Source organism: Mesorhizobium sp. WSM4935 (assembly GCF_029625735.1).
Taxonomy (GTDB): domain Bacteria; phylum Pseudomonadota; class Alphaproteobacteria; order Rhizobiales; family Rhizobiaceae; genus Mesorhizobium.
The window spans coordinates 221,236-275,437 of record NZ_JARTVR010000007.1 but is presented as its reverse complement, the minus strand read 5'-3'; the positions used below and the strand labels follow the sequence as shown (position 1 = coordinate 275,437).

Here is a 54,202-nt window from a genome sequence, read left to right as displayed (position 1 = left end):
CGGTCGTTTGACGATGCGGGATCTTATTGGCCCGTCTGCGGCGGCACCTGGCCGGGCTTGATCACCGGCATGTCGCTGCCGGTCGGCGGCGGCGGAGTCGCATTCTTGTCGCCGGTCGGCGGGGGCTTCAGCACGCCGCCGCAATTGCCGAGCTGTTTCGACAGTTCGTCCGTATCGGCCTCTTGCTTCTGTTTCTGCCGCTGGTCGTTGGCGTCGGGCTTGGCCTGACAGTTCTGCGCCTGCTGATCCATCGGTTGCTCGTCCAGCGCCTGGGCGGTCTGCGCAGCCGCCGGCAGAGCGGGGATCAGAACGAAGGCCGCGATGAGAAGCGCTTTGTTCATGGTATCCTCCTCTTGGTCAGTGCTCGTGGGGCCGAGATCGGCGAGACCAGGAACACAGGCCGGCGCGATCTCGTCCGGCCGGGCGGGTTGCTTCATCGTCGTGTCGGCGCCGAACTGCGAAACGTCTTCCGCTTGCTTTTCGGGCGGATTGAGCGGCCTCCGGACCGGACCGGGCGCGACCGCGTTGACGCCGATGCCCGAGAGACAACGCATGTCGTCAGAAAAGGTTGGCCAGGTTCATCGCACATCGCCAGGAGCTTCGGCCTACATCAAAGTTAAATGCGGCCGCTCGGCCATGGTGCTAACCCTTCGTTATTTGGGGGGACTCTTCGGGAGGAGTCCCATGGATGTTCGAACTCTCATCGGCACGCTCTCGGCTGCTTTGCTGCGCCGCCGTGCCGCCGCACCGCCGATCCCAGCGAGGGTGATCCGCGCCTCGCTGGCGGATATCCCGCTCAGGCCGAGACCGCGTCCGCCACACCGGCCGGCACCTCCTGCCCGGCCCGCAAGCAAAATGTAACCTCAGCACCGCCAGGCGAATGCAACCGACTGGCCAAGTCATCGTTTACGGCCATCCCCAACCTTGTGGTGCACAATGAAATCCTTGCCTATGAATCCGCTTCTTGTCTTTGTCGCCGCCATGACCACGGCCGCGCCCTTTGTCGGCCTTGTCTGGCGAACGCGCGAATGGTTCGGATGGTGATCAACCGATGAGCCGTTTCCTGCCGCTCACCATTCGCTTCGTCAGCGGCGGCACGATGGTGGTCACCACGGTCGCAGAGGCCAAGAAGGCGCTCGCCGGTACCTGGAAGAACAAGGAAGCGCCGGAGTATCTCAAGGCGGCGCGGTTGGTGGACAACGCGATTGCGGGCACCTGCCGGCCGGCCGTCGCTTTTGCCGCCTTCAAGAAGGCCGCCGCGCAGCAGGGGCTGCTGAAATCCGCACAGCCAAGTGCGGCGCTGACCATGCTGGACGAGCTCTGGTCGAGCTCCAAGAAGCCGCAGAGCTAGAGGCCTATCTCGGCTCGCGCGCCATGCTGAGATAGGTCGGATCGAACTCGGCGATCGTAACCAGCCGCTCCCAGTCGAGGATCGTGATCATATGGTTCGTCCAGTTGATGACATTCATGCGTCGCAGCGTGCCAATCACCCGGTTCATGTGGACCACGGACAGGCCGAGCACGTCGGCCAGTTGAGCCTGGGACAGCGGCAGGTAAAAACTCATCTCGCGCGTCTTCTTCACCACCTGTAGCCGGATAAACAGCTCGCATATCAGATGCGCGAGGTGGGAGAGCTTGGAGCGGCGTCCCATCGCCACGATCCACTCGCGATGGATGGCGCCGTCGACGAGCGTGTCGAGCCACAACAGCCGGGTGAGGTGCGGTGCCTGCTCGGTGATCGTCTTGAGCTTGCTATGCTCCGCTGCAGCCACATGGCAGGGCGACAACGCGACGATGCCGTGATCCATGGTCTTGAGCAGGAAGGCATGAAGGTCAACGAAATCGCCGGCGACCTGCAGCGAGGTGAATTGGCGGCCGCCGTCCTCCAACACCCTGTAGCGGGCAGCCAACCCATCTATGATCAGCGTGCTGTAGGTCGGTCTGGTTCCCTCCGAGACGATGTCCTCACCGACGTCGACATACTTCTCTATCGAGATCGTGGAAGTAAGCAGCGCTTTCTCTTCCTCCGAGAGGGCGTCGTGCTGGCTGAGATTGAGGTATAGCGATTCCAGCAATTCGGCCTCTCCGTTGCAACGGCTAACGCGGCAGACCGAGGCTGGTTGCAGGCGGCCACCCGCCCAGAGCCGGCGCGACGCGGATTTTCCCTCGATATCTGCGGCTTGGAACCATGACCGCGCTGGTGAATTGAACCTCGAAATTTCCGGGGACGACGTGCCGATGGAACGCTTCTATTTCGACCTTTACAACGCGGACCACAGCCAGGAAGACGCCGAGGGGCAGCTCTTTCCCAGCCGGGAGAGCGCCGGCATGGAGGCGCTGCGCATCCTGCACGACGTCGCCCGCGACGAGATGCCGGGCGGCAGGCATCTCACCATCATTGTCAAGGTGCTGGACGAAAAGCGCGACCAGATTTTCGAAGCGTCGCTGACATTGGATTCCGCCTGGACGTGAGGCGGTCGACGCTGTCGGCGCCAGCCTCCGGAGACAAGCAATGTTTGAGGATTTCGACAGCCGCGAGATCGACACCGGCGAAGCAAGGATCTTCGCCCGGCACGCCGGCAGCGGACCCGGCCTGCTCCTGCTGCACGGTTTCCCCGAAACCCACGCGATGTGGCGCGAGGTGGCTCCCGGCCTGGCACGGGATTTCACCGTCGTCTGCGCCGATCTGCGCGGCTATGGGCAAAGCTCCTGCCCGCCCTCGGCCGCCGACCATGCGCCCTATGCCAAGCGCGCGATGGCCGCCGACATGATCGTTCTGATGGAGACATTCGGCTTTCGCCGCTTCATGGTAGCGGGTCATGATCGCGGCGGGCGCGTCGCCTACAGGCTGGCGCTCGACCACCCGGACCGTGTCGAGAAGCTCGCCGTGCTCGACATCATCCCCACCGCCGATGCCTGGGACCGCGCCGATGACAGGTTGGCACTCGGCTACTGGCCGTGGTCGCTGCTGGCGCAGCCCGAGCCGCTGCCGGAGACGATGCTTGCGGGCGCCGCCGATGCCATCGTCGACAATGCGCTCTCCGGCTGGGGATCGTCGCCCGACGCGTTCCCGCCCGGAGTGCGACAACTTTATGTTGATGCGCTGCGCGACACGGCGCACATCCATGCGATTTGCGAAGAATATCGCGCGGCGGCTTCCCTCGATCGCGAGCATGACCGGGCCGACAGAGAGGCCGGCCGGCGCATCACCTGCCCGCTGCTGGCGCTATGGAGCGAGCATGGGGCGCTGGCCGAATGGTATGCGCAGGAAGGCGGCCCGGAGGCGCTGTGGCGGGACTGGGCGGACGACGTCAGCGGCGGCGCCTTGCCCGGCGGTCACTTCTTTCCGGAGGAGTCGCCGATCGAAACGGCTGCCACGCTCGGCGCCTTCTTTTCCGGAAGATAGAATGCGCTTTGCGCGAGTTGGCGCGGGCCGGCAAGTGCCCGGCCGGCTCAGGCTAGCAGCAAACAAAGCAGCGGCAAGGCCGCCAGGCCGACCGCCATTGCAATGAGCGTGGCGTGGCCGAGACGCTCCGCGCGCCTGGCAATGTCGGCTACCTCATCCTCGTCGTTGATGAGATCGAGGAAGGAAAGATCGGCACGGGTGGCGCGCTGGTTGTCATTGGCAGGCAGGCTTTCGGTGTCCTGCCGGGTGGGCTTTGCAGAGATATAGGTCAAAACGTCGTCTCGCTCCGAAGCCGGTTAAGCGGCCTTGTTGTTCATGAATATTGGTGCCCGCCGAAATTGCGCGGGGGGCGATCGGCGGGCACCAGGACGGCCGGCGATGGAGGGGGCTTTTCTCGACGGCCGCTCCCCAATTCTCAAAGAGCGGATTGGTTGCACAAGCCGGCCCAATGCTTCGGCTAATTCGGACTTGAGTCGTACCCGGTCACGAAATGTTTCAGCCGGAACATAGCCAGTCCCCGCCTGTTCCTTTTACTCAAGGATGCCGAACGCGTCCTTGAATCACCCTGAAGAAGAATCCGAACCAACGGAGAATTCGATATGCCCAATCAAGGCGGAAGCCACGAACAGCACGTCAAGGCCGGCCAGCAGAGCCACAAGAATCGCGACGATCAGCATCGCGGCAGCGGGCAACAGCAAGCTGAGGACCGCAACATGGATCAGCGGGGCGCCGGTCAGCATAGAGGCGGAAGCGGCAACTTCGCCGAAGACCGCCAGCGTGCCTCGGAAGCCGGCCGCAAGGGTGGCCAGCGCTGAGTGAGAAGGTGGCGTCGGTGCTCTGCACCGCGCCGCCCTCGTTTTGGAGTTGCACCTTTCAAATCATGGAGAAATCGATGGCGACGAAGCGTTCGTCCGAAGCCTCGAACGGCCTGGAAAGCCTGTTCGTGGACGGCCTCAAAGACATTTACTATGCGGAAAAGAAAATCCTGAAGACGCTGCCGAAAATGGCCAAAGCCGCGTCGGCGGAAGAAGTAAGCGCGGCTTTCGAGAAGCATCGCGTCGAGACGGAAGGCCATGTCGACCGACTCGAGAAGGTTTTCGAAATCCTCGGCAAACCTGCGCGCGGCAAGACCTGTCCGGCGATCGACGGCATTATCGAAGAAGGTTCGGAGATCCTCGAGGAATATAAAAATGAGCCGGCTCTCGATGCCGGCCTTGTAGCGGCTGCCCAGTCGGTCGAGCACTACGAGATCGCGCGCTACGGCACGCTGATCGCCTGGGCAGAGCAACTCGGCCTGAAGGAAGCGCTGCCGTTGCTGCGCGACACGCTCAAGGAAGAGTCCGCAACGGACGAAGCACTTACCAAGTTGGGCGAAAGCGGGGCCAACAAGCGAGCGTTGCAGGCGGCCGCATAGAAGGCGCTGAGGCCAGGGCTTCGGTTTGCTGCCATGGCCTGATGAAGCGGCCCCGGTTCAAAGCCGGGGCCGTAAGGCTGAGGTCGGCGCCGGTCGCTGGGCGTAGTTGTCGGAGCTTGAACCGCTATCCGCCGATGCCGCATGGAACCAGTTCGGCTCCTCCCGGTTGCTTAGATGCCGTCGCCGCAGAACGCCGGCATTTGAAGGAGGGCACCTGATGTCTATGCATACGCTTCATCCTGAGCGGGTCGATGAGACTCGCCTGAAGGCCTATTCGGCTTTTGCGCCAATCCTTATCAATGCGCTCGCACAGAAACTCGCCCGTCGACAAGGAATGAAGGATCTGGACAGACTTGAGGCGTCGTTGATCCGGCTGGTCGAGGAGGCGGACATCGCCGCGCCGGATTCGGAAGCGATGAAGGAGTTCGCCGTCGAGCTTGTCGTGTCCACGCTGCGCAACGTGCGTGAGCACCCTGACGCCAAGCAGGATCTGGAAGAAATCGATAACCGTCGTGCCGAAGGGCGCTCGGAAGATCCGGATACGCTGGAAGAGCAGTTGCAGTCCGGACTCGAGGACAGTTTTCCGGCCAGCGATCCGCCGGCTGTCGTTTCGACCGCGATCACCGGCGGCGCGAAGGACATCGTCGGCACCGACGAAGTGTTGCGCCGCAAGAAGGAAGCTTCCGCGCGCCGCCAGGAAAAGCAGGAAACCTGATCGCCGGATTGATGCCGTGCCATTCGAGCAAGGCGGCGGCCTGGTCACGAAAATCGAGCAGAAGCTGACGGGCTGACGGCGAGCCTAGCGCACTCGCGCCGGAGCCTGCCGATATTGAAGATGGCCAGCCAACTCGCGAACGAAAAGGAACCAGCCTCGCCGCGAAGGGTTGGTTCAGTATCGGAAGGACAAAACCATGCAGAAAAGCGAACTTCCCAACCGCCCAGGCGCAGCAGGAACGCCGTCAGGTAACCTGCCGACCAAGGGCGGCGACGACCCCGATGTGCGTTTCCTGGCGGAGAACACCGATCTGTCGCCGAAGCAGGCGCGCGAGCTGATCCGCGAGCACGGGCATGACCGCGACAAGCTCTTGAAGATCGCCCGAACCATGAAAGCGGAGGGCTGACCGCCCCGAGAAAGAAGCGAGGTTGAGAGATGAGCAATTCACCGAACACAGGACGTCCCGGAACCTCCGATCAATGGCCGCGCTGGGAAGGCCCGAAGGCCAACAAGCCGCGCGGCTACCTGCCGGCCAAGGACGATCCCGACGAGGATCGTGACGCCGCGGGCGAGAACAACAAGGATCCGGAACGGTCCGACCTTGGCGACGTCGCCAAGAAAAAGGGTTCCTGAGGCCGGTCTGCGGCTTCACTCAGCGCAACAAAGGAGCAGGACAATGCCACGCGGAGACAAATCGAAATACACCGACAAGCAGGAGCGCAAGGCGGACCATATCGCCGAAGGCTATGAGAAGCGCGGCGTTTCCGAGAAGGAAGCAGAACGGCGCGCCTGGGCGACGGTCAACAAGGATGACGGCGGCGGCAAGAAGGAAGGCGGCTCGGGCCGCGGCAAGCACACCGGCCATCCGGCGGCCCATAAGGGCGGCAAGGCTGGCGGGAAGGCGTCGGGCGAGCGATCCGCGGCCGCGCGTTCGGCGTCGGCCAAGAAGGCGGCTGCGACGCGCAAGAGGAATGCGGAGCACCACGCGCACCATTGACGTTTCCCCTTCTCCCCTTGCGGGAGAAGGTGGATCAGCGCGCAGCGCCGAGACGGATGAGGGGTGCTCCAGCGAAGTGAGACGTCGGCTTTCCCTGGAGCACCCCTCATCCGTCGCCTTCGGCGACACCTTCTCCCACAAGGGGAGAAGGAAGAAGGCCCCTACAGCGGCATTTCCGACGTCTGCTTGATCGTTTGGCTGGGGACGTCCGTCTTGACGTTCTGCACGCCCTTGATCCGGCTCAGATGCTCCGACTGGAAGCGGCGGTAGTCGTCGATGCCTGCCGCCACGATCCGCACCATCGCATCGCAATCGCCCAGCATCAGATAGCACTCCATCACTTCCGGGAATTTCGCCACCTCAGCGGCGAAATGCTCGATCGTGTCCTCGTCCTGCTGCTTCAGCCAGATGCGGGTGAAGAAGGTCTGGCCGCGGCCGATCTTGGCCGGGTTGAGCATCGCGACATAACGGTCGATGATGCCTGCCTCCTCCAGCAGTTTCACGCGCCGCAGGCAAGGCGACGGCGAGAGGCCGACTTCCCTGGCAAGGTCGTTGTTGGCCATGCGCCCGTCGCGCTGCAGCGCGCGCAGGATGCGCTTGTCGATCTCATCGAGCTTCATGGTTCAGAATTCCAATCTTTTGCCTAAATGCGCTACCTAATGCCAAATCTTGGCGAAAATGACGCATCTTCGCAACCCGATTGCCCGGCGTTTCGGCTAGTGTCCGGCGATCGACAACCGACCGGGAGAATGGCGGCCGCGAGGCCGGCCAAGGGCAAAGCCATGAGCGTTTCCGAGATCGCCCTCGCCGAGGAGCAAACCAGCAACGACCGCGGCGCCGAGTTCCGGCGCGGGCTTGCCGCCTCGACGCCGGTGCTGCTCGGCATCATCCCCTACGCGCTGGTGCTGGGCGCGCAGGCCGCGCAGAAAGGCCTTTCTGTCATCGAGGTGCCGCTGATGACCGGCCTCAACTTCGCCGGCGGCTCCGAATTCGCCGCAATCCAGCTCTGGACCTCGCCGCCGCATATCCTTCTGATTGCTGGCATCACCCTGCTGGTCAACAGCCGGCATTTCCTGATGGGCGCCGCCCTCGCGCCGTTCATCAAGCACCTGCCGAAGCGACAGGTCTTTCCGTCGCTGTTTTTGATGTGCGACGAGAGCTGGGCGGTTGGCCTGGCAGACGCCCAACGCCGCGCTGCCGCCGGGCTGCCGCCAGCCTTCAGCCTGCCCTTTTATCTGGGCGCCGGCCTGCCCTTCTATCTCGCCTGGGTGGCGTTTACGACCTGCGGCGCGGCGCTCGGCCCGGTGCTCGGCGATGTCGGGAAATACGGCTTCGCGATGGCCTTCCCGGCCGTCTTCCTCGTGCTGCTGCGCGGCATGTGGAAGGGCTTTGCCGCGGCACGGCCCTGGCTGGTCAGCCTGGCGGTGGCCGCGCTCACCTATCTCGTCGTGCCCGGCGCCTGGTATGTGGCGGCCGGCGCGCTGTCCGGCCTTGTGGCCGCCTGGTTTCTGGCAGGTAACAAATGATCGATCCGATGACCGTGCTCGCCATCCTGGCAATGGCCGGCGTGACGTACCTCACCCGCATCGGCGGCTATGTGGTGTTGAGGAACAGGGCGCTCAGCCCGCGCGCCATGGCGGTGATGGAAGCCGCCCCCGGCTGCGTGCTGATCTCGGTGATCGCGCCGGACTTCGTCTCGAAGAACCCGGCCGACCTCGCGGCGCTGGCCATAACCATGCTCGCCGCGACAAGGCTGTCGATGCTGCCGACGGTGGTGATCGGGGTTGGCTCGGCGGGCATGCTGAGGTGGCTGATGGGCTAGACTAGGCAGTCTCTCTCCTTGTGGAACGCCATGATGGGGAGATTGGCGGTCAGCCAAACCGCTTCCCTGCAATCCCGCCCGTCGCCCTCGCCACGATCGCTTCCAGCGGCTCGGGCCGGTGCAGGAAATAGCCCTGGCCATAGGCGACGCCCATGCCCATGAGGATCTCCAACGCGTTCTTCTCCTCGATCTTCTCGGCCACCACGGCGGCGCCCATCGAGCGGGCGATGCCGGTGATCGCCGAGACGATCTCGCGGTCGAATCGGCTCTCGGCGATGTGCTCGACGAAGGAGCCGTCGATCTTGATGGCGTCGATGGGAAAGCGCCTGAGATATTCGAAGGAGCTCATGCCGGCGCCGAAGTCGTCGAGACTGACGCGACAATGGCGTTCGCGCGCCCGGCGCACAAATGCTTCGGCCGCGTCAAAATTGGTGACGGCGGCAGTCTCGGTGATCTCGAAGCCGACGGCCGACGGCGGTGCGCCGCTCTCGGCGATGGCCTCGTCGACGAAGTTCCAGAGCCGCGGATCGGAAAGCGTCTGGGCCGACAGGTTGAAGTCGAGCGAGACGGCGCCGGCGCGCATCGCCTCGCCATGGCGTGTCAGCGCGGTGCGGATGATCCAGCGGTCGAGCCGCGCCGCAAGGCCGAAGCGTTCGGCGACCGGCATGAAATCGCCGGGCGGGATCATGCTGCCGGTTCGGGCCTCGAGCCTGGCCAGCACTTCGACATGACGGCTGTCTTCCCACGGCTGTCCGAGCCGGTGGATTTCCTGACCGAACAGCTTCAGCCGGCCGTCCTCCATCGCATCGACCAGGTCGGCCGCCAGCCGCGCGGCGTTGAGGCCGCCGGCGCCTGCCGTCGTCTCCGGCGAGAACACGGCGAAACGGTCGCGTCCGCCGGCCTTGGCGGCGTAGCAGGCATCGTCGGCGCAGGCGAGCGCATCGGCCACGCTCATGTTGCGGTCACGCACGAAAGCGATGCCGATGCTGGCGGCGAGCCTGCGCGAGCTGACCGCCGGGCCGAGATCGGCATCGCGCACAGCGGCAAGCACGGCGCGGGCAATCTGCTCGGCACAGGCGTCTTTGCAGTTCGGCACCATCAGCGCGAACTCGTCGCCGCCGAGCCGCGCCGCATGCGCCGAGGCGGGCAGGCTGGCGAGGATGCCTGCGGCGACGCTCTTCAGCGCCAGGTCGCCGGCGGCATGGCCGGCATAGTCGTTGAGCGCCTTGAAATAGTCGAGATCGACATAGAACACCGCGAGCGGCAGGCGCTCTGCCAGGGCGATGTTCTCGGCAAGCAACCGGTCAAAGGCCGAGCGATTGAGCAGCCCGGTCAGCGCATCGTGACACGCGGCGAAGGCAAGCCCCTCGGCACGTTGCTTCTCCTCGGTGACGTCGCGCACGGTGCCGAGTATCTGACCGGCCGAACCGACATCGGCGATGAAGCGCACCAACGACTCAATGTGGCGGATCTCGCCGTCGCGCCTGATGATGCGATACTGCGACGCCGTGACTCCCTGCGAGTCCGGGGGCGGCAGGTGAGCCCGCTCCGTGGCCTCCTTGTCGTCCGGATGAAGGTAGGTGTGCCAGAGGCCGGCGGTGACCTCGTCGGTATCGCTCACCAGCCCGAATATCTCGCGCGTGCGGGCATCCCAGTAACTCTTTTGGGTGCCGATATCGAAGTGCCAGATGCCGGTGCCGCTGGCCGCGAGCGCCAAGCGGAAGCGGATATTGACCTGCTCGAGCGCCGCCTCGGCCTCTTTCTGCCTGGTGATGTCGGTCTGCACGCCCATCAGCCTGAGCGGCTTGCCGTCGGCGTCGCGCTCGACAATGCCGCCGCGATCGAGCACCCAGACCCAGTGGCCGTCCTTGTGGCGCAGGCGAAGCTCCGTCTCGATGGAATCGACGAGACCCGCAATATGCCGGTCGCCGCTTTCCTGCGCGCGCTGGCGGTCGTCGGGATGGGTAAGTTTCAGCCAGAGATCGGGCGTGTTGGCGAGTTCGCCCGCTTCATAGCCCAGCATCTTCGACCAGGTCGGCGAATAGTAACAATCGCCGGCCGACAGATTCCAGTCCCAAAGGCCCAGATGAGCGCGGTCAAGCGCCAGCGCCCAGAAACTGCCGTTGCGTTTATCGTCGTCCGCCATTCTTTGTTCTTGCCGTCCTGCCCCGGCAATACTGCATGAAAGCAGAGAAAAAAGAGTTACCGGGTCGGAGCTGCTGATGTCCCCAGTTGAGGGGAGATCAGCGCACGACCGCCTTCGCCAACGGCCGACGTTCTAGCCCACCGCCAGCCTTCGCCGGACCACCGCCGCGTGAAACCGCGCGCCGTGCAGCAGGCCGTCGTCATTGAAATCATAGGCAGGGTTGTGCAGCGGCGCGGTGGCGCCATTGCCCATGAAGACGAAGCAACCGGGCACGTGGGTCAGAAAGCGGGCGAAATCCTCCGAAGCCGTCATGGGCTCGGCCGCGACGCCGACAGCGTCATCGGCCAACACCGTCCTGGCCGCCGCAAGCGCCTCATCCACCAATGCCGCGTCGTTGATCAGCGGCACGAACTCGCGGGTGTAAGTGACTTCAGCCGCAACGCTATAGGCCTGAGCCGTGCCCTCGGCGATGCGGCGCATTTCCTGTTCGATCGCGGCGCTCACCTCAGGCCGGAAACTGCGGCAATCGCCAAGGATGCGCGCCAGCCCCGGTAGTGCGTTGCGGGTGCCGTCGGTGACGAGCTCAGTCACCGAGACGACGCCGATATCGGCCGGGCTCAGGCGCCGCGAGACGATGGTCTGCAAGTTGACTACCACTGCGCAGGCGGCGACCAGCGTCTCCTGGCCGGCATGCGGCCGCGCCGCGTGGCCGCCGAGGCCTTTCAGCACGATCTCGAAATTGTCCTCGGCCGACATCACCGGACCGCTCCGGGTCTCGAAATGGCCGATCGGAAGACCCGGCATATTGTGCAGCCCAAAGATCTCCTCGAAGGGGAAGTGCTCGAGCAGCCCGTCGTCCAGCATGGCCAGCGCGCCCCTGCCCCATTCCTCGGCAGGCTGGAAGATGAAGCGCACCGTGCCGTCGAAGCCGCCCTCACCGGCAAGCAGCTTGGCCGCGCCGAGCAGCATCGAGGTGTGGCCGTCATGGCCACAGGCATGCATGGTGCTGGGTGTTTGCGAGCGCCAGGCCTGCGTGCCTTGTTCGGCGATGCGCAGCGCGTCCATGTCGGCGCGCAGCGCGATGGCGCGGTTGCCGCTGCCCCTGGTCAGCGTGCCGACGACACCGGTGCGGCCGACACCCTCCGCCACCTCCAGCCCAAACTCGCGCAGCTTTTGCGCAACGAAGGCCGCGGTGCGTTTTTCCTCGAAGCCGAACTCGGGATGGGCGTGGATATCGCGCCGCCATGCCGCCATCTCGCAATGCAGTGCCTCAAGGTCGAGTTCAGCCATCGTCGCTCTCAAACACTCTTCTCGATGCAATTCCGGACGGAAATCACGCGCCGACTCCCTGGAATGCTCTCAGGCAGTCTGCAGGAAGACCTCTTCCGGCGCCATCCCGACCAGCTCGGCAAAGCGGCCATGGTCGGTCGCGCCCTCCGAGTTGACGACGAGCACGCGCGAATGCGTGTCGAGGCCGAGAGCCGCGCGCATATGCTTGTCGCCTGCGGCACGGACCAGCCCGGCGAGGCCTGCCCCGCCGCTCTCGCCGGAGACGATCGCCGGATCGTTGCCCAGGGGCCGCGCCAGCCGCTTCATCACCGCGACCGCGTCCTCCTCCTCCACCGTCATGAAGGCATCGCCGACGCGCGCCAGAACGCGCCAGGCGACGAGAGAGGGATCGGCGCATTCGAGCATCGTCATCACGGTCGGCTGTTGATTTGAGATCGTGACCGGACGTCCGGCCTCGGCCGAAGCGTAGAGACACGCCGAGCGCCGCGGCTCGACCACCACGGATTTCGGCCGCCTGGACCCGAGCATGACAGCCATATGGCCGGCGATCGCCGCCGCGAAGCCGCCGACGCCGGCCTGCAGGAAGACATGCGTTGGCGGCTCGGCCATACGCCGCAGCGTCTCGCGCACGATCACCGTATAACCCTGCATGACCAGTCCGGGGACGCGCTCATAGCCAAGCCAGGACGTGTTGGAGATGATCTTCCAGCCGCGCTCGGCGCCGACACGGGCGACTTCGCGCACCGCATGGTCGTAGCCGCCCCGGACCTCGACGATCTCGGCGCCGAAGCGGGCGATAGCCGCAACGCGCTCGGCACTGACACCGGCATGGACGAAGATCACAGAACGGGCGCCGACGAGGCTGGCGCCCTGCGCCACGGAGCGGCCATGGTTGCCGTCGGTGGCGCAGACGAAGATCATGCCGGAGGCGATCTCGCGCACTCTCGGCTCGCCGATCTCCGAAATCTCGACATCGCGGCCAAGGCGCTTGCCGGCCTCCTCCAGCACCAGCCGCATGACGGCGTAGGCGCCGCCCAGCGCCTTGAAGCTGCCAAGGCCAAGACGCTGGCCTTCATCCTTGACATGAAGCGCCGAGATGCCGAGCTCGTCGGCCAGCGCCGGTAAGGCGTGCAGCGGCGTCTCGGCATGGTCGTGGCGCGCCTTGAGATAACGCTCGGCCCGCTCGCCCCCCGCCATGCCGAGCGACTCGGCATCGGCAGCAACCAACGGCTGGTTGTGTTCGGGACGTTGGTTGAGAAGCAGCATGCTAGTCTACCTGCGAGGCACTGAACTCTGTTGGCGGGCGCGATTTCTGGCGCGATTCCGGGGGCTTCAATTGGCTAAGTGATTGAAGTTTGTTTCGATTGGATGTCGCCGAATGTTCGCTTCGGGTCGTCCCGATACAGCCAGCATGACTATTTTTGGTGGTATTTCACCTCCGCGGCACGCCGATCTGCATTCCTCCCGCCATGCAATCGGCCGCCAGCCGGGCAGCGACGCCAAGCAGGATGTTGGCGCCGGCGACCAGTTCGTCGGGAGCGGTGAACTCGGCCGGGTTGTGGCTGATGCCGCCCCGGCTCGGCACGAAGATCATCGCCGACGGCGCGATGCGAGCGATCATCTGGGCGTCGTGGCCGGCGCCAGACGTCATGCGCCGGCACGAAAGACCGGCGGCTCTGGCGCCGTCCTCGATCAGCGAGACAATCCCGGCATCGAAGGTCACCGGCTCGAAACGCGCCAGGCTTTCCGCATGGACGGCGACACCAGCGCTTGCGGAAAGCTCGTCGAGGAAGGCAGCGAGCGCGGCCTCCTGTTCGCGAAGGTGGGTTTCGTTAGGATCGCGGAGATCGATGGTGAAGGTCGCCCGCGACGGGATGACGTTGATCGCGTTCGGCTCGAAGGCGATGGTGCCGACGGTCGCGACCGTACGCGTCGACGAGGCGCCGACGCGGTCCGCGAGAAAGTCGATCACCCGGGCCGCGGCGACACCGGCATCCCGGCGCATCGACATCGGCGTGGTGCCGGCATGGTTGGCCTCGCCGTCGATGGTTATGCGCTGCCAGGAAATGCCCTGCAGGTTCTCGACCGCGCCGACGGCGATGCCCTCGCGCTCCAACACCGGCCCCTGCTCGACATGCAATTCGACATAGGCATGCGGCTTGAGAAAGCCGGGCTCGTGGCTGCCGGCATAGCCGATGCGCTCGAGCTCCTTGCCCAGCACCGTGCCGTCGGTGCCGACCGAGGCCAACGCTTCCCCGAGGTCCCGGCCGCCGGCAAAGACCAGCGAGCCCATCATGTCGGGCGAGAAGCGCACGCCTTCCTCGTTGGTGAAAGCAGCGACGACCACCGGGCGCGCCGGCACGAAACCGGCCTCCTTCAGGCTCTCGATCGCTTCGAGGCCGGCAAGCACGCCATAGCAGCCGTCATAGATGCCGGCATCGATCACCGTGTCGATATGCGAGCCGAGCATGACCGGCGCCTGGCTTTCGTTGGCGCCTGTCTTCCAGATGCCGAAGATGTTGCCGATGCGGTCGATGACGACCTCAAGCCCCGCCTCTTCCAGCCAGCCGACGAGGCGATCGCGGCCGAGCCTGTCCATGTCGGAGGCGGCGACGCGGACCAGCCTGCCCTGCGCGTCGCGGCCGATACCGCCGAGTTCCTGGATACGGCCCAGAAGCCGGTCGGCGTTGATCGTCAGATTGCTCATGCCGGCAGCCTTGCGTTTGCGACCTCGTCCGGCGCCATGCCGACCAACTCGGCATAGCGGCCGGGATCCGTCGCGCCTTCGGAATTGATGATCAGCACTCGAGAGTTCCCATCGAGGCCGAGCGCGGCCCGCATTTTCCTGTCGCCGGCGGCGCGGATCAGCCCGGCGAGCCCCGCCCCGCCGCTCTCTCCAGAGACGATCGCCGGGTCATTGCCCGACGGCCGCGCCAGGCGGTTCATCACCGAGACAGCATCTTCCTCGTCCACGGTCATGAAAGCATCGCCGATTCGCGACAAAACGCGCCAGGCGACCAGCGACGGCTCGTAGCATTCGAGCATCGCCATGACGGTCGGCTTGCTGTGCGCTATCGTGACCGGGCGTCCAGCCTTGGCCGTCTCATAGACGCAGGCCGCCCGCGCCGGCTCGACCACGATCACGGTCGGCCGATCCTCGCCAAGCATGATGGCGAGATGGCCGGCTACCGCCGCGGCGAAGCCGCCGACGCCGGCCTGCAGGAAGATATGGGTGGGCGGCTCAGGCAAGCGCCTCAGCGCTTCGCGCACGATCACCGTATAGCCCTGCATCACCAGCCCCGGGATGCGTTCGTAGCCCGGCCAGGACGTGTCGGAGACGACGGTCCAGCCGCGCTCTGCGGCAACACGGGCGGCTTCTCTGACCGACTGGTCGTAATCGCCGGCGACGCGCACCATCTCGGCGCCGAATCGGGCGATGGCCGCCACGCGTTCGTTGCTGACGCCCGAATGGACGAAGATGACCGAGTGAGCGCCGACCAGGCCGGCGCCCTGCGCCACCGAGCGTCCATGGTTGCCGTCGGTCGCGCAGGCGAAGGTCATTTGCGCGGCGATCGCCTTCACCTCAGGCTTGTGCAATTCCTCGACCGCGACGGCGCGGCCGAGCCGCCTGCCTGCCTCCTCCAGCACGAGATGCATCACGGCATAGGCGCCGCCCAATGCCTTGAAGCTACCGAGGCCGAGACGCTTGCCCTCGTCCTTGACGTGCAGCGTGCCGATGCCGAGTTCGCGCGCCAGCGCGGGCAAGGCATGAAGCGGCGTCTCGGCATGGTTGTCGCGCGCGGCAAGGAAGCGCTCGGCCTCCCAGGCGCCGGCCAGCCCAAGCGTCGCGGCGTCTTCCTCGATCAGCGGCTGGCGATGGTCGGGATGATTGTTGAGCAGGAACATGGATCGGCTTTTCTCCGCGTTGACGTTCTGAAATTTATTGCAAGCCGGGCGAGAAAGGCGCTCTATTTTGGCGCCTCAAATGCAAGTTTGTTTCGCCTGGAATGTTACTATGCCTATTTCACCCGAACTCGACGCCTTCGACCGAGCCATCCTCGCGATCCTGCAGAAGGACAACACCACGCCGCAGCGCACGATTGGCGAGAGGGTCAACCTCTCGGCACCGGCCGTGCAGCGGCGCATCAAGCGCATGGAGGAAACCGGCGTCATCCGCGCCAATGTCGCGCTGGTCGACCCGGCCAAGGTCGGCCACCCGATTACCATCTTCGTCGAGGTGGAAGTGGAGAGCGAGCGCGCCGAGCTGATCGACGCCGCCAAGCGCGGCTTTGCCGAAGTGCCGGAAGTGCAGCAATGCTACTACGTCACCGGCGAGGCCGATTTCATCCTCGTCGTCACGGTGGCGACGATGGCCGATTACGAGGCGCTGACCAGACGGCTGTTCTTCGAGAACAACAACGTCAAAAGGTTTCGCACGTTCGTGGCGATGGACCGGGTGAAGGTGGGGCTGGAGGTGCCGGTGGGGTAAGGCTCTCACTGCATCCTTTGGCCGATGTCATGGCATGGATCCTCGGGTCTACGCGTCCGCTTCGGTCCCGCTCCGCCCGTGGATGACGAAGTTGAGAGGCCCTCGCAAACTCAACCCTTCAGCCCCAGCCACCGGGCGTAGATCTCCCCGACAATCCCGCGGCGGAAGATCAGCACGCAGACCATGAAGATGAGCCCGGTGGCGATCGTCACCGGGAAGCCGGAGGTGGCCAGAGTGTTCTCCAGGCCGACGACCAGGCCGGCGCCGACCACCGGGCCGACCATGGTGCCGATACCGCCGAGCAGCGTCATCAGGATCACCTCGCCCGACATCTGCCAGGTGACGTCGGTGAGCGTGGCGAACTGGAAGACGATCGCCTTCGTAGCTCCAGCAAGGCCGGCAAGGGCCGCCGACATGACGAAGGCTGCGAGCTTATAGCGGCCCACGGAATAGCCCAGCGAAATGGCGCGGTTCTCATTCTCCCTTATTGAGCGCAGGATCATGCCGAAGGGCGAGTTGACGATGCGCCAGACCGCGAAAACGCCGATCAGGAAGATCGCCAGCACGAAGAAGTACATGGTCATCGGCGCGTTGAGGTCGACGACGCCGAAGAGATGCCCGCGCGGCACGCCCTGGATGCCATCCTCGCCCTCGGTGAAAGGCGCCTGCACGCAGAAGAAATAGAACATCTGCGCCAGCGCCAGCGTGATCATGGCGAAATAGATGCCTTGCCTTCGGATGGCGAGGAAACCCATGACGAGGCCCATGCCCGCAGCACCCGCGGTGCCGAGTAGGATGCCGGCCTCGGGCGGCCAGCCCCAGGCTTTCACCGCATAGGCGCAGAAATAGGCCGCGCCGCCGAAGAAGGCGGCATGGCCGAAGGACAGCAGGCCGGTATAGCCGAGCAACAGGTTGAAGGCGCAAGCGAAGAGCGCGAAGCAAAGCATCTTCATCACGAAGATCGGATAGATGACGAAGGGCGCCGCGACCAGCGCCGCAATGCCCAGCGCCACCAGCGCCCGTTCCAGCCTGACGGAGGTGGCGCGTTCCGCGTGAAGGGTCGCCTCGCTCATCTCAGGCGTCCCTTCCGAACAGACCGGCGGGCCGCAACAGAAGCACGATCGCCATGATGACGAAGACGACGAGGTTCGAGGCCTCGGGATAGAACACCTTGGTCAGGCCCTCGGCGAGGCCAAGCATATAGCCGGTGACGATGGCGCCGAGGATCGAGCCCATGCCGCCGACCACGACGACGGCGAAGACGACGATGATGAGATCCGAGCCCATCAGCGGGCTGACCTGGTAGACAGGCGCGGCGAGAATGCCGGCGAGGCCCGCAAGAGCCGCGCCCAACCCGTAGGTGAGCGTGAGCAAAAGCGGCACGTTGACGCCGAAGGCCTGCACCAGTTGCGGATTCTCGGTGGCGGCGCGCAGATATGAGCCGAGCCGGGTCTTCTCGATCAAAAGCCAAGTGCCGATGCACACGATGAGAGAGGCGACAACCACCCAGCCGCGATAATTGGGCAGGAACATGAAGCCGAGATTGGTGCCGCCAGCGAGCAGGGTCGGCACGGCATAAGGGTTGCCGGAGACGCCGTAGTAATAGCGGAACACCCCTTCGATCACCAAGGCGAGGCCGAATGTGAAGAGCAGGCCGTAAAGCGGGTCGAGACGGTAGAGCCGCGACAAAGCAAGGCGCTCAACCAGCATGCCGAACAGGCCGACGATCAGTGGCACAAGGACAAGCGCCGGCCAGTAGCCGATGCCCATATGCACCAGCAGCAGGTAGCCGATGAAGGCGCCCAGCATATAGAGCGCGCCGTGGGCGAAGTTGATGATGCGCAAGAGGCCGAAAATGACAGCCAGCCCAAGGCTGAGCATGGCGTAGAACGAGCCGTTGATCAGGCCGACCAAAAGCTGGCCGAGCAGTGCCTGGACGGGGATGCCGAAGATCATGGTCATTGCGCCATCATACCCCCAGCACCTCGTGCAGCTTATCGGTGTGCGCTGAAAGCTGGCCGACCGGGAAGCCTTCCACCACCTTGCCGTGGTCCATCAGGTAGAATCGGTCGGCGATGCGGGCGGCGAAGCGGAAATTCTGCTCGACTAGGAGGATGGTCATGCCGCGCTTCTTCAGCGTCGCCAGCAACTCGCCGATGCGCTGGACAATGACCGGTGCCAGCCCTTCCGTCGGCTCGTCGAGCAAAAGCATCTCGACGCCGGTCCTCAAGATGCGGGCGATCGCCAGCATCTGCTGCTCGCCACCCGATAGCTTCGTGCCCTGGCTGTTGCGGCGTTCCTTGAGGTTGGGGAAGAGCTCGAAGATCTCCTCCACCCTCATGCCGCCCTTGGCCACCACCGGCGGCAGGACGAGATTCTCGTCGACGGTCAGCGTCGCGAAAATGCCGCGTTCCTCCGGCACGAAGCCGATGCCCTGATGGGCGACGCGGTGAAGCGGCAGGCCGATCAGGTCCTTGCCGTTGAAGGTTACGGAGCCGGTGCGCTTGCGGATCAGTCCCATGATGGCGCGCAGCGTCGTCGTCTTGCCGACGCCGTTGCGGCCGAGCAGCGTCACGGTCTCGCCGCGCATGACGTCGAGATTGACGCCGTGCAGCGCATGGCCCTCACCATACCAGGCGTTCAGGTCGCGCACGGCAAGCAGCGGCTCACTCATGCTCCGTCCCCATGTAAGCGACGCGCACGCGCTCGTCCCGGCTGACGGTGGCATAGTCGCCGGCCGCCAGCACCTGGCCGCGCTGCATGACGGTGATCCAGTCGCAGAGGTCGGCGACAACGGTGAGATTGTGCTCGACCATCAGCACGGCGCGGTCCCTGGCCAGCGAGCGGATGATGCCGGAGATCATGCCGACATCCTCATGCCCCATCCCGGCCATCGGCTCGTCGAGCAGAAGCACTTTCGGGTCGAGCGCCAATGTCGTGGCGATCTCCAGCACGCGCTTGCGCCCATAGGAGAGATCGCCCGCCAGGCGATGCGCGACGTCGTCGAGGCCGACGATGGCAAGCAATTCGCGCGCTCTAGGCGTCAACTGGTCGAGCGCCGAGACGGGGCGCCAGAACTGGTAGCCCAGCCCGCTTGGGCGCTGCAGCGCCACGCGCACATTGTCGAGCACCGAGAGGTGCGGAAAGATCGCCGAAATCTGGAAGGAGCGCACGAGGCCCATGCGCGCCACTTTCGCCGGCGGCGTGCGGGTGATGTCGGTGCCGAGCAACTCGATCCTGCCGCTGGTCGGCTGCAAGAACTTGGTCAACAGGTTGAAAATGGTCGTCTTGCCGGCGCCGTTCGGGCCGATGAGCGCATGGATCCTGGCGTGGTGGACATCGAGGTCGACATCTTTGACCGCGACGAAGCCGGCGAAGTCGCGCCGCAGACCGCGGGCGGAAAGCACCACCCGCGGCGTCTCATCGATGCTGTCCTGGCGGACAGCGGTGGCGGTGTCGGGCGTCACTTGGTGACGAGCGGGCAACCGCTGTCCTCGGCCTTCATGAAGGCCTTGTCGCCGGGAATCGTCGCCAGATAAGTGTAGTAATCCCAGTCTTTCTTCGACTCTTCCGGCTTCTTGACCTGATAGAGATACATGTCGTGCACCATGGAGCCGTCGGCCTGCACCTTGCCATTGGCGGTGAAGACGTCGTTGACCGGCATCTCATGCAGTTGCTTGGCCACCGCCTCGGTCTCGTCGGTGCCGGCCTTGTCGATAGCCTTGAGATATTGCGTCACCGCCGAATAGGTGCCGGCCTGGATCATGTTGGGCATACGGTTGGTGCGCTTGAAGAAGCGCTGGGCAAATTCGCGGCTCTTGTCATCGCGGTCCCAGTAAAACCCTTCGGTCAGCACAACGCCCTGCGCCGCCTGCAGGCCGAGACCGTGCACTTCGGCCAGCGTGAACAGCAGCGCCGCCAGCCGCTGGCCGCCGGCGACGATGCCGAACTCGGCGGCCTGCTTGATCGAATTGGATGTGTCGAGGCCGGCATTGGCGAGCCCGACGATCTTGGCGCCGGAGGACTGCGCCTGGAGCAGGAAGGACGAATAGTCGGTGGAGCCGAGCGGATAGCGCACTTCGCCCAGCACCTTGCCGCCGCTGGCCTCGACCAGCTTGGCGGTCTGGTCCTTCAGCGAATAGCCGAAGGCGTAGTCCACGGTGATGAAATACCAGCTATCGCCGCCCTGCTTGACCAGCTCGCCGCCCGTGCCGACGGCCTGCGAATGGGTGTCATAGGCCCAGTGGAAGCCGTAGGGCGAGCATTGCTTGCCGGTGAGGTCGGTGGCGGCAGCACCCGTGACGATGTCGATCTTCTTCTTTTCCTTGGAAAGCCCCTGGACGGCCAGGGCCACGGACGAGGTCGTGAGCTCCATGATCGCGTCGACCTGCTCGGTGTCGTACCACTGACGCGCGATGTTGGAGGCGATGTCGGGCTTGTTCTGATGGTCGGCGCTGACGATCTCGATCGGCGCGCCCTGCACCTTGCCGCCGAAATCCTCGACCGCCATCTTGGCGGCCTCGACCGACCATTTGCCGCCGAAATCGGCGTAGACACCCGACTGGTCGTTCAAGATGCCGATCTTGACCTTGCCGTCGGAAATCTGGCCGGCCGCCGCCGGCATTGCGGTCGCCGCGAGCAGCGCGGCCGAGACGAGACAGGATGCTTTCACTGGTGGTTCCTCCCTGGTGGCCAGCCACAGGAAACGCGGCGGCCTCGCGATGGTTCAATGGTTGCGCCCGATATCTTGGAAAATGCGGGTTTCGCGCCCGGTTGCCCTCCTCTGCCCGACCCTCTACCGCCCCGCATGCAGGAACCTAGCATCACATTTCATGAGCCTGGAATGCTATTTTCGTAGCATGGCGCATGGGCAGGTGATGTCACGGCAGCGTGACCGTTCGTCAGCCTTGAACACCAAGCGTCGCTCTCACGTCGCGGCCACTTGTTTTGCTGTCGAAGACATCGGAACGCTAGGCTTCGGACTGCGCGCCGACAATGACCGGCCGCTCACCACGGCAGCCTTTTGCCGTCGCGGAAAAAGCCGCCGGTCGGGCCATCGTCGGGCAAGGTCGCGGCCCAGACGATGCCGGCCGCTCCTTCCGCGACCGGTCGCCCGCCGGAACCGCCCATCTCGGTCGCGACCCAGCCGGGGCAGATCGAATTGACCAGGACGCCTGAGCCGCGCAGTTCCGCGGCCAGGATGCGGGTCAGCGCGTTGAGCGTCGCCTTGCTGGTCGAGTAGGCCGGCGCGCCGGCACCCATCGAAGCGAGCGAACCACCCTCCGAGGAGACGTTGACCAGCCGGCCGTGGCCGGAAGCACCAAGCAGCGGCGCGAAGGCAGCGGCCACGCGCCAGGCGCCGAAGACATTGGTCTCGAAGGCCTCGCGGATCACGGTCCAGTCGGGCTCGAGCGCCCGCGCCGAAGGGTCGTAATGGATCGCCGCGTTGTTGACCAAAATATCGAGCCGACCGAACCGGCGTTCGACCTCTGCCGCGGCGCGGGCCGCCGCCTCGGGCGCGGCGACATCCAACTCGATGGCTTCGACCTTGCCGTGAAGCCGCTTCGCCGCCGCCTCGCCCTTGGCAAGATCACGCACGCCGATCAGCACGGCGAAGCCGAGTTCGGCCAGTTGCCTTGCCGTCTCCAGGCCAATGCCACGGTTGCCGCCGGTGACGAGCGCCACCTTGCCGGAAGGATCTGTGTTGGTGGTCATTGTTCCTGCTCCTGTTCGGGACGTCGACAGCAAGATGGCACCGATCGGATCGAATGATTAGGGCGCGGAACTCGCACGCATCGTGCGATTGGGCTCATGAAAAGCCTGTCTCAACCGGCCGGTGGATGGCCGCCTTCATCGCAAGCCGATGGCTGATCGCCACGGCGACTGTTGCCGGCCCGCACTTGCCCCGCGGCCATCCCTTTCCGCGGGGAGGAGCCGGACACAATCGGGAAACAAGATTCAACAGTGTGGAAAAACTCGCGAAAAGAGCTGCTGTCATAACGGTAAGCGGAGCAGCCGAACGACGCGGCGCGACAACAGACATCGATCCTCGAAAGGAATGCCGACTATGAAAAAGACCCTTCTTTCCGCACTCGGCCTTGCCGTCGCGCTCGCTTTCGCGGTGCCGGCCGCCAACGCCCAGACCACGACGACCACGGCTCCGGCGACGACCACGGCTCCGGCCGCGACCACCGCCGCTCCGGCGGCCGCCGAAACGGCAAAGCCCGCCGCCAATGGCCCGCACAAGAAGCTGAAGAAGCATCATCGCCGCCATCACGCCCGCAAGCACCACCTTAGGAACCACCGCAAGCATCATGTGCGGGAGCATCACGTGAAGAAGCATCACGTGCGCAAGCACCATGTGAAGAAGCATGTTGCGAAGAAGGCCGCGTAAGACCTGTCGCGTTTCATGACCGGATGATCCTGGACCGCTTGCAAAGGGTTCAGGATCATCGCTTCCCGAAAACGCCGCCGTCCCTTCCGGGCGGCGTTTTTGATTGCGGTCCTAGTGCGGCATGATCTTTCCCGAAAACCGGCAACCACTTTTCGCTAGCCGCGTCCTTCGGTTCGGGATCATGCCCTATTTTTTCTGCGGGTGGATCGTCTCGCCGCTCTTCAGCATCGCCACCAGATCGGCGATCTTCTTCTTGCGCCCTGCCTCGGTCTTCATGTTGTGGGTGCGGAAGGCGAGCGCGAAGCGGTTCTGCGCCGAAAGCTTCTCCAGCATTGCCTTCGCCTTCGGCTCGGCATCGATCGCGGCCTGCAGGTCGGGCGGGATGGTCATCTCCCTCGATCCGCCATAGGCGCGGTCCCAGCGACCGTCGGCCTTGGCGGCCTCGACCTCGCGCAGGCCGTGCTCGGTCATGCGGCCCGCCTCAATCAAGCGCGCGACATTGTCGATGTTGATCTTGCTCCAGATGCTTTTTTTGCCGCGCGGCGTGTAGCGCTGCAGGAAGCTCTTGTCGTCGAGCGACTTCCGCACCGCGTCGATCCAGCCGAAGCAGAGCACGACGTCGATCGCTTCCTTCGGCGTGATCGAAGGCAGTCCCGAACCGACCTTGTGAATCTTGATCCAGACCTCGCTTTCGCGGTCGTGGTTGTCGGCAAGCCAGGCATAGAAGCTCTCCGCGTCTGGGAATTCGCGCACCTTGTCCGGATCGACCTTGATCGGGGCCATCATCACCTCGTTTTTCGCCGCAGGCAGTGTGGATGATTCTACGGCGTTTGCAGCGACGGCTGGCGACAGTTTCCGTCAGCAGCTGCAAGCAATCGACATCCCCGATACCACTATCGGTTTCTTCCGTTTCCGCTCCGCAAGCCAGCCTGCCACATGACCGTCCATGCAACGGAAAGGCATGGAAATGTACAAGCAAAAAATCCTGGTCGTCGGCGGCAGCTCGGGCATGGGGCTGGCGCTTGCCAGACGGTGCCTCGAGGAAGGCGCGCAGGTCATCATCGCCGGGCGCGGCGAAGCGAAGCTCAGCGCGGCGCGGGAAGCGCTCGGCCGCCGGGACACACTTCTAACGGCCGTGGCCGACATCAGCCGCGAGGATGAGGTCGCCACGCTGTTTCAGCGCATCGGCAGGGTCGATCATATCGTCAGCACGGCGGCCGACATAGAGGGCGCCTATCGGCTGTTGCCGCAGATCGAGCTTTCAGCCGCGCAGCGTGTGGTGGAAAGCAAGTTCTATGGACCGCTGCTGCTCGCCAAGCATGGCGCGCCGATGCTGCCGCCGAGCGGCTCCCTCACCTTCGTCTCGGGCATCGCCGCCTATCGGCCAGCGGCGCGCGGCTCGGTCGTCGCGGCTGTCAACGCAGCGCTGGAAGGGCTGGTGCGGGCTCTGGCCGTCGAGCTGGCGCCGATCCGCGTCAACGCCGTCTCGCCGGGCTGGGTCGATACGCCGATCTGGGAGTTCGTCGCTGGCGACAGGAAGGCCGAGACCCTGGCCGCCATGGCGGAGCGATTGCCCGCGGGGCGGGTCGGAAGGCCCGAGGACATTGCCGACGCAATCCGCTTCCTGATCGGCAACGGCTTCACGACCGGAGAGACGCTGCATGTCGAGGGCGGACACCGGCTGGTGTGAGCGGCGCGAAGCCCTCCCCTATAGCGGTGAGCAGCGCTTTCAGCACCGGGGGCTGCACGCGCCGTCGGCGCCAGGTCATCACGACGTCGGCCGAGCGGACCGAGCCCGGCCAGGCAAGCTCGGCGACTTCGCCGCGCTCGATCGCGGCGGCAACCGCCAGCCGCGGCACGAGGCCAAAGCCGGCGCCTGCCGCCACCAGCCCGACGATGGCGTCGATGCTGCCGGCTTCGGCGGCCAAGCTTGGCTCGCCCAGGCCCGCTTCGGCGAACGCCTTGTCGACCATGGCACGGTAGACGCAACCGATCTCGGTGGCGACGAAATGCTTCGCGGCCAGCGCCGCCAAGTCGATATCGGTCCGGTTGTCGCCGGGCGGCGCGATGAGCGCCAGCGGCTCGGCCGCTACCACGCGCCTGGCAAAGCGCGGGTCCGGTGCGACGGCGTCCTCAAGTTCGGCGGGTCGCTCGAAGCAGAAAACGACGTCGATCTCGCCGTCGCCCAGCCGGCGCAGCAGCTCGCCACTGCCGGCCACCTTGAGCTTGATGTCGATACCGGCATGCTTGGCCCGGAAACCGGCGAGCCAGCCGGCAAGCCTTGCCGAGGCGATCGTCTCCAGGGCGCCGATCGACAGGCTGCCGGCCGTCCCGGCGCGGGTGAGATTTACGGCGGCCCGGGCATCGTCGGCAAGCGCCAGCAGGTCCTCGGCATAGGGCTTCAGCGCCTCGCCCGCCGGCGTCAGGTCAAGTCCCTGCCGCGAGCGGGTGAAGAGGTTCGCGCCCAGCTCGGTTTCCAGCGCCTGGATCTGGTCGCTGACGCTCGACTGCGCGAGATTGACCTCCTGTGCCGCGCGCGTGACGTTGTGCGTTCGCGCGACCGCCAGGAAGGTCTTCAGCAGCCTGGGATGCATCGGCACTTCAGAGCTACTGCAGTTGCGGCTTCTTCAGGAAGGAATTGCGGTCGGCGGATTTGACGCGCAGCCAGGTCTCGCGGCCGTCGCGCACGACGCGCAGCGGGATTTCCGAGCCGGCCGGATTCTGCCAGAGCTTTCTGTAGAAATCTGCAAGACCGTCGACCTCGCCGTCGCGCACGTCGGAGATGATGTCGCCCTGACGCAGGCCCGCCTGGGCGGCCGGGCCGCCTTCCGCCACGCTCATCACCACCACCATGCCGTTCGACTCGGCCGAGAAGGCGCCGAGCCACGGACGAGGCGCCTTGGCCGCCTGGCCGCGCTTGATGAGATCGTCGAGGATCGGCATCAAAAGGTCGATCGGCACGACCATGTTGATGTCGGCGACCTCCCCGGCGCGGCTCATCTGCAGACGCAGCGAGCCGACGCCGAGCAGCTTGCCGTCACGGTCGAACAGCGCCGCACCGCCCCAGGACGGATGCGCGGGTGCCGTGAAGATCGCCTCGTCGATCAGATACTCCCAGTAGCCGGCGAATTCCTGCTTGGTGACGATGTGGGCATCGACCTGCTGGCCGATGCCGTCGGCGAGCGTCACGGCATCGCCGATATTGGCCTTCCTGGCGCTGCCGAACTGGACCGCCGGCAGTCCGAGCGGCGCCAGCGCCTGGACGAGGCCGAAGCCGGTCTCCTGGTCATAGGCCAGCGCATGAGCCGCGACCACGCGGCCGTCTTGGTCGGTCAGCCACACTTCCTCGGCCTCGGTGATGAGATAGCCGATGGTGAGCACAAGGCCATTGTCGCGGATCACCACGCCGCTGCCCTCACGGCGCGTACCCAGCGCATTGGCGGTGAAAGCGTCGTCCGGCACCATGGCGCGCACGGCAACGACGGAGCGCGAAATCTTTCCGATGGTCATCAATCCATCCTGCATTGCGGTCTTTGTCTATAAGTATGGCCGAAGGCGCGCGACGCAAGGGCGGATCTTCCCTTGCCAAGCTGGCACAAGCACTAGTTCAACGAAGATTGAACTTTTTTCTTTGACGCGCGCGCGACCGCACCTAAGTCTATCGCCATCAGGAGACGTCGCAGCCCCCTGAATCCACAAGCTGAAACCCACAAGGCCTCCGCACATGGACGAATATATCCCGCCGAAAGTCTGGACCTGGAACAAGCCGAATGGCGGCGAGTTCGCTTCGATCAACCGGCCGATCGCGGGCCCGACGCATGAGAAGGAACTGCCGGTCGGCAAGCACCCGCTGCAGCTCTACTCGCTGGCCACGCCCAACGGTCAGAAAGTGACGATCATGCTGGAGGAGCTTCTGGCGCTCGGCCATAAGGGCGCGGAATACGATGCCTGGCTGATCAAGATCGGCGACGGCGACCAGTTCGGCAGCGGATTCGTCAAGGTCAACCCGAACTCGAAGATCCCGGCGCTGATGGACCGCAGCGAGCCAAAGCCGGTGCGCGTGTTCGAGTCCGGCTCGATCCTTACCTATCTCGCCGAAAAATTCGGCGAATTCCTGCCGACTGAGCGCGCGGCGCGAGCTGAGACCTTTTCATGGCTGTTCTGGCAGATGGGTTCCGCGCCCTATCTCGGCGGCGGCTTCGGCCATTTCTACGCCTATGCGCCGCAGAAGATCGAATACGCGATCGACCGCTTCGCCATGGAGACCAAGCGGCAGATGGATGTGCTCGACCGCAGGCTGGCGGAGAGCGAGTATCTCGCCGGCCCCGATTACACGATCGCCGACATTGCGGTGTGGCCCTGGTATGGCGGGCTCGCCAAGGGCCGCAGCTACAACAACGCCGCGGAGTTCCTGTCCGTGCACGAGTACAAGAATGTGCAGCGCTGGGCCGACGCGATCGACGCGCGGCCGGCGGTGAGCCGCGGGCGCATGGTCAACCGCATGTCCGGCGATCCGGCCTTCCAGCTGCGCGAACGCCACGACGCCAGCGACTTCGAGACGAAGACGCAGGATAAGCTCGAGGCGGCCGAGTGAGGTAATCTCGCCGGAAGATTGGCGTCACCGGCGCCCCGCTACCTCCCATAGGTATAGGTCACGGTCGCCACGCCGAGCGCCGAGCTCTTGGCGGCCACCGAGACCATCTCCGGCAGCGGGTTGGCCGGTATGCGCAATGTCTTTTCACCCAGCGCGTACAGCGTGAAAACATAGTGATGGTCGCCGCTGCCGGGAGGCGGGCACGGGCCGAAATAGCCGGCGCGGCCGACGCCGCCTTTGCCCAGCACCGAGCCCTTGGGCATGCGCTTGCCGCCTTGCGCGCCGGCACCCTCGCGCAGCCCCTTGGCGCTGGCCGGGATGTTCCAGGCCAGCCAGTGCCAGAACCCCTTGCCGCCATTGGCATCGGTGTCGAACATGGTCAGCGCGTAGCTTTTCGTTCCCGCTGGCGGATCCTTCCAGCCAAGCGCGATCGAGACGCTCTGTCCGCCGCAGCCGGCCTTATCGCCGAGATATTTCGCGGCCCATTTGCCGTCGGAGACCGACGGGCTGGAAATCTCGAACGCCTGCGCCTGGGTGGCGAAGGCGATTAGGGCGAGCATGGTGAAACCGAGGCGCACGGTCATTTGATCCTCCCTGAACAACACAGCGTAGCGGAAAAGCGGTCCGAAAAAGGGCAAGCTGGCGCGACCGCCCGCCTGGACAGCAAAAAAGCCCCGCCGGTGGAGGCCGTCGGGGCTCTTTCGTTCGGTCCATGGAGGTGGGACCCCACGGTCGGTTCGATCCAGGGGGTGTTGGATCAGCCGCGACACTAGCCGAGGAATCGGCCGCGCGGACAATCACGCCTGCGCACTACCAATCACGCCTGCGCGAGAATGAGGTGATGGCCAGCTCAGCCCCGCAGCAGCTTCGCCAGCCGCGGCACACCCTCGTTCACCGCGCGGCCGTCGGCAAGGGTGAAGGACATGCGCAGCGTGTTGCGGCCGGTGCCGTCGGCGTAGAAGGCGTTGCCGGGCACGAAGGCGACGCGGGCCTCCTTCACCGAGCGCGCCAGGAGCTCGGTTGCGTCCGTGTCTTCCGGCAGCGTCAGCCAGACGAACATTCCCCCGTCCGGACGGCTCCAGGAAATGCCTTCCGGCATATTGGCCTCAAGCGCGCCAAGCAGCGCGTCGCGGCGCTTGCGGTAGGCGCCGATCAGCTTGTCCACCTGTGCGTCAAAGATGGTCTCCGCGACGCGATGCATGACCATCTGATTGATCGAGGGGCTGTGCAGGTCGGAGGCCTGCTTCATCAGCACCAGCTTCTCCACGACGTGGCGCGGCGCGCAGACCCAACCGACGCGCATGCCGGGCGACAGGATCTTCGAGAAGGAGCCGCAATAGAGCGTGCGGGCATGATCGATGCCGCCGGAGCGGGCGCAGTCGAGCGCCAGGATCGGCGGCACGCCCTCCCCGTCATAGCGCAGCGCGCGATAGGCGGCGTCCTCGATGACGGCGATGTCCAGCTCACCGGCAAGATCGAGCACCGCCTCGCGCTGCTTGACGTTCAGCGTGTTGCCGGTCGGGTTGGCGAAATCCGGCACCAGATAGGCGAACTTCACCTTGCCGCCATTTGCAGCGGCCGCAGCGCGATAGGCCGCCGGCGTCATGTTGCCGCCGGCGGTGTTCAGCCGGTCGTAGCGCGGCTCGTAGGCATTGAACGCTTGAAGCGCGCCGAGATAGGTCGGCCAGGTGACCAAGGCCGTGTCGCCCGGCGACAGGAAGAGCTTGCCAAGATAGTCGAGCGCCTGCTGCGAGCCGGAGGTGATGAAGATGTTGCCTTCGTCGCATTGAACGCCGAGCTTGCCCATATAGGCGGCCAGCCATTTGCGCAGCGGCAGAAAACCTTCGCTAACCTGGTATTGCAGCGCGGCGCCCGCCTCGGCGCCGCCCAGCACGGCCTGGTAGGCATCGCCGATGGCTTCGGCCGGAAACAGCGAGGGGTCGGGAATGCCGCCAGCGAAGGAGATGATGTCCGGCTGGTCGAGCAGTTTCAACAGCTCCCGGATTTCCGAAGCCTTCATGCGCGAGGAGCGCGAGGCCAGAAGGTTCAACAGGGTCAAGGCGCACCTCCGCAGTGCTATTTAGGTCAGCTTGGTTGACCTATTATCAGGCCACGCGTTTCGCGTGAATACACAAAACGGTCATGGCGCATCGTCGAGGCGACATTTGGCCCACAGATTTTCAACGCATGCTAATGGAAAGCCATTGCGCGGTTGGCCGGACAGGCGCACGATCGCGGCCCAGGAACCGGGAGCCGAGAGAAAATCAATCCGGACGAATGGGAACGCGCATGACACTCGAGGTCATCGGGGCCGGATTTGGCCGCACCGGCACGTGGTCGACTTTCGCCGCCCTGAACCGGCTCGGTTTTCCGAGCTATCACATGCAGGAAGTCATCATCAACAAGGCCAACAAGGGCCACCTCGATTTCTGGCGAAAGGTGGCGAACAGCCCGCCCGGCACGCAGCACGACTGGAACCGTGTCTTCGCCAATTATCGTGCGACCGTGGACAATCCGGGCTGCTGCGTGTGGCGCGAGCTGATGGTCGCCTATCCGGACGCCAAAGTGCTTCTGACGCTGCACCCGCGCGGCGCCGAAGCCTGGTATGAGAGCACCATCGACACGATTTATTTCACCGAGAATGTCTGGCAGTTCAAGGTGCTGGAATGGCTCACGCCATTCGGCCGCAAGTTCGGCGACATGTCGCGCAAGCTGGTCTGGGGCCGGACGCTGAAAGGCGTGATGAACGACCGCGACAAGGCGGTCGCGCGCTACAATTCCTATATCGAAGAGGTGAAGGCGGCAGTGCCGCCGGAAAAGCTCTTGGTGTTCAAGGTCAGCGATGGCTGGGCGCCGCTCTGCGATTTCCTCGGCGTCGCTTTGCCCAACGAGCCGTTCCCCAATCTCAACGACCGGGCCAGCATCAAGAAGATCATCAACGGCATGATCGCGGGATCCTATCTGATGCTTGCCGGCGTCGCGGTGCTGATCGCGCTGGCGGCTGGCGGCTTGTGGTGGTGGCTGGGGTAACCGGCGGGGACCCATCAAGCCACCACGACCGCCGATGGCCTCGCGTCGGCGCCGCGCGACTAGAACGGCAGGCGGATTTCGTCGGGCTCGGCCCGCTCGGGCCAGCCGATGTCCTTCTGGATCTCCGCCGGCAGTTCGTAGAGCTCGCGCGTCGTTCTCCGGCGCTTGCTGGCCTGCGCGAAGGCGGCGCGGATCCTGTTAAGACTTTTGATCATGAGAGCCTCCATATCAATCAGCGGCGGAAAACCGGCGCCGCCTCTTCCCAGCGCCGCTTTTGCGATGCGTCTGTAACCAGTCGATAGCGCGCGAACGGTGAAATGCTTCACGAAGCCGGAGCGGCTTGAAACATATGCATGCAAATTAGTTTGTAGGATCGGCCACGCGGTCTGCGCGAAAATCGGGAGCTTGCATGGCGCGCAATGTCAGGCGCTTGGGCTTGTCGCCTGATGGGCTGATTCCCCTAACTAGCGAGGCGGCGGCGCGGCTTGTAGCTCGGCACAAACGGGCGCCCCTAAATCAGTTGCATCTCGCACTCACTTTTCCGCCCCGCGCCACTTCCCTGCCGGCGCGATAGACGGTGCGCTCCTTCGGCACCGCCACCACCGCTTCCGGGATATGCGCGGCGCTCAGCGCAACGAAATCCGCCCTGGCGCCGACGGCGATGCCGTAGCCTTCGAGCCCTAGCGCCTTGGCGCCGGCATGGCTGACCACGTCGCAGGCGGCTTCCAGTTCCCAATCCTCGTAGAAGCCGGAGCGGTAGCCGATCATGTTGGCGCGGTTGAGCATGTCGCCATCGCCATAGGGCCACCAGGAATCGCGGATGTTGTCGGAACCGGCAAAGACCGTGACACCCGCCTTGCGCAGCGCCGCCACGGGCGGGAAAGGATGATCGCCGGGCGCGTTGGTCATGATGGTGACGCCAGCGGCGGCGATCCGCTCGCCAACCCTGTCCAACCCATCGGCGGAGATGTCGCCCAGCCCGTAGGCATGGCTGACGGCAACCTTTCCCTGCATGCCCGATGCCGTGGTCCGGGTGACGATCTCCTCGATCTCGAACAGGCCGAGCGAGCCGCGGTCATGCAGATGGATGTCGACGCCGGCGCCGTGCTTTTCGGCAAGGCCAAAGACGACATCGAGGTGGCCCTTTACATCGCGGTCGAAGCTTGCCGGGTCGAGGCCGCCGATCAGGTCGCAGCCGAGCTTGAGCGCCTCGTCGAGCAGCTCCGCCGCGCCTGGCGAGGACAGGATGCCGCTCTGCGGGAAGGCGACGAGCTGGATGTCGATCAGGTCGCGGTATTTCTCCCGCACCCCTAGAATCGTCTCCACATGCTTCAGCCCGACCGCGGCATCGACCATGACATGGCTGCGCATGGCGAGACTGCCATTGCCGACACAGAGCTCGAGCTGGTTTCTCGCCCGCTCCTCCATTGGTGCCGCCTGCTCGAGGTTGCGCATCTGGAAAGCGACCCGCTCGCGCACGTCGAAACCATTGGTGCAGGGAATGTGCGGACGCCAGGCATCGCCATAGAAGGAAGTGTCGAGATGGATATGGCCCTCGACAAAGGCCGGCAGCACCAACTGGCCGGCAAGATCGATGGTGCCGGCCGGTAGCGGCGTCGGGTTGGCTGCAGGCGCGATGGCGCTGAAGCGGCCGTCGGCTACGGTGAGGTCAGCGACCGTGCCGTCGGCGAGCCTGGCGTTGAGAAAATGAGTCTGATTCACGATGCAATCCATTGAAAAGGAAGCGTCAGTCGTCGCCGGTCGGGCGGACGGGGTCAATGCAGCAAGGGATAGAAACTGTTTCGCCCTTGCTTTCTCCTGTGCAGGAAGGCAAGTGCAACCGCCGCAATATACCGTTTTCGCGGAAGTTTCAGCGGTCGGCAAATGTGCCATGGTGAAGCCTGCGGTATGAGGCCGCCGTGGTCGACGCGGACGCCCAAGCACATCCCCAACAATGCGCCCCCAACGGCCGCGTCGACCATGAACGGAAATGGCAACGGCGCCCCTGCCCTGGATCGCCGTTTTTCGACCGGCCCGCTTTGATCAGCCTTGGGTGCCGGCGTATTCGGCGACCAGCGGCTCGTATTCCTCGAAGGACGGCAGCGCTTCATAGCTGTGCACGGCCGCCGTTGCCGCCCAGGGCAATTTCTCGGCCGTCCATGTCTCGATGAAGGGCGCGAACCAGGCATGGTCCTCGAGCATGGTCGGGCGCAGATTGACGAACCAGTCGATCCCTTCCGGGCGCGTGAACATCCAGGTCATGCAGTAGCCGCAGAAATAATGCTTCGACGCGCCATGCAGGCCGCCGACCACCGGCTCGCCCTTGGTCACCTCAAACCCTTCCGACGGGATCGCCGCGCTCAGCGAATAGGCGCTCGACGACATCGATTGGCAGCCGGTGCAGTGGCAGGCCATGGTGAGCAGCGGCCTTACCGATATCTTCAGACGCACACGGCCGCAGCGGCAGCCGCCTTCGGCGGGAAGAGTGAGGGTGGGCAAAAACAGCTCCTTGGGTTGGGGTTCATCCTTCTCCCTTGTGGGAGACGGCGCTCAGCCTTCCGTCAGCTCTGCCGTCGTTTTCATCCGCACGCCCTGTTCCTCGAAGGCCTGGTTGTGGCGGGCAACGATGTCGGGCGCCTTTTCCTGCAAGGAATCCAGCGTCGAATGCGCATCGGAAACCAGGGTGACGCCGAGGCCTTGGGCGAAGGCGCCCTTTACGGTGGCGGCGACGCAGAAATCGGTCTGAGCGCCGATGAGCACGACGTCGTTTGCGCCCTGCCTAGCCACCCATTCGGCGAGTTCTGGGTTGGAGAAAGCATTGCCGACGCTTTTGCCGAAGGTCGGCTCGTCGGCGTGCTGGCCGAGCAGCGGCCATACCGGCCAGCCGGAGGCGCCCGGCGCCAGCGGATCGCCTTCCGGCCCGTCATGGCGGATGAACGCCACCTTGCGGCCGGAACGCCGCGCCCAGTCGATCAGCTTGCGCGCGCGCTCGGCGATCGTGTCGGCGTCGTGGATCGGCGGATCGAAACGGCCATCGAACATGCCGGTCTGCAGGTCGATGACGATCAGCGGCGCTGCGGCGGAGGGAGCTGTATCTGGCATGGCGGCAAGATAGCGTGAGTGGAGGATGGGTCAAGGACGAGGTACAACTCATAAGCGATTATGAACAATCAAGAGTTGCAATATGCGCGCGATGCAACTATCGTTACAAGCAATGGGGGCAGGATGATGGAACAATACACCGTATTCCTGATCGGGGCAGGCACACACGGCAATGACGAGCAGGCTGTCTTTACGCTGCATGATGCGGGGACAAAATGCCGACTCGTCTGCAGTTATCGGGACAAGGTCATCGAGGTCGAAGAGGACGACTATTTCGAAGCGCTATTCCAGATTCGCCTGCGCCTTGAACTGGATGGACTGCTGCCTTTCTGCTACGGCGCCAGCGGGAGAGTCTACCCGGAGGGAACGGTGATCGAAATGAGCCGGGGACTAATCGCCTGCAAAATAAGGATGGGACAGCCACCGAAGGAGACGGACCTGGTCAACATCTTTGCCGATGGCCACGATGTGGTGCCTGCCTTTCCAAGGATGCAACAGGAATGCTGGGACGCCTGGCTCGCTTCATTGCCTTCCTGACGAGAAGCATCATACGCCAACCCACGGGAACTTACGTATGACTGTCGCTGACCCTGATTGGCCTTTTGACGATCCGCCAAATGTGGCCGTCATTACGATTCATCAGATAATCAGGGGCGAGCACATTGTAGATTACGTTGCTCACGATGACGACGATGGCGCCTGGCAGTTCCTGAACCGGGCTGTCGATTTCAGGATGGCCGACGCCATGCTTGTCGGCCTGTCTGAGATGGTGAAATTCGATAGCTCGCTCCGCGAACTCTGGGACCTCCCCTATGGCTGGTGTGCCTGGCGGGACGGCAAGGACCAACCGTGGCATCGCGCGATGAAAGAGCCTGAGGAGGAATGATGGCTTGCAGGCGACCGGTCTGATTTAGCTGGGGTTGAGATAGCGCACCTACGACATCAGCGGCATCGGGCCCTTCAGCGCCTCCGCCAGCGCGTCGCGGAAGACGGTGATCGGGCGCGCCAGCCTGCCGGCCGGGGGGCGGTGGAGCAGCCAGCAGCGCACTTGCGGCTTGAAGCCAGGGCAATCGATCACCTCGACAGCGTCGCGCCATTGGCTGCCCGACAGCGCGCCCGGCGTGACGACGCCGATGCCGTGCCCGCGCGCCACCAGCGACATTCTCAGATCCGCGCCCTGCGCCTCGACGCCGACCTGGAACGGCAGCCGCGCCGCCTCGAAACGGTGGCGGATGAACGCGCGGAAGCCGCAGCCGGTTTCATTGAGCACCCAAGGGTAGCGCGCGAGATCGTTGAGCTCCGCCGGCTTCGGCACGCCGAGGCTTGGCGCGGCCACCAACAGCACCGCCTGCACGCCGAGATCGTCGCCGACGAGCTCCGGCGGCGGCGCGACGCCCTCGGCGAGGCAGACCGCGACCGCGTCGATCTCGCTGTGCAGCACCTGCTCCACTAAGCGCGGCGACAGGCTGGAGGTGATCTTCAGCGTCAGCTGCGGGAAGGCCGCGCGCAAGCTGTCGAGCGGCTCGGACAGCGCGCTGGTCGAGAGATAGGGCATGATGCCGAGGCGGAATTCGCCCCTGACCTCGCCGTCCGGCGAGACGCCCGCCTTCAGATCCTCCAGCGAGCGCAGCACGCGACGGCCATGCTCATAGGCCTCGCGGCCCGATGCGGTGGGTTTGAGCGGCTTCGACTGACGATCGAGCAAGGGCGTCGCCAGCCGCTCTTCGAGATTCTGCACCCGGCGCGTCACGCCGGGCTGGGTGAGATTGAGCCTGGCCGAAGCACCGACGATGGAGCCGGTTTCTACGACGGCGACGAAAGCTTCGAGGTCATGGATGTTCATGCGTATCTTGCATAATTATTATCAGATTATTTCAATGGTAAGCATTATGATCGGTGCGAATAAAGTCCTCGCGAATGCTGCGGACAGCGAGGCTACCCATGAACGGAACAGACAACGCACGGATCGCGACGGCCGAGTTCGCTGACCCGTCGCGGCATGCCAACGGCAACACCATCACCCGCTCCCAGACGCTGTTGTTTGCCGCCTCAGTCGGCATCATCGTCACCAATTTGTTCGCGCCGCAGACGCTGGTCGGGCTGATCGGCCCCTCGCTCGGCGCCGCGGCATCGGAAAGCGGCCTGGTCTCGATGGCCACGCTACTCGGCTATGCGGCGGGGCTGTTCTTCCTGGTGCCGCTGTCCGATCTGGTCGAGAACCGCGCGCTGGTGCTGCGCATGTTGTGCGCGGCCGCGCTCGCTGCGGTGGTCGCCTCCTTCGCGCCGTCGGCCGCATCGCTCCTTGCCGTGCTGTTCGTGCTCGGCGCCGCCTGTTCCTGCATCCAAGTGCTGGTGCCGGTTGCGGCCTCGATGGCGCCGCCGGGACAGGACGGGCGCGTCATCGGCGACGTGATGAGCGGGCTGATGATCGGCATCCTCTTGTCGCGTCCGATCGCCAGCCTCGCCGCCGACGCCTTCGGCTGGCGCGCCTTCTATGGCATCAGTGCCGCGGCACTTGGGCTGCTCGCGATCCTGCTTGGCTTAACGCTGCCGAGGCGGACCCCCTTGGCGCATGCAAACTATGCGGGGCTCATCGCCTCGCTGGTCGGACTTCTGGGTCAGGAGCCCGTGCTGCGCCGCCGCGCCTTCACGGCGAGCCTGGTGATGGCGGCCTTCAGCGTGTTCTGGACGGCAGTGGCGCTCCGCCTCTCGGCTCCGCCCTTCGATCTCGGCCAGAAAGGCATCGCGCTGTTCGCGCTGGTCGGCGCCGGAGGTGCGGCGGTGACGCCGATCTTCGGCCGCGCCGGCGACCGCGGCTTTACGCGCCAGGCCACGGTTCTATGCCATCTCGTGCTGATCGCGGCGCTCGGCCTAGCCGCGTGGGCCGGCTCGGCTAAGGCCGGCCCGCTATGGCTGCCGCTCATCTTCATGGGCGTCAGCGCCGTGATGCTCGATATCGGAGTCACCGGCGACCAGACGCTTGGCCGCCGCGCCGTCAACTTGCTGCAGCCGAAGGCGCGCGGCCGCATCAACGGGCTGTTCGTCGGCATCTTCTTCATCGGCGGCGCGATCGGCTCGCTGCTTGCCGGCGTCGCCTGGGCCTGGGGTGGCTGGAATGCGGTTTGTGCGACGGGCGCTGTGTTCGGAGCGGCAGCGTTGGTGGTGGATTGGGTGGAGTAGCAGGGTGCTTTGTGAAGGAAGCGCCGGCGCCGGAGCGCTTAATTCCCTTGTGGGGGCGATCGGCAGCTCAGCGCCTCAGCCAATCCCGCCCGTCACGGCATACGCTCCGGCAGTGCGCCCATCTGCCAGCCTCACGATAGCGGTGACGATAGAGCCATAGGAACCGCGCCATACGCTGTGGAAGCCTTGATGCGTCGCGGCCGGCACCACGATCCGGCCGGTGTAGCGGTTCCCGCCGGCCTGCATGATCACCGGCTCCCCGTTGACGTGGACTTTCACAGCCGCCTCCGGCCCCAGCCTGCCCGCCTCGATCTCCAGCGCGATCGTGATCTCGTCCGTGTCGCCGGCGCGGACGGTTTCGGCGGTCAGCATCAGGGCAACCGGCGCATCGCCGGCACCACTCGTCACACCGCTGCCCCCCGCAAACACATCCTCCGACAGCGGCGGCGTGCGCGGCGGAGCCGTGCGGCGCCTTGTGGCGCGCTCATAATCGCCGGCGACCGTCAGCAGCGCCACGTCGTCATAGGCCTTGCCGGCGAAGGTAAGGCCGACCGGCATGCCGATATCGGCCATGGTGCCCATCGGCACCGTCACCGTCGGGATGCCGAGATGGCGCCAGACCAGATTGCCGTTGGCGACCCAGGTGCCGTTGCGCCAGGCAAGCCGGGCCGAAGCCTCGTTGACATCGGCATCGGCCGGGCCGACATCGGCGACCGCCGGCAGCACCACGGCATCGAGGCGGTTGGCATCGAGCCATTCCTCAAAGTCGGCGCGGCGCGTTGCTTCCAGGCCCTTCAGACCGTCCTCGATGGTTGGGATATCTTCCAGTCGCGCCACGCCCTGCTTCGCGCGCTCGACATATTGCGCCAGATCGAAATCGGCATCGCCATAGCGGTCGCGCAACGTGCCCGGCGGTTGCGGGAAGATCTTTGCGCCGTCGACCGAAGTAAGATCGTGGATGGCCGGATCGGCATTGGCGCGCAGGAAATCGTCCCATGACCAGATGGAAAGGTCCCAGATCTCGCGCTCGGCGAATTCCGCCGGCACCAGCCCGCGGTCGACCATGGAGCGCGCGCCCGGGCGGTCGCGCTCGTAGTTGGAGACGACAGGAAAATCGACCTCGATGACCTCCGCGCCGAGCACTTCCAGATCGCGCGCCGCCTGCCGCCAAAGCTCAAGCACGGAGGCGCGTGTCTCGATCGGCCGGTCGGCGCCTTCACCCTTGCCGATATACATTTTCGGCACGCCGAGCCTCTTGCCCTTGAGCGCGCCCTGCACGGCAAGCTCCGCATAGCTCGCCGGCCGCAGCGCCGAGGCTTTCGGGATTTGCACCCAGGGCTGCACGCGCCAGAAATTGCCCCGCGTCTCGGCATCGTCGGCGACGATCACATCGAGCAGCTCCAGCATGTCGGTAACGGTCCGCGTATGCGGCACCACCACATCCATGGTCGGCACCAGAGGCCAGTTGCCGCGCACCGAGATGACGCCGCGCGAGGGCGTGTAGGCGACCAGCGCATTGTTGGAAGCCGGGGCGCGGCCGGACGACCAGGTTTCTTCGCCCAGCCCGAAAGCCGCGAAGCTGGCGGCGGTCGCCGTGCCGGAACCGTTCGACGAGCCGGAGGCGAAAGCGGCGGTGAGGAAATCCCTGTTGTACGGGCTTTCGGCGCGGCCATAGACGCCACGCTGCATGCCGCCATTGGCCATCGGCGGCATGTTGGTGAGGCCGATCAGCACCGCGCCCGCCGCGCGCAGGCGTGCAATGGTGAAAGCGTCCTCGTTTGCCGTGAGATGCTCGAAGGCGGGCGAACCGGCCGCCACCGTCAACCCCTTGGCCTTGTAGCTGTCCTTGGCGGTGTAGGGGATGCCATCGAGCGGGCTTAGCGTCTTGCCCTCGCGACGGCGGCGATCCGAGGCGGCCGCTTCTTCGAACATGTTTGGATTGAGGATGGGCACGGCGTTGAGCGCGATGCCGTGGCGGTCGTAATGGGCGATGCGCCTGAGATAAGCGCCCACCAGTTCGACACTGGTGACCGTGCCGTCTTCCAGCGCGCGGCGCAGATCGGCGATCGAAGCTTCGACCAGTTGGAGCGTAGGCATGATGGCGGGCGAATTCCTTTGCAGAGGCTGCGTTCCGTCACACCCCCTCTGCCCTGCCGCGCATCTCCTCCGCAAGAGGAGATTGCTGGCGCGACCGCTTTCGACAATCGCCGACGTTGCAGGGGGTGCTATCGCCGAAGCTGCTGATCTCCCTCTCTCGGAGGAGATGCGCGGCAGGCCAGAGGGGGATGCTGTCCGGCCGGTCTCTCACATAGCCCGACAAGCGCTACCCTAGTTTTCACGAACGTCCTCCCGGTGCCCTGCTCTATGTTCGATCCACCAGTCGTTCTGCCAATCCTCATAGCCGAGAAGCGAGCCCTCCATCCTTTCGAGAGCTTCGTTCCAGCCGGTCTTGGCTGAGACTTTCGACACCAGCAGAAAAGCCTCTATCCGCCATTCCTCTCCGGGCAAGGCGAAGAAGATGCGTCGCCATTTCCGGAACCCGGGGAAGAGCGCGCGCTCGGCCTCGGTGAACGGCGTGTCGACGATGCGGCGGACCAACCGACCGGATCGAACGACGGGATCGAAGCGCTTCAGCGTGTCCTTCAGCCACTGTGTTGGATAGGCGTCTTGGAACATCGCCAACGGCTTGCGGCCTTCCAACATCAGCGGCAGTTCGAAATTTGTATGAACGAGATACGGTGTCTCGCGGACTGGATGCCAGGACTCGATGCGATTGAACCTCGGGTCTGGCTCGCAGGGCGGAACACTTATTGCGCCCAGCCTCTGAAGATCCCCTGGGTTCAATTCCCACAAGCCTGATAGCTGTGTGCTGCTGCAACCCAGAACCGCACTGAGCTTTTTCAGGTCCAAGACGCAGATTCGAGCCTCGGAGACAGCTGAACCGGTTGCGGGATCGATCTCCTGCAGGACAAAATAAGTGGGATCGGCAGTGTTGCTCACGGGGCGACGATGGCTGCTCCGACAGCTCTTGTACAGGCCTTCTTCGGATAGGCTGGCGGGACAGCGACCCTCCTTCTGCCCCGCCGAGCATCTCCGCAAGGGGAGATCGGCTGTCACGCGGTCTTTCGCCAATCGGCAACGTTATTCCGGCGCCCCGGCAAACATCACCGTGCCATCGCCGCCTGCCGCAGGCCAGTCGCGGATGGCGCGGTCGATGCCGCCGGTCAAAAGCGTGCCGTCGGCGGCAAACGCCACCGAATACATCGGGCCGGTGCCGGGGTCGAACTCGGCGATCTCGGCGCCGGTCTCAATGTTCCATATTCTCGCGGTGCCATCGAGCGAGACGGAGCCGAGGCGCTTGCCGTCGGCCGACAGGGCCAGCGCATAGACCGTGCCGGAATGGCCGTCGAAGCGGCGGATTTCCTTGAAGGTGTCGAGGTCCCAGAGTTTTATCGTGTAGTCGCCGCTGCCGGTCACCGCGTGATGGCCATCGGCCAGGAAGACCGCGCCATAGGCGCCGCGGTCGTGGCCGTGCCAGCTGCGCAGCTGCTTGCCGGCAACGATATCCCAAAGCTTCAGCTCACCGTCGATGCTGCCGGTGAGGGCCATGGTGCCGTCGGGCGAGATGGCGACGGAGCTCACCGACCAGTCGTGGCCCGGCAGCACATGCGACACCGTCCCCTTCTCGAGGTCCCAGACAACCACGGAACCGGTGTCGTGACCGCTGACGGCGCGCTTGCCGTCCTGACTGACCTTCAGTTGCCTGACGCCGCCGTTCGCCCCTGAGGAGAAGACGTGCAGCACCGTGCCGTCGGAGAGCTGGCGCAGCACGACCTCGCCGTCGTCGCCGGCAGTGAGCGCGGTCTTGCCGTCAGGCATAAAAAGCGCGCTGCGCGCCATGTCCTTGTGCTCACCAAGATCGCGGATCAGCCGCTTGCCGTCGATGTCCCAGAGCTTGATCATGCGGTCGGTGCTGGCACTCATGATCTCGTGGCCGTCGCCGGACACCGCCAGCCAGACCACGGCGTCGCGGTGACCTTCCGGCGCGGTCGGTTGGGCCGGAGGCGCCGGCGGAGGCGGCGCCACCGTCTGCGGCGGCGTTGCCGGCGCGAGCGCCATCTGCTCGTTCGGCTGGACATGCCGTGCCGGTTGGGCAGGCGGCGCGGACTCGGCCGGCGCGGCGGCCGGCGGCGCCGGCTGGGCGGGAGCCGCAACCGGCTCGGACAGCGCGGGCTTCGCCGGCCGTTGATGCGCGGCTGGCTCGACGTTCGCCTCCGGCATGGTCGGTTTTGCGTTCGCCTTCGGCGTGGTTGGTTTTGCGCTCGCCTTCGGCTCGGGCTTCGGCCCGGGTGGCTGAGGCTCCGCCGGCGCGGTGGCGACTTCCTTCGCCCCTTCGCCGCCCAGCCCCGACGCCCGCCACGGACCGGACTGGTCGGCGACGATCAGGAGCAGGGCCAAAAGCGGCAAAGCGAGTGCTGCGCGGCGCAGTCGCGGATGGCCGGCCGGCGCGATCTTGGCATCGCGGCCAAACAACGGGGCAGCCGGATCGTGCCTGGCGGTGCCGGGCAGCAGGCCGGCGAGGAAAAGCAGCCCGGCAAGAACCGACAGCACGCCCGCCGCGCCGAAGATTTCCAGCCGCGCTGTCGCCGGGGGGCTGCCGCCCAGCGCCGGATAGAGCTTGGCGAAACAGGCAATGCCGACGATCAGCATCGCCAGCGCCAACAGCCTGTCGGTCGATCGCTTCATCGGTCTTCCCCGCCCCTCTCCGCCTGCTCCCTTGCGACATGGCGAAGGCAGGCCGGCCCCAGCATCTTAGCCGATCTGGCGGCCAAGGCTAAGTGCAAGACATCACACAGCCCCGCAGGTGATATGCTTCTCATTCCGTCCCAGCGCCGTCATCATACTATCGTGCCGCTGTTCCACCAGTAAAACGCTATCCCCAACTATAGAACGGCGACGCTGGCCGATTGCTTGACAGAAACCATTCATATGAGATTATGCGGTGAGGGTTTTTGGAGGGCAGTGGCATGAAGAAGACTTACGAGAAGCCGGTTTTCGTCTGCAAGGGTAAGCTTTCGGCAGTTGTGGCGGGTCCGTCCCTAGTCAACGGCAGCACCAATGGCAGTTCCCCGCCGGCTTGATGATTTAATCCTCAAACTTTTGTCGGCACGCCGGTATTGCTTCTGCGACGTTTCAGAGCGCAAGCACGAGGTCATCCAGCACGGCCTGCCAGTGGTGCCTGGTGGAAATGCGCACGCGCGTCACCGCCTTCAGCATTGGCGCATAGTGGACCGGCGCCAGCGCCGACAGGGTGATCTCGTCGCTGGCGACAAGTTCCTCGCCTAGCCAGCTTTCGACCAGCACCACCTCGCCTTCCGATGTCAGCCATGCCGTGGTGAGCATTACCGAATGGAAGCCGAAAGGCGCGGCGCGGCCGAACTCGGCCGGATGGCCGCTGCTGGTGTAGGCGATATAGGCGCCCGACACGTTGCCGTTGACGTAGCCCTCGCTGTTTGCGGTGTGGTCGCGCGCCATGGCGTTGAGATTGCGCCAGTCGAGCCCGGCGTGACCAGATGGCACCTTGCACAGGCCGCGCGGTGTTATGTCGTCGAATCCGATCGCCTTGAGCGGCGCGTCGGGCGCGAGCGCGCCGGGCGCCAACAGGCCGAGATTGACCGGGTAGGCCGAGAGCTTCAGCCTTCGATCGAGCCCTGAGCCGACAATGACGATTTCATCGGCATCGACGCTCAGCGGGAAGCGAAAGGCCGCGTCCGCAGGCAGCGCGTGGCTTTGGAGCAACTGGCCCTTGCCCATGACCGACAGCGTCGCTTCCGCCCTTGCCGGCGTGCTCCCGCCCGCCGCCCGTCCCGGCGCGAGGCCGACCGGCTTCGGCAGGCCCTCGCCGGCAACGCCAACCATGGAGCCCGGCGCTTCCATCAAGCGGACCGCCTGGTCCGCGTTGGCGCTGCTGGCGCGCCAGCCGGGCGGCACCGAAACCGAGAAGCGATAGCTGCCGGGCCTCTGGATCGCCGCGCTGCGGCGCTTCGACGACATTGGAAAATTGGCGAAACCGGCGGCGTTGCTGCGCGCCGAGGCAAGGAAGGCGCCGCGCTCGTCATAAAGCCGCACCACGATGCCCGCCATCGGCCGATCGGCTTGACCGTAGGTGCCGTCGCCGTCGACATCCATGTAGACGAAGGACGAGAAGTTGAGCTTGCCGGATGTCGGCGCCCATTTGGCGCGTGGCGCATAGTCGCCGGTCGGATTGGGGTTGCCGCGCGCCCTGCGACGCTTGCGGCGCCAGCGCAGCGCGATCGCGATGAGGGCGATCGCACCGGCAAGGACGAGGGCTGAGATGAGCGCGACGAGGATGGTATCAGCCATGGCGGGGAAGCGATGGGCGGGTACAAATGACCGAAACTAACAGCATAAGATTTAAATCCCCTCAATTTCCTAGCAGACTAGCGTCGAACGTTGCCTCCGCAAGTTATGTTCGCGGAAGCTATCTCTAAGAGATGCTGGTGTTTTTCTGTTTTCTCACCCCAACTCCACCCAGACAGGCGCGTGATCGCTGGGGTTTCCCCCTCCCCGCACCTCGCGGTCGATGCCCGCCGCTTTCAGTTTTCGAGCGAGCTTCCTCGACAGCAATATGTGGTCGAGCCGCAAGCCGGCGTCGCGCGGCCAGCGGTTCCGGCGGTAATCCCAGAAAGTGTAGAGCCGCTCTTCCTTGGGAAAGACCTTGCGCAGCGCGTCGGTCCAGCCCTGGTCGATCAGCGCGGCGAAGGCGGCGCGGCTTTCAGGTTGCACCAGCGCGTTGTCGTCGTAGGAGCGGGTGGCGTAGATGTCACGCGGCTCGGGCACGATGTTGAAATCGCCGGCGAGCACCACCGGCAGACCGGTGTCGAGAAGCTGCCCGGCATGCGCCGCGAACCGCTCGTGCCAAGCGAGCTTGTAGGCGAATTTCGGCCCCGGCTGAGGGTTGCCGTTCGGTGCATAGAGGCAGGCGATGACGACGCCGTCGACCGCGGCCTCGATGTAACGGGCCTGGCGGTCGGCGTCGTCGCCGGGCAGCGCGTCGCGCGTCAGCACCGGTTCGGCGCCGCGCGCCAGGATGGCGACGCCGTTCCAGGTCGGCTCGCCCTTCCACACCGCGCCATAGCCTGCCTTTGCAAGCCTAGTCAGCGGGAATTGGGTGTCGCGGGATTTCAACTCCTGCAGGCAGACGACATCGGGCTTGGCCTTGGCCAGCCAGGCCAGAAGGTTTTCCAGCCGGCTGTTGATGTTGTTGATGTTGAAGGTGGCGATCTTCATTTGTCGCCTCCCGCTTCATGGCGCCAGCTTGGCCTTCACGGTCTCCGCCACCGTCCTCAAATGATCCGCGGTCGAAAACCCTGAGATCGCCTTGCGCGGTTTCAGGTCATGGTCGCCGTCCTCCAGCCAGATCACCTCGATCGCGTCGGAAAGCCCGTAGGTCGCGACTTCGTCCTTGGTGCCGAACTCGTCGCGCGTGCCTTGGAAGATCAGCGTCGGCGTCCTCAGGTCGGCGAGATGCTTTGTCCGCAACTGCTCGGGCTTGCCCGGCGGGTGGAACGGATAGCCGAGGCAGACCAGGCCGGCGATCTCGCCTTTGGCAAACATCTCGTCGGCGACCATCGAGGCGACGCGCCCGCCCATCGACTTGCCGCCGATGATGAGCTTGCCGGTCACGCCCTTGGCGCGCAGATCGGCGATTGCCTTGATGTATTCCGGGTTCACCGTCTCGGCGCGCGGCGGCGGCTTGCGATGGCCGTAGCGACGCGCCGCCATGTAGTGGAACTCGAAACGGGCGACCTGGAAGCCGGCTGCTGCAAGTGCCTTGGCGGTGGCGGTCATGGAAGGCGAATCCATCGACGCGCCGGCGCCGTGCGCGAGAAGGATGGTGATGAAGGCGGTGTCGTCGCCGTCAAAGAGGAAGTGCGTCATGGGACGGCCTTCCTGGGAAGGCCGAGTTCCGTCACACCTCCCTCTGGCTTGCCGGGCATCTCCCCCGTAAGGAGGGAGATCAGCCGTCGCATCGGCTTTTGCCAATCGCCTGCATCGGAGGACAGGCGCGGCCCATAAACTGCCAGTCTCCCCCCTTGCGAGGGAGATGGCCGGCAGGCCAGAGGGGAGTGCTCAAGCGCGAACATCTCGCTCACCTGCCATATGCAGATCCACGAACTGTATCCCCTTCTGCGCAGTCCGCGCCCATTCGGACTCCGCGTCGAGCTCCAGATAGCGCACCCACAGCCGGCGGGCTTCCATCAGATTGCCGGCGTCAAACTCTAGCCGCGCGAGGTTGAACACCGGGTCGGCGTAGGTCTTGTCCAGCGCCATTGCCTTCTGCAAATGCCTGCGCGCCGAAGCCATCTTGCCCTCGTCGCTCATCAGGCTGGCGAGATTGAACCAGGCTTCGACGAAGCCCGGATCGAGTTTTATGGCACGGGCATAGTCGTGCGCGGCCTCCGCCACGCGGCCAGCGCCGCGCAGGCAATTGGCGCGGTTGAAGGCGGCGATCGCGTCCTTCGGGTCGATCGCCAGGCAGCGCTGGTAGAGGGCCGCCGCACCGTCATGGCGCCCCTCCTCTTCCGCCATCTCGGCTTCGGCGAAGAGCTCCTCCAGCGTGTCGTCCTCGGGTGAACCGAGGTCGAACAAAAGCTGGCCGTCGAGCTCGCTCCTGCCTTCGTCGAGATAGATCGCATCCGGGCGGCCATGCTGTGAGCCGAGATTGAGCGACTTGGCGGTAAGCGAGGCGACCGGGCCGGAGCGGTGCACGGAGCGCGCGATCGCGCCCCAGGTGGCGCCGCTGGCGATCAGCCCGGCATATTTCCTCGCCAGGATCAGGTCGCGGAAGGAATAGGGTTCGCCGTCATGCTCGAAGGCATCGAACAGCGACAGCATGTCGAGATCGTCGCCGGCGAGCCGCGATTGGTCGATCAGCGACTGCCTGGAGAGCGACGAGGCGTCAGGCGCCTTCATCAAGCCGAGCAGGCGCAGGAAGCCGTTCTCGCTGACCAGGGCGCAGCCGGCCTCGCGCTCCGCTTTCGCACGGCGCTCGATCTCGGCATCGCCGGATTTCGCCACCTTGGCCAGAAGCGTGCGACCGAACACGACGTGGGAGGTGCGGCGGGTGACGCCGCGCCTCAGCTCCGCATGGCGGCGCTCGACCTCGCGGGCAGCTAGGCGCAACGGAAAGGCGGCCAACGCGCCGATGACGCCGAAGACTGCGCCGGGAACGATCGCTGGCCCTCCCGTCACTTCTTGCTCTTGCCGACAGCCTTCAACAGGTTCGCCTTCAGCGGGTTCTCAGGCGCGCCGGCCGCAGCCGCCTTCTTGGCCGGCTTCGCCGGCGCTTCCTCGGCCTTGCTCTTCGACTTGGCCGGGGGCTTCGCCTGCTGCGACAGGCTCGCCTTCAGCGCATCCATCAGGTTGATGACATTGCCGCGCTCGGGCGCGGCCGCGATGATCGGCTTGTGGCCTTTCAGCTTCTCGCGGATCATCGCCATCAGCGCCACCTCATAGCGATCCTCATAATTCTTCGGATCGAAGTGCGTTTCCTTCTGCTTGATCAGCGCCAGCGCAAGCTCCAGCATTTCCGGATCCGGCTTGCCGGCCGGGATGTTGCCGAAATATTCAGCTGTGCCGCGCACTTCGTTGGGATTCCTCAAGGTGCAGACGAACATCCCGTTTTCGCGCGCGCCGATCGTCACCACGCGCTCGCGGCTGGACAGCACCAGGCGGGCAATCGCGAGCTTGCCGGACTTGCGCATGGCTTCGCGCAGCACCGCGAAGGTCTCCTCCGCCATGGCGCCATCCGGCGCGAGGTAATAGGGAGCGTCCTGGTAGATCACGTCCACCTCGGCCTCGTCGACGAAGGCCTCGATGTTCATCGTGTGGTTGGATTCGATCCTGACCGCATCGAGGTCGGCGTCATCGATGATGATGTACTGCTTATCCTCATATTCGTAACCGCGCACCAGGTCCGAACGCTCGACAAGGCCGAGCTCGGGATCGACCGGCTTCATGTTGATGCGGTTGTGTGTCTTCTTATGCAGCTGATTGAACGAAATGCGCTCGCTCGCGCTGGTGGCCGGGTAAAGCCGGACCGGACAGCTGACGAGGCTGAGCTTGAGGTAACCTTTCCAACTTGCCCTGGGCGCCATGACTAACTCCTACGCGGCCATGCACTGACACTATGTTGGAGCATGGTCTTGTCCAAAACCGGTTCCCAATTTGGGCCCATGCTCTTTGCAGCGCTTCGTCCGTAGGACGATTGAGGCTGCGGAAATCCTACACCGACCCGTGATGGTACTGCCGAATTCCTAGCGAAATGTTTTTCGGGCGGTTGGCGCGGAGGATAATTCAAATTGTAGGAAGCGTCGATGGAGAGGGATTGAGACGCTGGCGATTGGCCGAAAGCCTTGATGCTTCGTCATTCTAGGGCGGAGCAAGGAGCGAAGCGACGCGCGCAGACCCTAGAATGACGAAAAACGGGAAGGCAGATCCCTCGCCGCCTCGTGGATCTCCGCCCAGGGGTCGCCCGAGGTCTCCAGCAATCCCGGCAACGAGGCGTAGTTCAGGTCCTCCGGCGCGTCGATCGTCTCCAGGTCGGTCCAGCTCACCGGGGTCGAGGCCGGCAGGTTGGTGCGAGCGCGCAGCGAATAGGGCGCGGCTGACGTGTGGCCGCGGGCGTTGCGGTGAAAGTCGATGAAGATGCGCTTCTTGCGGTTTTCCTTGCCCATCGTCGTGGTGAAGGTGTCGGGCGCGCTTGCCGCCAGCATGGTCGAAATCGCGCTCGAGGCCTGATGCAGTTTCTTCCAGTTCTGCTTTCTGGTCACCGGCACGGTGATGTGGATGCCCTTGCCGCCCGAGGTCTTCGCGAATGGCACCAGCCCGAGGCTCTCCAGTCCGGTCTTGATGTGTACGGCCGCCTCCACCACTTCGCGCCACGAAATCCCCTCGCCGGGGTCGAGGTCGAAGACGATCTGGTCGGGCTTGTCGAGTTTTGTTCGGTGCGTTCCCCAGGTGTGGAACTCAACGACGCCGAACTGCGCCAGCGCCAGATAGCCCTTGGCGTCCTCGACCGAGAGATAGGTTTTGGTCTCGCCTTCCGAATTGGTGCTGTCGAACACCGCCACCGAGGGCGGCATGCCGGTGAAGGCGTGGCGCTGGAAGAAGCAATCCTGCGGCCGCCCGGTCGGGCAGCGCACCAGCGACACCGGCCGGCCGATGATATGCGGCAGCATGAAATCGCCGACCAGCGCGTAATAGACCGCGATGTCCAGTTTTGTGGGCCCGGTTTTGCCGAACAGCCGGCGCTCCGGATTGGTGACCCAGATGGTGGCGAGGTCGGATTCGGCGATCAGCCGCTTGCGCTTGACCGGCACCGGCGTCGTCAGCCCGCCGACATCGCGCAAGCCGCGAAAGACGCCGTGGCGGATCGCATTGTCGGCGGTGCGGTTCGAATAGCGCACGCGCGCCGACAGCAGCGGCTTCACCCAATGCATCTCGCGCATGATCTCGCGCGGCACGCCTTCGGGCGGGCTGGCGCCGGCGGTCAGCCGCTCCAGCCGGGCAAGCAGATCCCGCGCCATGTCGCTGTCGAAGCCGGTGCCGACTTTGCCGCGATAGTGTAGCTCGCCATTCTCGAACTCGGCCATGCCGAGCGCCGCAAGCCCTTCCGCCTGATCGGACACGGTATAGCCGGCGATGATGAAATCGTCCGTCTTTTGCGCCTTTACCTTGGTCCAGCTCTTGGTGCGGCCGCTCTGGTAAATGGCGTCGGCGCGCTTGGAGACGACACCTTCCAGCCCAAGCTCGGACGCCTGGTCGTACAGACCCTGCCCGTCGCCCTCGACATGGTCGCTGTACTGAATGGCCGAATTGGCGGCCTGGCCGGCGAGCAGTTCGGCAAGCAGCGCTTTGCGCTTCTTGAGCGGCGCCTTGCGCAGGTCCCAGCCGTCGAGATGAAGCAGATCGAAGGCGTAGAAATGCAGCTTCGAGCCCGCGCCTTCGGCCAGCGCGTCCTGCAGCAGCGCGAAGCGCGAGATGCCCTTGTCGTCGAGAACCATGATCTCGCCGTCGATGATCGCCTGGGCGACCGGCAGGCGTGAAAAGGCCTGCGGAAGATCGCCATAGCGCTTGGTCCAGTCGATGCCGCCGCGGGTGATCAGCCGCACCTCGCCGTCCACCACATGCGCCATGGTGCGGTAGCCGTCGAACTTTATCTCGTGCAGCCAGAGCTCCGGCGTTTTCCGTGAGGGGTGTTCGCCGCCCGGCGGCTCCGCCACCTGGGTGGCCAGTTGCGGCTCGATGCGGGCGGGCGGATCGCCTTTTACCGCGCCGGGCAGCGCACCGGGCTTGAGCGAGCCACGCTTTGGCGGCAGGCGTTCCGCCTTCTTTGGCGGCGCCACCAGTTCCTCGATGCGGCGACCGGACTTCACGCTTTCAGGCCGTGCCTCGAGGATGTCGAGCTTGGTGTCGGAAGCGAGATCGCGCTCCTTGAAGAGCAGCCAGTTCTTCTTGTTCTCCTCCTCGCCGGGCTTGGGCTTCAGCCGGGTGAGCATCCAGCCGCCATTGAGTTTTTGCCCGGCCAGCCGGAACTTGAAGGCGCCGGTCCTGAGGCTCTTCTCGACGTCCTCCATTGGCGCCCAGGTCCCGATGTCCCAGACAATCATCGGCCCGCCGCCATATTCGCCCTCGGGGATGACGCCCTCGAAGTCGATATATTCGATTGGATGGTCCTCGGTCTCGACGGCGAGGCGCTTGTCGGCGGGATTGAGCGAGGGCCCGCGCGGGACGGCCCAGCTTTTGAGCACGCCGCCGACTTCGAGGCGCAGATCATAATGGTCGGCGGTGGCGTGGTGCTTATGCACGACGAAGCGGTTGCCACCTTCACCGGCAATGCCGCCGGCAGGCTCCGGGGTGCGGGAGAATTCGCGCTTGGCGCGGTAGGATTTGAGATTGGCGGACATGGGTCAAACCGCTGCAGCGGCAAGCTCACCTTGCCGACGTCGCGTTCCGTCACACCCCCCTCTGTCCCGCCGGACAGTCCGGCAGGACAGAGGGGTGCGCTGTCCCGCCAGCATTTCGGATTTTCCTAAATCGCGGCGGAGCAAGGGACCAAGATCAATCGTCAATCGCCGGCGTCAATTCCAGCTCCGCCGGTGTCAGCCCTTGCTTCAGTTGCGAGAGCCGGAATTCGTCGACCCAATAGGCCTCACCATCGACCAGCACGCGGGCGCTGTAGGAACCGCCGGAAAAGCGCTGCGCGGTGACATAGACCTTGTGGCGCTCGAGCGCGGTCTTCACCGCGGCGCGGCGGGACTTTTCTCTGGCGACGGGACTGGCCATGGCCTCACTCGAACACGCTGCCGCCAAACATGCGGCTGCCCGTAAGCATGGCGGAGAGCGGAATGTGAGTCAATTTGCTGGCCAAAGCCGCCGCTCAGCCACCCGACCGCAGTCGCCGCCAGCGCTGCATAAATTCCTGCGCGACCTTGAACAGGCGTGGATTGTCACGCACGAAAGCGACGCCCCGGCCGCGGTATTTGATGGCCTCGCTGGCGGCCACGCCCTTCAGCGTGATGCCGAAGCAAAGCTCGGACAGAACCGACTTCACCGCGCCCATATGCTCCTTGTAGCTCTGGTTGCCGACCGACAGGTCGAAATAGTTGAAGCCCGCGCCCCGCCCCCATCTGATCAGCTCGCCCATGATGCAAAGTCCAGGCGAAACATTGGGCACCGCGGCCTGGTCGATCGCGATCAGCAGCGCGTGCAAGGTGCCGAGATGGGCTGCCAGATACTGGACCGCGACCGTTACGTCGCCGGCGCGCAGGCCGAAGATCCGCACCGAACCGTCGGCAAGACCGCGCTGCGCGGCCTTGCGGTAGAAATCGACGACCGCTGGCTGCGCCAGCAGATCGAACCGGCCGAGCTCGCGGAAGCGGCTGAGCCGCATATCGACCAGCTTGCCGAAGATCGAATCGACAAGGGCCGGCGTGTCGGCTTCCACCAGCGCCAGGCCGCCATTGCGATCGAGCCGGCGGAGATCCTTGTTGAGCGCCTTGACGAAGGACGGGCGGCAAATGCGCTTGACGACGGTTTCGGCATCGCCGTCCATGGCGATCCCGTAATGCGAGTGGATGGAATCGCGCGCCTGCGACAGCAGCGCCAGCGGATTGTCGACGCCGCCGACCTGCTTAGGGATGCCGGCGATGTGGATACGGTCAGCCCGCGGCAGCACGTTAAGCACTGCCGCCCACGCGGCCTCGGCGGATTGCTGGGTCCACGGGGACGCGTCGGCCAGCAGCGGCGCTGCATAGTCGCACACGCCGCAACTCAGCCATTCGATTACCCGATGGCCGAATGCAGGCCGCCGCATCAGCGGCAAAAGCATCCTCGGTTCGCCCGTGGCGACATCCCGCACCTCCACGATGGCGAGATCGGCATTCTCCGGCACAAGCCCTTCGACGATCCCTTCGGCCCAGGCGAAATGCTGGTGGCCGGTGCACACGCCCGCCGCTTCGAGACGCAGCCAGAGCGGCTTGACCGTTTCGAGACTGGTGTGCAGTTGCGCCACGTAAGCGGCGCCGGCGGCATGCGGCGCAGCCTCGCCGTCGGCCAAGCCCGTCGTCATCGCGGCCATCGGCATTGCCTGGCTTGCCACATCGTTCTCCTATCGTCTCTGCACGGCGAGCGTCGCCGCGCGGCGCCAGGCGCCGACCATCGTGGGGCGCTGCTCGCTCGGGTGCTTGAGGTTCCACATTCGGTTGGCCGCGAAATACCATGAGGCCGCGAGCACGAAGACTTCGGACACCGCGGCGCCGGCCAGCGACCATGTCGGCGGCGCGACGGCCAACAGGATGCCGATCGTCGCGAGCCCCACAATCGCGCCCGCCATGGTGATGAAGGCGACGATGCGGAAATCGCCGACGATCTCCAGGACCACGCGCGGCATGACATAGCCCATGATCGGCACGAAATTGGCGATGGCAAAAATTCCGATCAGGCCGACCGAGGCATGCTGCAGGATCTGGGATTTGATCATCGGCAGGGCGAATAGGACGCCGCAGCCATAGGCCAGGCTGCCCAGGACCATGACGAGAGCCCAGATCTTGGCCTGCGTCCATACGCGGTCGAACTCTTTGTTGCGCACCAGCTTCGCAAGTTCCGGCTGCGTCATGTTCGAGAAGGCAAGGCTGGAAATGCGCAGCGGCGCAAACAGCACCAGCACCGCCGCCAGCGGCGCGTAAGCGGCCGGTCCGGCGATACCTGCGACCAGAAGCGCCAGGGATTGCCCCTGGATATTGGTCGTAGTGGCGCTGAACCCCGACCAGCAGAGCTGCGGCCAAAGCCTTGCATAGCGCCGCCAGGTCGGCGCGCGGAAGGAGATGCGCAGCCTGCGGCGCGCCAATCTCACCAGCACGGCGATGCCGACGACATTGGCCGCGGCAAGCGCATAGAAAGTGGCCTGGAGCGCATCGGTGGAGAACCAGATCGCCGTCCCCGCGAGGATTATGCCCGCAATCGTGAACGCGGCGTCGCTGATGGAGACCACGAGTTGCATGCGGCGCGCGAAGAATGCCGTGCGCATATGGCTGCGCACCGACCAGGCACAGACGAAGCAGGCGGCGCCGATACCGTTCGGATCGCCCAGGACGCGCATCAGCAATCCCGTGCCCAGCCCCATCAGCAGCGCCACCACCAGCGCCGCCGATCCAAAGGTAACGTCATGGGCGTCGACGCCGGCGCTGTTGGTGCTCTTGCTCATCCATATTGTGGCGGGAACGGCGGTAAGCGAGCGGATGTAGGACAAGCCGACGCCACCCATCACCATGGCCAGCGCGAAGAGGCCGTAGCCTTCGGCCGACAGAAGATGCAGCAGCGCGATGTTGAGGGCGAAATGGAAGCCGCTCTGCATTGCCTCGCCGCCGATCATCAGCATGAGGCGCCGCACCAGATGGGCCGGGAAGGTGAACTTCACGGGCTCGTCTCCGCCTCGCGGGCGATATGCGCCCGCCTCTGCCGCGGCGTTGCCGTCTTCAGCTTGTCGGCCACGATCGCCACGATCGCCGCGGCGGCGATATGTTCGCTGAACATCGCCTCGTAGCGCGCCCGGCCGGCGGCGGCGAAGCCGCGCCAGAGGTCCGGCCGCAGGATGATCTCAGTGAGCTTGCCGGCAAGGGCGGGGGCGTTGCCGGGCGGCACATGCCAGCCGGTCTCGCCGTCCGCCACGACTTCCACCAGCCCGCCGATCGCCGACACCAACGGCGGCCGCCCCCATCCCATCGCCTCGATGGCGACGCGACCGAGCGATTCCGGGCGGCGCGACGGCACCGCTACGACATCGGCCCAGCGATAGTGATCGGCGGGGTCGGAGACGAAAGGCAGCACCTCGACATGCCCGGTCAGGCCCATGCGCCCGACCAGCTCGGCCAATGCCTTTTCGCGCTCGACGCTTTCGAAGGCGCCGCCCACCAGGCGGACTTCGACGCGGTTGCGCAACGCGGCGGGAAGCGAGGCGACCGCTTCCAGCAGCACCTCCTGCCCCTTGATGCGGTTGACGCGGCCAAGCAGCAGGACCTTGAGAGGCCGCTTGCCGTCATAAGTCATCGGCAGGGCGACCGCCGGTCCGGCAACGCCGTTATAGACGACATGCGTGCGCCGTCCCTTGGCATCGATGGCCGGCGGGTCGCCGAAGGTGGCGCGCGTGGCGCGCGAATTGAAGATCAGATCGGCCTTGCTCCAGCGCATCAAGGCGACAAGCACCTTGCGCAGGATGCCCTCGGGAATCTCGTGGATATGCAGCAGCGCCTTGCGCGGCAAGAGGCGCGCGGCCAGCGCATAATCGGCAATGATCGAGGTGTTGATATAGGTCAGGTCGCTGCTCCGCATGCGCCGCCAGGCGCGCCAGAGCGCCGCCGGCAGCCGCGCCATCTCGACGGTGGCGAGCCTGAGCATCGCCTGACGCCTGAGCACCCAAAGCGGTTCGAACACGATATGGCTGGCATGCGGCTTGAGGATATCGACAATCGGTCCCTCGCGCGGCAGCACGACCTCGATCTCGGCGGCCGGGAACGCGGCGCGCAACGCAGCTACGCTCTCCGCGAAGCTGCGGTCCGAACCGTAGAGCTCATAGCCCTGATGAACGCAGGCAATGCGCATCACTCTCTTTCCACCTTGCACCCGGAGTCCGCTCAGCACCGGACCCTCAAGCGCGGAAGAAACTTCATGCCGAATTCGCACGCCGCTCTAGCCAGCGGTGGCAACCGCAGGCCCGGTAGCAAGGATCATGCCGGGTTCCTGAACGCCCTGCTGCGACCCCGGAACCCCGGTCGTGCCCCGTATCGGTACAGATACGTCGCGAAAGTTGACCGATAATGAAGCAAGCCATGCTTTCTGAAGAGAAATTTTACACCTTCATGCGAGTATTCGCCTTGGGGGTACCCTGGCACAGAAGTTGCTGGGCGTGTCATTGACGTAACAACAACCATGACCGGACCTCGGGGAATCCTTTATTTTGAAACCGGAACGACCTTCCAACCTGATCGAACAGCCTTCGATCCTGATCCTGGGGACGCGCGGCATTCCGGCTTCTCACGGC

Annotated in this window: 60 protein-coding genes and 1 pseudogene (1 of these 61 cut by a window edge); 21 read left to right on the top strand and 40 right to left on the bottom strand. The window is 65.0% G+C overall.

Annotated elements, in window-relative coordinates:
* Positions 1-23 precede the first annotated feature (23 nt).
* Together P9273_RS18870 and P9273_RS18865 are read right to left on the bottom strand one after the other, a co-directional pair.
* The gene (locus P9273_RS18870) at positions 24-341 is read right to left on the bottom strand and encodes a hypothetical protein (RefSeq protein WP_278050241.1); all 318 of its coding nucleotides are present in this window, start codon (positions 339-341) and stop codon (positions 24-26) included.
* A 51-nt stretch (positions 342-392) separates the two neighbouring features.
* Positions 393-539, bottom strand: a pseudogene (locus P9273_RS18865) (short-chain dehydrogenase); the annotation flags it as partial.
* 512 nt (positions 540-1,051) lie between these two features.
* Here P9273_RS18865 and P9273_RS18860 point away from each other — a divergent pair.
* A complete protein-coding gene (locus P9273_RS18860; protein WP_278050240.1) occupies positions 1,052-1,351 on the top strand; it encodes a DUF982 domain-containing protein in 300 nt (99 codons plus the stop codon).
* 4 nt (positions 1,352-1,355) lie between these two features.
* Here P9273_RS18860 and P9273_RS18855 read toward each other — a convergent pair whose 3' ends face one another.
* Entirely contained in the window at positions 1,356-2,075 is a 720-nt protein-coding gene (locus tag P9273_RS18855) for a Crp/Fnr family transcriptional regulator (protein WP_278050239.1), read from the bottom strand.
* A gap of 163 nt (positions 2,076-2,238) precedes the next feature.
* Here P9273_RS18855 and P9273_RS18850 point away from each other — a divergent pair, with 163 nt between their 5' ends.
* Both P9273_RS18850 and P9273_RS18845 read left to right on the top strand, forming a co-directional pair.
* Positions 2,239-2,472 (top strand): DUF6894 family protein, encoded by a 234-nt coding sequence (locus P9273_RS18850; RefSeq protein ID WP_278050238.1) that lies wholly within the window; start codon positions 2,239-2,241, stop codon positions 2,470-2,472.
* 40 nt (positions 2,473-2,512) lie between these two features.
* On the top strand, positions 2,513-3,406 hold the full coding sequence (locus P9273_RS18845) for an alpha/beta fold hydrolase (protein ID WP_278050237.1): 894 nt from the start codon (positions 2,513-2,515) through the stop codon (positions 3,404-3,406).
* 47 nt (positions 3,407-3,453) lie between these two features.
* Here P9273_RS18845 and P9273_RS18840 read toward each other — a convergent pair whose 3' ends face one another.
* Together P9273_RS18840 and P9273_RS18835 are read right to left on the bottom strand one after the other, a co-directional pair.
* Positions 3,454-3,678, bottom strand: a complete 225-nt coding sequence (locus P9273_RS18840; RefSeq protein ID WP_278050236.1) for a hypothetical protein — start codon at positions 3,676-3,678, stop codon at positions 3,454-3,456.
* A gap of 288 nt (positions 3,679-3,966) precedes the next feature.
* Positions 3,967-4,146 (bottom strand): hypothetical protein, encoded by a 180-nt coding sequence (locus P9273_RS18835; RefSeq protein ID WP_278050258.1) that lies wholly within the window; start codon positions 4,144-4,146, stop codon positions 3,967-3,969.
* Here P9273_RS18835 and P9273_RS18830 point away from each other — a divergent pair.
* The 6 genes from P9273_RS18830 to P9273_RS18805 all read left to right on the top strand — a co-directional run bounded on the left by P9273_RS18830 (position 4,120) and on the right by P9273_RS18805 (position 6,532).
* Entirely contained in the window at positions 4,120-4,221 is a 102-nt protein-coding gene (locus P9273_RS18830) for a KGG domain-containing protein (RefSeq protein ID WP_157900456.1), read from the top strand. The two genes, P9273_RS18835 and P9273_RS18830, sit on opposite strands and share 27 nt — an antisense overlap.
* 77 nt (positions 4,222-4,298) lie before the next feature.
* Complete coding sequence (locus P9273_RS18825; protein ID WP_041002661.1) at positions 4,299-4,820, top strand: YciE/YciF ferroxidase family protein; 522 nt, start codon at positions 4,299-4,301, stop codon at positions 4,818-4,820.
* 223 nt (positions 4,821-5,043) lie between these two features.
* Positions 5,044-5,535 (top strand): hypothetical protein, encoded by a 492-nt coding sequence (locus P9273_RS18820; protein ID WP_278050257.1) that lies wholly within the window; start codon positions 5,044-5,046, stop codon positions 5,533-5,535.
* Positions 5,536-5,731: 196 nt separating this feature from the next.
* A complete protein-coding gene (locus tag P9273_RS18815) occupies positions 5,732-5,941 on the top strand; it encodes a hypothetical protein (RefSeq protein ID WP_041001322.1) in 210 nt (69 codons plus the stop codon).
* 29 nt (positions 5,942-5,970) lie between these two features.
* Positions 5,971-6,168: a hypothetical protein gene (locus tag P9273_RS18810; protein WP_041001324.1), complete on the top strand. Its 198-nt coding sequence runs from the start codon at positions 5,971-5,973 to the stop codon at positions 6,166-6,168.
* 43 nt (positions 6,169-6,211) lie between these two features.
* On the top strand, positions 6,212-6,532 hold the full coding sequence (locus P9273_RS18805) for a plasmid stabilization protein (protein WP_140752066.1): 321 nt from the start codon (positions 6,212-6,214) through the stop codon (positions 6,530-6,532).
* Between the two features lie 161 nt (positions 6,533-6,693).
* Here P9273_RS18805 and P9273_RS18800 read toward each other — a convergent pair whose 3' ends face one another.
* Positions 6,694-7,152, bottom strand: a complete 459-nt coding sequence (locus P9273_RS18800) for an Lrp/AsnC family transcriptional regulator (RefSeq protein WP_041001328.1) — start codon at positions 7,150-7,152, stop codon at positions 6,694-6,696.
* Positions 7,153-7,314: 162 nt separating this feature from the next.
* Between P9273_RS18800 and P9273_RS18795 the strand changes: the two genes are divergently transcribed.
* Positions 7,315-8,058 carry an AzlC family ABC transporter permease gene (locus tag P9273_RS18795; RefSeq protein ID WP_278050235.1) on the top strand — a complete coding sequence of 248 codons (744 nt, stop codon included), beginning with the start codon at positions 7,315-7,317 and terminating at the stop codon, positions 8,056-8,058.
* Positions 8,055-8,354, top strand: coding sequence for an AzlD family protein (locus P9273_RS18790; protein WP_278050234.1), 300 nt, complete (start codon positions 8,055-8,057; stop codon positions 8,352-8,354). Before P9273_RS18795 ends, P9273_RS18790 begins: the two co-directional genes overlap by 4 nt.
* A gap of 49 nt (positions 8,355-8,403) precedes the next feature.
* Here P9273_RS18790 and P9273_RS18785 read toward each other — a convergent pair whose 3' ends face one another.
* From P9273_RS18785 to P9273_RS18765, 5 genes are all read right to left on the bottom strand, one after another.
* Positions 8,404-10,500, bottom strand: coding sequence for an EAL domain-containing protein (locus P9273_RS18785; protein ID WP_278050233.1), 2,097 nt, complete (start codon positions 10,498-10,500; stop codon positions 8,404-8,406).
* A gap of 132 nt (positions 10,501-10,632) precedes the next feature.
* A complete protein-coding gene (locus tag P9273_RS18780) occupies positions 10,633-11,790 on the bottom strand; it encodes a M20 aminoacylase family protein (RefSeq protein WP_278050232.1) in 1,158 nt (385 codons plus the stop codon).
* A gap of 69 nt (positions 11,791-11,859) precedes the next feature.
* Positions 11,860-13,056: a diaminopropionate ammonia-lyase gene (locus tag P9273_RS18775; protein WP_278050231.1), complete on the bottom strand. Its 1,197-nt coding sequence runs from the start codon at positions 13,054-13,056 to the stop codon at positions 11,860-11,862.
* A gap of 166 nt (positions 13,057-13,222) precedes the next feature.
* Positions 13,223-14,497: a Zn-dependent hydrolase gene (locus tag P9273_RS18770; RefSeq protein ID WP_278050230.1), complete on the bottom strand. Its 1,275-nt coding sequence runs from the start codon at positions 14,495-14,497 to the stop codon at positions 13,223-13,225.
* Positions 14,494-15,696: a diaminopropionate ammonia-lyase gene (locus tag P9273_RS18765; RefSeq protein ID WP_278050229.1), complete on the bottom strand. Its 1,203-nt coding sequence runs from the start codon at positions 15,694-15,696 to the stop codon at positions 14,494-14,496. The genes P9273_RS18770 and P9273_RS18765 overlap by 4 nt, the downstream gene beginning before the upstream one ends.
* A 109-nt stretch (positions 15,697-15,805) precedes the next feature.
* Here P9273_RS18765 and P9273_RS18760 point away from each other — a divergent pair, with 109 nt between their 5' ends.
* Positions 15,806-16,279, top strand: coding sequence for an Lrp/AsnC family transcriptional regulator (locus tag P9273_RS18760; protein ID WP_041001342.1), 474 nt, complete (start codon positions 15,806-15,808; stop codon positions 16,277-16,279).
* A 110-nt stretch (positions 16,280-16,389) separates the two neighbouring features.
* Here P9273_RS18760 and P9273_RS18755 read toward each other — a convergent pair whose 3' ends face one another.
* The 6 genes from P9273_RS18755 to P9273_RS18730 form a co-directional block, all read right to left on the bottom strand.
* Complete coding sequence (locus tag P9273_RS18755; protein ID WP_278050228.1) at positions 16,390-17,352, bottom strand: branched-chain amino acid ABC transporter permease; 963 nt, start codon at positions 17,350-17,352, stop codon at positions 16,390-16,392.
* 1 nt (position 17,353) lies between these two features.
* A complete protein-coding gene (locus P9273_RS18750) occupies positions 17,354-18,241 on the bottom strand; it encodes a branched-chain amino acid ABC transporter permease (RefSeq protein ID WP_041001346.1) in 888 nt (295 codons plus the stop codon).
* Positions 18,242-18,248: 7 nt separating this feature from the next.
* Entirely contained in the window at positions 18,249-18,953 is a 705-nt protein-coding gene (locus P9273_RS18745) for an ABC transporter ATP-binding protein (protein WP_278050227.1), read from the bottom strand.
* A complete protein-coding gene (locus P9273_RS18740) occupies positions 18,946-19,746 on the bottom strand; it encodes an ABC transporter ATP-binding protein (protein WP_278050256.1) in 801 nt (266 codons plus the stop codon). Before P9273_RS18740 ends, P9273_RS18745 begins: the two co-directional genes overlap by 8 nt.
* Positions 19,743-20,951, bottom strand: a complete 1,209-nt coding sequence (locus P9273_RS18735) for an ABC transporter substrate-binding protein (RefSeq protein ID WP_041001350.1) — start codon at positions 20,949-20,951, stop codon at positions 19,743-19,745. Before P9273_RS18735 ends, P9273_RS18740 begins: the two co-directional genes overlap by 4 nt.
* Positions 20,952-21,286: 335 nt before the next feature.
* The gene (locus tag P9273_RS18730; RefSeq protein WP_278050226.1) at positions 21,287-21,994 is read right to left on the bottom strand and encodes an SDR family NAD(P)-dependent oxidoreductase; all 708 of its coding nucleotides are present in this window, start codon (positions 21,992-21,994) and stop codon (positions 21,287-21,289) included.
* A gap of 352 nt (positions 21,995-22,346) precedes the next feature.
* On the opposite strand from P9273_RS18730, the gene P9273_RS18725 reads away from it, so the two are divergent.
* The gene (locus tag P9273_RS18725; protein ID WP_278050225.1) at positions 22,347-22,673 is read left to right on the top strand and encodes a hypothetical protein; all 327 of its coding nucleotides are present in this window, start codon (positions 22,347-22,349) and stop codon (positions 22,671-22,673) included.
* 186 nt (positions 22,674-22,859) lie between these two features.
* Here the strand turns inward: P9273_RS18725 and P9273_RS18720 are convergent, their stop codons facing one another.
* Positions 22,860-23,456, bottom strand: coding sequence for a YdeI/OmpD-associated family protein (locus tag P9273_RS18720; protein WP_278050224.1), 597 nt, complete (start codon positions 23,454-23,456; stop codon positions 22,860-22,862).
* Between P9273_RS18720 and P9273_RS18715 the strand changes: the two genes are divergently transcribed.
* Together P9273_RS18715 and P9273_RS18710 are read left to right on the top strand one after the other, a co-directional pair.
* On the top strand, positions 23,443-23,613 hold the full coding sequence (locus P9273_RS18715) for a hypothetical protein (RefSeq protein WP_278050223.1): 171 nt from the start codon (positions 23,443-23,445) through the stop codon (positions 23,611-23,613). The two genes, P9273_RS18720 and P9273_RS18715, sit on opposite strands and share 14 nt — an antisense overlap.
* Positions 23,614-23,634: 21 nt before the next feature.
* On the top strand, positions 23,635-24,363 hold the full coding sequence (locus tag P9273_RS18710) for an SDR family oxidoreductase (RefSeq protein ID WP_278050222.1): 729 nt from the start codon (positions 23,635-23,637) through the stop codon (positions 24,361-24,363).
* Here P9273_RS18710 and P9273_RS18705 read toward each other — a convergent pair.
* Together P9273_RS18705 and P9273_RS18700 are read right to left on the bottom strand one after the other, a co-directional pair.
* Entirely contained in the window at positions 24,314-25,267 is a 954-nt protein-coding gene (locus P9273_RS18705; RefSeq protein WP_278050221.1) for a LysR family transcriptional regulator, read from the bottom strand. The two genes, P9273_RS18710 and P9273_RS18705, sit on opposite strands and share 50 nt — an antisense overlap.
* Positions 25,268-25,280: 13 nt before the next feature.
* Positions 25,281-26,183: a S1C family serine protease gene (locus P9273_RS18700; RefSeq protein ID WP_278050220.1), complete on the bottom strand. Its 903-nt coding sequence runs from the start codon at positions 26,181-26,183 to the stop codon at positions 25,281-25,283.
* Positions 26,184-26,397: 214 nt separating this feature from the next.
* On the opposite strand from P9273_RS18700, the gene yghU reads away from it, so the two are divergent.
* Positions 26,398-27,267: a glutathione-dependent disulfide-bond oxidoreductase gene (gene yghU, locus P9273_RS18695; protein WP_278050219.1), complete on the top strand. Its 870-nt coding sequence runs from the start codon at positions 26,398-26,400 to the stop codon at positions 27,265-27,267.
* Between the two features lie 38 nt (positions 27,268-27,305).
* Here the strand turns inward: yghU and P9273_RS18690 are convergent, their stop codons facing one another.
* Both P9273_RS18690 and P9273_RS18685 read right to left on the bottom strand, forming a co-directional pair.
* The gene (locus P9273_RS18690; RefSeq protein WP_278050218.1) at positions 27,306-27,851 is read right to left on the bottom strand and encodes a YbhB/YbcL family Raf kinase inhibitor-like protein; all 546 of its coding nucleotides are present in this window, start codon (positions 27,849-27,851) and stop codon (positions 27,306-27,308) included.
* A gap of 266 nt (positions 27,852-28,117) precedes the next feature.
* Entirely contained in the window at positions 28,118-29,287 is a 1,170-nt protein-coding gene (locus tag P9273_RS18685; RefSeq protein WP_278050255.1) for an aminotransferase-like domain-containing protein, read from the bottom strand.
* Positions 29,288-29,556: 269 nt separating this feature from the next.
* On the opposite strand from P9273_RS18685, the gene P9273_RS18680 reads away from it, so the two are divergent.
* Complete coding sequence (locus P9273_RS18680; RefSeq protein ID WP_041001367.1) at positions 29,557-30,297, top strand: sulfotransferase family protein; 741 nt, start codon at positions 29,557-29,559, stop codon at positions 30,295-30,297.
* Positions 30,298-30,356: 59 nt separating this feature from the next.
* On the opposite strand, the gene P9273_RS18675 is transcribed toward P9273_RS18680, so the two are convergent.
* The 4 genes from P9273_RS18675 to P9273_RS18660 form a co-directional block, all read right to left on the bottom strand.
* The gene (locus tag P9273_RS18675) at positions 30,357-30,512 is read right to left on the bottom strand and encodes a hypothetical protein (protein ID WP_224516067.1); all 156 of its coding nucleotides are present in this window, start codon (positions 30,510-30,512) and stop codon (positions 30,357-30,359) included.
* 301 nt (positions 30,513-30,813) lie between these two features.
* Positions 30,814-32,031: an amidohydrolase family protein gene (locus tag P9273_RS18670; RefSeq protein ID WP_278050217.1), complete on the bottom strand. Its 1,218-nt coding sequence runs from the start codon at positions 32,029-32,031 to the stop codon at positions 30,814-30,816.
* Positions 32,032-32,340: 309 nt separating this feature from the next.
* Positions 32,341-32,796, bottom strand: coding sequence for a GFA family protein (locus P9273_RS18665; protein ID WP_278050216.1), 456 nt, complete (start codon positions 32,794-32,796; stop codon positions 32,341-32,343).
* A 51-nt stretch (positions 32,797-32,847) separates the two neighbouring features.
* Positions 32,848-33,399: an isochorismatase family protein gene (locus P9273_RS18660; RefSeq protein ID WP_278050215.1), complete on the bottom strand. Its 552-nt coding sequence runs from the start codon at positions 33,397-33,399 to the stop codon at positions 32,848-32,850.
* A 60-nt stretch (positions 33,400-33,459) separates the two neighbouring features.
* Here P9273_RS18660 and P9273_RS18655 point away from each other — a divergent pair, with 60 nt between their 5' ends.
* A complete protein-coding gene (locus P9273_RS18655) occupies positions 33,460-33,936 on the top strand; it encodes a hypothetical protein (RefSeq protein ID WP_278050214.1) in 477 nt (158 codons plus the stop codon).
* 37 nt (positions 33,937-33,973) lie between these two features.
* Positions 33,974-34,285: a hypothetical protein gene (locus tag P9273_RS18650; RefSeq protein ID WP_278050213.1), complete on the top strand. Its 312-nt coding sequence runs from the start codon at positions 33,974-33,976 to the stop codon at positions 34,283-34,285.
* Between the two features lie 48 nt (positions 34,286-34,333).
* On the opposite strand, the gene P9273_RS18645 is transcribed toward P9273_RS18650, so the two are convergent.
* Complete coding sequence (locus P9273_RS18645) at positions 34,334-35,242, bottom strand: LysR family transcriptional regulator (protein WP_278050212.1); 909 nt, start codon at positions 35,240-35,242, stop codon at positions 34,334-34,336.
* Positions 35,243-35,340: 98 nt separating this feature from the next.
* Here P9273_RS18645 and P9273_RS18640 point away from each other — a divergent pair, with 98 nt between their 5' ends.
* Positions 35,341-36,579 (top strand): MFS transporter, encoded by a 1,239-nt coding sequence (locus P9273_RS18640; protein WP_278050211.1) that lies wholly within the window; start codon positions 35,341-35,343, stop codon positions 36,577-36,579.
* A 75-nt stretch (positions 36,580-36,654) separates the two neighbouring features.
* On the opposite strand, the gene P9273_RS18635 is transcribed toward P9273_RS18640, so the two are convergent.
* The 13 genes from P9273_RS18635 to P9273_RS18575 form a co-directional block, all read right to left on the bottom strand.
* Positions 36,655-38,676, bottom strand: a complete 2,022-nt coding sequence (locus tag P9273_RS18635) for an amidase (RefSeq protein WP_278050210.1) — start codon at positions 38,674-38,676, stop codon at positions 36,655-36,657.
* Positions 38,677-38,907: 231 nt separating this feature from the next.
* Positions 38,908-39,579 carry a hypothetical protein gene (locus tag P9273_RS18630; RefSeq protein ID WP_278050209.1) on the bottom strand — a complete coding sequence of 224 codons (672 nt, stop codon included), beginning with the start codon at positions 39,577-39,579 and terminating at the stop codon, positions 38,908-38,910.
* 141 nt (positions 39,580-39,720) lie between these two features.
* A complete protein-coding gene (locus tag P9273_RS18625; protein WP_278050208.1) occupies positions 39,721-41,325 on the bottom strand; it encodes a WD40 repeat domain-containing protein in 1,605 nt (534 codons plus the stop codon).
* Positions 41,326-41,772: 447 nt separating this feature from the next.
* Complete coding sequence (locus tag P9273_RS18620) at positions 41,773-42,963, bottom strand: hypothetical protein (RefSeq protein WP_278050207.1); 1,191 nt, start codon at positions 42,961-42,963, stop codon at positions 41,773-41,775.
* 153 nt (positions 42,964-43,116) lie between these two features.
* Positions 43,117-43,890: an exodeoxyribonuclease III gene (gene xth / locus P9273_RS18615; RefSeq protein WP_278050206.1), complete on the bottom strand. Its 774-nt coding sequence runs from the start codon at positions 43,888-43,890 to the stop codon at positions 43,117-43,119.
* Between the two features lie 15 nt (positions 43,891-43,905).
* Positions 43,906-44,541: an alpha/beta hydrolase family protein gene (locus P9273_RS18610; RefSeq protein ID WP_278050205.1), complete on the bottom strand. Its 636-nt coding sequence runs from the start codon at positions 44,539-44,541 to the stop codon at positions 43,906-43,908.
* Positions 44,542-44,733: 192 nt separating this feature from the next.
* Positions 44,734-45,855 carry a tetratricopeptide repeat protein gene (locus P9273_RS18605; protein ID WP_278050204.1) on the bottom strand — a complete coding sequence of 374 codons (1,122 nt, stop codon included), beginning with the start codon at positions 45,853-45,855 and terminating at the stop codon, positions 44,734-44,736.
* Positions 45,852-46,760 carry a non-homologous end joining protein Ku gene (ku, locus tag P9273_RS18600; protein ID WP_041001386.1) on the bottom strand — a complete coding sequence of 303 codons (909 nt, stop codon included), beginning with the start codon at positions 46,758-46,760 and terminating at the stop codon, positions 45,852-45,854. The genes P9273_RS18605 and ku overlap by 4 nt, the downstream gene beginning before the upstream one ends.
* Before the next feature lie 312 nt (positions 46,761-47,072).
* A complete protein-coding gene (ligD, locus tag P9273_RS18595; protein WP_278050203.1) occupies positions 47,073-49,571 on the bottom strand; it encodes a DNA ligase D in 2,499 nt (832 codons plus the stop codon).
* Between the two features lie 154 nt (positions 49,572-49,725).
* A complete protein-coding gene (locus P9273_RS18590; RefSeq protein WP_041001388.1) occupies positions 49,726-49,950 on the bottom strand; it encodes a hypothetical protein in 225 nt (74 codons plus the stop codon).
* Between the two features lie 94 nt (positions 49,951-50,044).
* Positions 50,045-51,265 carry a GNAT family N-acetyltransferase gene (locus tag P9273_RS18585; RefSeq protein WP_278050202.1) on the bottom strand — a complete coding sequence of 407 codons (1,221 nt, stop codon included), beginning with the start codon at positions 51,263-51,265 and terminating at the stop codon, positions 50,045-50,047.
* Positions 51,266-51,274: 9 nt separating this feature from the next.
* Positions 51,275-52,582, bottom strand: coding sequence for a hypothetical protein (locus tag P9273_RS18580; RefSeq protein WP_278050201.1), 1,308 nt, complete (start codon positions 52,580-52,582; stop codon positions 51,275-51,277).
* Positions 52,579-53,763 (bottom strand): glycosyltransferase family 4 protein, encoded by a 1,185-nt coding sequence (locus tag P9273_RS18575; RefSeq protein WP_278050200.1) that lies wholly within the window; start codon positions 53,761-53,763, stop codon positions 52,579-52,581. The genes P9273_RS18580 and P9273_RS18575 overlap by 4 nt, the downstream gene beginning before the upstream one ends.
* 355 nt (positions 53,764-54,118) lie before the next feature.
* Between P9273_RS18575 and P9273_RS18570 the strand changes: the two genes are divergently transcribed.
* Positions 54,119-54,202, top strand: partial view of a DUF1972 domain-containing protein gene (locus P9273_RS18570; RefSeq protein WP_278050199.1) — the start only. 1,104 nt of this gene lie beyond the right edge of the window; the window shows 84 of its 1,188 coding nt (coding positions 1-84); the start codon lies at positions 54,119-54,121; the stop codon falls past the right edge of the window.

Coding starts and splice junctions, on each gene's coding strand:
- P9273_RS18650 (WP_278050213.1), top strand. CDS start 33,974: ATGACTGTCGCTGACCCTGATTGGCCTTTTGACGATCCGCCAAATGTG.
- P9273_RS18700 (WP_278050220.1), bottom strand. CDS start 26,183: ATGACCATCGGAAAGATTTCGCGCTCCGTCGTTGCCGTGCGCGCCATG.
- xth (WP_278050206.1), bottom strand. CDS start 43,890: ATGAAGATCGCCACCTTCAACATCAACAACATCAACAGCCGGCTGGAA.
- P9273_RS18800 (WP_041001328.1), bottom strand. CDS start 7,152: ATGAAGCTCGATGAGATCGACAAGCGCATCCTGCGCGCGCTGCAGCGC.
- P9273_RS18845 (WP_278050237.1), top strand. CDS start 2,513: ATGTTTGAGGATTTCGACAGCCGCGAGATCGACACCGGCGAAGCAAGG.
- P9273_RS18785 (WP_278050233.1), bottom strand. CDS start 10,500: ATGGCGGACGACGATAAACGCAACGGCAGTTTCTGGGCGCTGGCGCTT.
- P9273_RS18765 (WP_278050229.1), bottom strand. CDS start 15,696: ATGTTCCTGCTCAACAATCATCCCGACCATCGCCAGCCGCTGATCGAG.
- ku (WP_041001386.1), bottom strand. CDS start 46,760: ATGGCGCCCAGGGCAAGTTGGAAAGGTTACCTCAAGCTCAGCCTCGTC.
- P9273_RS18755 (WP_278050228.1), bottom strand. CDS start 17,352: ATGAGCGAGGCGACCCTTCACGCGGAACGCGCCACCTCCGTCAGGCTG.
- ligD (WP_278050203.1), bottom strand. CDS start 49,571: ATGTCCGCCAATCTCAAATCCTACCGCGCCAAGCGCGAATTCTCCCGC.
- P9273_RS18675 (WP_224516067.1), bottom strand. CDS start 30,512: ATGATCAAAAGTCTTAACAGGATCCGCGCCGCCTTCGCGCAGGCCAGC.
- P9273_RS18770 (WP_278050230.1), bottom strand. CDS start 14,497: ATGAGCAATCTGACGATCAACGCCGACCGGCTTCTGGGCCGTATCCAG.
- P9273_RS18680 (WP_041001367.1), top strand. CDS start 29,557: ATGACACTCGAGGTCATCGGGGCCGGATTTGGCCGCACCGGCACGTGG.
- P9273_RS18760 (WP_041001342.1), top strand. CDS start 15,806: ATGCCTATTTCACCCGAACTCGACGCCTTCGACCGAGCCATCCTCGCG.
- P9273_RS18690 (WP_278050218.1), bottom strand. CDS start 27,851: ATGACCGTGCGCCTCGGTTTCACCATGCTCGCCCTAATCGCCTTCGCC.
- P9273_RS18815 (WP_041001322.1), top strand. CDS start 5,732: ATGCAGAAAAGCGAACTTCCCAACCGCCCAGGCGCAGCAGGAACGCCG.
- P9273_RS18810 (WP_041001324.1), top strand. CDS start 5,971: ATGAGCAATTCACCGAACACAGGACGTCCCGGAACCTCCGATCAATGG.
- P9273_RS18860 (WP_278050240.1), top strand. CDS start 1,052: ATGAGCCGTTTCCTGCCGCTCACCATTCGCTTCGTCAGCGGCGGCACG.
- P9273_RS18655 (WP_278050214.1), top strand. CDS start 33,460: ATGAACAATCAAGAGTTGCAATATGCGCGCGATGCAACTATCGTTACA.
- P9273_RS18710 (WP_278050222.1), top strand. CDS start 23,635: ATGGAAATGTACAAGCAAAAAATCCTGGTCGTCGGCGGCAGCTCGGGC.
- P9273_RS18870 (WP_278050241.1), bottom strand. CDS start 341: ATGAACAAAGCGCTTCTCATCGCGGCCTTCGTTCTGATCCCCGCTCTG.
- P9273_RS18645 (WP_278050212.1), bottom strand. CDS start 35,242: ATGAACATCCATGACCTCGAAGCTTTCGTCGCCGTCGTAGAAACCGGC.
- P9273_RS18590 (WP_041001388.1), bottom strand. CDS start 49,950: ATGGCCAGTCCCGTCGCCAGAGAAAAGTCCCGCCGCGCCGCGGTGAAG.
- P9273_RS18750 (WP_041001346.1), bottom strand. CDS start 18,241: ATGACCATGATCTTCGGCATCCCCGTCCAGGCACTGCTCGGCCAGCTT.
- P9273_RS18610 (WP_278050205.1), bottom strand. CDS start 44,541: ATGACGCACTTCCTCTTTGACGGCGACGACACCGCCTTCATCACCATC.
- P9273_RS18660 (WP_278050215.1), bottom strand. CDS start 33,399: ATGCCAGATACAGCTCCCTCCGCCGCAGCGCCGCTGATCGTCATCGAC.
- P9273_RS18805 (WP_140752066.1), top strand. CDS start 6,212: ATGCCACGCGGAGACAAATCGAAATACACCGACAAGCAGGAGCGCAAG.
- P9273_RS18575 (WP_278050200.1), bottom strand. CDS start 53,763: ATGCGCATTGCCTGCGTTCATCAGGGCTATGAGCTCTACGGTTCGGAC.
- P9273_RS18640 (WP_278050211.1), top strand. CDS start 35,341: ATGAACGGAACAGACAACGCACGGATCGCGACGGCCGAGTTCGCTGAC.
- P9273_RS18795 (WP_278050235.1), top strand. CDS start 7,315: ATGAGCGTTTCCGAGATCGCCCTCGCCGAGGAGCAAACCAGCAACGAC.
- P9273_RS18670 (WP_278050217.1), bottom strand. CDS start 32,031: ATGGATTGCATCGTGAATCAGACTCATTTTCTCAACGCCAGGCTCGCC.
- P9273_RS18790 (WP_278050234.1), top strand. CDS start 8,055: ATGATCGATCCGATGACCGTGCTCGCCATCCTGGCAATGGCCGGCGTG.
- P9273_RS18625 (WP_278050208.1), bottom strand. CDS start 41,325: ATGAAGCGATCGACCGACAGGCTGTTGGCGCTGGCGATGCTGATCGTC.
- P9273_RS18820 (WP_278050257.1), top strand. CDS start 5,044: ATGCATACGCTTCATCCTGAGCGGGTCGATGAGACTCGCCTGAAGGCC.
- yghU (WP_278050219.1), top strand. CDS start 26,398: ATGGACGAATATATCCCGCCGAAAGTCTGGACCTGGAACAAGCCGAAT.
- P9273_RS18745 (WP_278050227.1), bottom strand. CDS start 18,953: ATGAGTGAGCCGCTGCTTGCCGTGCGCGACCTGAACGCCTGGTATGGT.
- P9273_RS18705 (WP_278050221.1), bottom strand. CDS start 25,267: ATGCATCCCAGGCTGCTGAAGACCTTCCTGGCGGTCGCGCGAACGCAC.
- P9273_RS18830 (WP_157900456.1), top strand. CDS start 4,120: ATGGATCAGCGGGGCGCCGGTCAGCATAGAGGCGGAAGCGGCAACTTC.
- P9273_RS18720 (WP_278050224.1), bottom strand. CDS start 23,456: ATGGCCCCGATCAAGGTCGATCCGGACAAGGTGCGCGAATTCCCAGAC.
- P9273_RS18775 (WP_278050231.1), bottom strand. CDS start 13,056: ATGCTGCTTCTCAACCAACGTCCCGAACACAACCAGCCGTTGGTTGCT.
- P9273_RS18685 (WP_278050255.1), bottom strand. CDS start 29,287: ATGAAGGCTTCGGAAATCCGGGAGCTGTTGAAACTGCTCGACCAGCCG.
- P9273_RS18725 (WP_278050225.1), top strand. CDS start 22,347: ATGAAAAAGACCCTTCTTTCCGCACTCGGCCTTGCCGTCGCGCTCGCT.
- P9273_RS18620 (WP_278050207.1), bottom strand. CDS start 42,963: ATGGCTGATACCATCCTCGTCGCGCTCATCTCAGCCCTCGTCCTTGCC.
- P9273_RS18825 (WP_041002661.1), top strand. CDS start 4,299: ATGGCGACGAAGCGTTCGTCCGAAGCCTCGAACGGCCTGGAAAGCCTG.
- P9273_RS18780 (WP_278050232.1), bottom strand. CDS start 11,790: ATGGCTGAACTCGACCTTGAGGCACTGCATTGCGAGATGGCGGCATGG.
- P9273_RS18635 (WP_278050210.1), bottom strand. CDS start 38,676: ATGCCTACGCTCCAACTGGTCGAAGCTTCGATCGCCGATCTGCGCCGC.
- P9273_RS18835 (WP_278050258.1), bottom strand. CDS start 4,146: ATGCTGACCGGCGCCCCGCTGATCCATGTTGCGGTCCTCAGCTTGCTG.
- P9273_RS18850 (WP_278050238.1), top strand. CDS start 2,239: ATGGAACGCTTCTATTTCGACCTTTACAACGCGGACCACAGCCAGGAA.
- P9273_RS18730 (WP_278050226.1), bottom strand. CDS start 21,994: ATGACCACCAACACAGATCCTTCCGGCAAGGTGGCGCTCGTCACCGGC.